At 72.6% G+C, this 55,630-nt stretch carries 57 protein-coding genes and 2 pseudogenes (1 of these 59 cut by a window edge); 26 read left to right on the forward strand and 33 right to left on the reverse strand.

Going from position 1 to position 55,630, the window contains the following annotated elements:
- Positions 1-73 precede the first annotated feature (73 nt).
- Positions 74-475 (reverse strand): nuclear transport factor 2 family protein, encoded by a 402-nt coding sequence (locus AC1WTP_RS11395; RefSeq protein ID WP_481649190.1) that lies wholly within the window; start codon positions 473-475, stop codon positions 74-76.
- A 93-nt stretch (positions 476-568) separates the two neighbouring features.
- On the opposite strand from AC1WTP_RS11395, the gene AC1WTP_RS11400 reads away from it, so the two are divergent.
- Both AC1WTP_RS11400 and AC1WTP_RS11405 read left to right on the forward strand, forming a co-directional pair.
- The gene (locus AC1WTP_RS11400) at positions 569-1,051 is read left to right on the forward strand and encodes a DUF6232 family protein (RefSeq protein WP_481649359.1); all 483 of its coding nucleotides are present in this window, start codon (positions 569-571) and stop codon (positions 1,049-1,051) included.
- Positions 1,052-1,095: 44 nt separating this feature from the next.
- Complete coding sequence (locus tag AC1WTP_RS11405) at positions 1,096-1,824, forward strand: hypothetical protein (protein ID WP_481649191.1); 729 nt, start codon at positions 1,096-1,098, stop codon at positions 1,822-1,824.
- A 21-nt stretch (positions 1,825-1,845) separates the two neighbouring features.
- Here the strand turns inward: AC1WTP_RS11405 and AC1WTP_RS11410 are convergent, their stop codons facing one another.
- Positions 1,846-2,304: a rhodanese-like domain-containing protein gene (locus tag AC1WTP_RS11410; protein WP_481649192.1), complete on the reverse strand. Its 459-nt coding sequence runs from the start codon at positions 2,302-2,304 to the stop codon at positions 1,846-1,848.
- Positions 2,305-2,375: 71 nt separating this feature from the next.
- Between AC1WTP_RS11410 and ftrA the strand changes: the two genes are divergently transcribed.
- Positions 2,376-3,368: a transcriptional regulator FtrA gene (gene ftrA, locus AC1WTP_RS11415; protein ID WP_481649193.1), complete on the forward strand. Its 993-nt coding sequence runs from the start codon at positions 2,376-2,378 to the stop codon at positions 3,366-3,368.
- A 58-nt stretch (positions 3,369-3,426) separates the two neighbouring features.
- Here the strand turns inward: ftrA and AC1WTP_RS11420 are convergent, their stop codons facing one another.
- Positions 3,427-3,966 (reverse strand): hypothetical protein, encoded by a 540-nt coding sequence (locus AC1WTP_RS11420; protein ID WP_481649194.1) that lies wholly within the window; start codon positions 3,964-3,966, stop codon positions 3,427-3,429.
- Positions 3,967-4,192: 226 nt separating this feature from the next.
- Here AC1WTP_RS11420 and AC1WTP_RS11425 point away from each other — a divergent pair, with 226 nt between their 5' ends.
- Positions 4,193-5,548: a BTAD domain-containing putative transcriptional regulator gene (locus AC1WTP_RS11425; protein WP_481649195.1), complete on the forward strand. Its 1,356-nt coding sequence runs from the start codon at positions 4,193-4,195 to the stop codon at positions 5,546-5,548.
- Positions 5,549-5,653: 105 nt separating this feature from the next.
- Here AC1WTP_RS11425 and AC1WTP_RS11430 read toward each other — a convergent pair whose 3' ends face one another.
- On the reverse strand, positions 5,654-6,550 hold the full coding sequence (locus AC1WTP_RS11430) for a ribokinase (protein WP_481649196.1): 897 nt from the start codon (positions 6,548-6,550) through the stop codon (positions 5,654-5,656).
- Between the two features lie 21 nt (positions 6,551-6,571).
- Positions 6,572-7,414 carry an ABC transporter ATP-binding protein gene (locus tag AC1WTP_RS11435; RefSeq protein ID WP_481649197.1) on the reverse strand — a complete coding sequence of 281 codons (843 nt, stop codon included), beginning with the start codon at positions 7,412-7,414 and terminating at the stop codon, positions 6,572-6,574.
- A gap of 131 nt (positions 7,415-7,545) precedes the next feature.
- Between AC1WTP_RS11435 and AC1WTP_RS11440 the strand changes: the two genes are divergently transcribed.
- Together AC1WTP_RS11440 and AC1WTP_RS11445 are read left to right on the forward strand one after the other, a co-directional pair.
- Complete coding sequence (locus AC1WTP_RS11440) at positions 7,546-8,574, forward strand: ABC transporter ATP-binding protein (RefSeq protein ID WP_481649198.1); 1,029 nt, start codon at positions 7,546-7,548, stop codon at positions 8,572-8,574.
- Positions 8,571-9,584 (forward strand): ABC transporter permease subunit, encoded by a 1,014-nt coding sequence (locus tag AC1WTP_RS11445; RefSeq protein WP_481649199.1) that lies wholly within the window; start codon positions 8,571-8,573, stop codon positions 9,582-9,584. The genes AC1WTP_RS11440 and AC1WTP_RS11445 overlap by 4 nt, the downstream gene beginning before the upstream one ends.
- 147 nt (positions 9,585-9,731) lie before the next feature.
- On the opposite strand, the gene AC1WTP_RS11450 is transcribed toward AC1WTP_RS11445, so the two are convergent.
- Positions 9,732-10,907 (reverse strand): ROK family transcriptional regulator, encoded by a 1,176-nt coding sequence (locus AC1WTP_RS11450; RefSeq protein WP_481649200.1) that lies wholly within the window; start codon positions 10,905-10,907, stop codon positions 9,732-9,734.
- Positions 10,908-11,084: 177 nt separating this feature from the next.
- Between AC1WTP_RS11450 and AC1WTP_RS11455 the strand changes: the two genes are divergently transcribed.
- A complete protein-coding gene (locus AC1WTP_RS11455) occupies positions 11,085-12,536 on the forward strand; it encodes a glycoside hydrolase family 3 N-terminal domain-containing protein (RefSeq protein ID WP_481649201.1) in 1,452 nt (483 codons plus the stop codon).
- A 121-nt stretch (positions 12,537-12,657) separates the two neighbouring features.
- Complete coding sequence (locus AC1WTP_RS11460; protein ID WP_481649202.1) at positions 12,658-13,857, forward strand: PP2C family protein-serine/threonine phosphatase; 1,200 nt, start codon at positions 12,658-12,660, stop codon at positions 13,855-13,857.
- A gap of 57 nt (positions 13,858-13,914) precedes the next feature.
- Here AC1WTP_RS11460 and AC1WTP_RS11465 read toward each other — a convergent pair whose 3' ends face one another.
- Positions 13,915-14,307 carry an STAS domain-containing protein gene (locus AC1WTP_RS11465; RefSeq protein WP_481649203.1) on the reverse strand — a complete coding sequence of 131 codons (393 nt, stop codon included), beginning with the start codon at positions 14,305-14,307 and terminating at the stop codon, positions 13,915-13,917.
- Positions 14,308-14,460: 153 nt separating this feature from the next.
- Here AC1WTP_RS11465 and AC1WTP_RS11470 point away from each other — a divergent pair, with 153 nt between their 5' ends.
- Genes AC1WTP_RS11470 through AC1WTP_RS11480 form a run of 3 tightly spaced genes read left to right on the forward strand, consistent with a single transcriptional unit; the run spans position 14,461 to position 16,140 of the window.
- Positions 14,461-14,991 (forward strand): hypothetical protein, encoded by a 531-nt coding sequence (locus AC1WTP_RS11470; protein ID WP_481649204.1) that lies wholly within the window; start codon positions 14,461-14,463, stop codon positions 14,989-14,991.
- Positions 14,988-15,479, forward strand: a complete 492-nt coding sequence (locus AC1WTP_RS11475; RefSeq protein ID WP_481649205.1) for a thiol-disulfide oxidoreductase DCC family protein — start codon at positions 14,988-14,990, stop codon at positions 15,477-15,479. Before AC1WTP_RS11470 ends, AC1WTP_RS11475 begins: the two co-directional genes overlap by 4 nt.
- A complete protein-coding gene (locus AC1WTP_RS11480) occupies positions 15,442-16,140 on the forward strand; it encodes a TetR family transcriptional regulator (protein ID WP_481649206.1) in 699 nt (232 codons plus the stop codon). Before AC1WTP_RS11475 ends, AC1WTP_RS11480 begins: the two co-directional genes overlap by 38 nt.
- Before the next feature lie 209 nt (positions 16,141-16,349).
- On the opposite strand, the gene AC1WTP_RS11485 is transcribed toward AC1WTP_RS11480, so the two are convergent.
- Positions 16,350-17,009 carry a GNAT family N-acetyltransferase gene (locus tag AC1WTP_RS11485; protein WP_481649207.1) on the reverse strand — a complete coding sequence of 220 codons (660 nt, stop codon included), beginning with the start codon at positions 17,007-17,009 and terminating at the stop codon, positions 16,350-16,352.
- 90 nt (positions 17,010-17,099) lie between these two features.
- Positions 17,100-17,696, reverse strand: coding sequence for a DUF4396 domain-containing protein (locus AC1WTP_RS11490; protein ID WP_481649208.1), 597 nt, complete (start codon positions 17,694-17,696; stop codon positions 17,100-17,102).
- Positions 17,697-17,830: 134 nt separating this feature from the next.
- Between AC1WTP_RS11490 and AC1WTP_RS11495 the strand changes: the two genes are divergently transcribed.
- From AC1WTP_RS11495 to AC1WTP_RS11510, 4 genes are all read left to right on the forward strand, one after another.
- Positions 17,831-18,526 (forward strand): response regulator transcription factor, encoded by a 696-nt coding sequence (locus AC1WTP_RS11495; RefSeq protein WP_481649209.1) that lies wholly within the window; start codon positions 17,831-17,833, stop codon positions 18,524-18,526.
- Positions 18,519-19,547, forward strand: a complete 1,029-nt coding sequence (locus tag AC1WTP_RS11500; RefSeq protein ID WP_481649210.1) for a sensor histidine kinase — start codon at positions 18,519-18,521, stop codon at positions 19,545-19,547. The genes AC1WTP_RS11495 and AC1WTP_RS11500 overlap by 8 nt, the downstream gene beginning before the upstream one ends.
- A 64-nt stretch (positions 19,548-19,611) precedes the next feature.
- Positions 19,612-19,803: a DNA repair protein gene (locus AC1WTP_RS11505; RefSeq protein ID WP_481649211.1), complete on the forward strand. Its 192-nt coding sequence runs from the start codon at positions 19,612-19,614 to the stop codon at positions 19,801-19,803.
- Between the two features lie 107 nt (positions 19,804-19,910).
- The gene (locus AC1WTP_RS11510) at positions 19,911-20,429 is read left to right on the forward strand and encodes a hypothetical protein (protein ID WP_481649212.1); all 519 of its coding nucleotides are present in this window, start codon (positions 19,911-19,913) and stop codon (positions 20,427-20,429) included.
- Between the two features lie 9 nt (positions 20,430-20,438).
- Here AC1WTP_RS11510 and AC1WTP_RS11515 read toward each other — a convergent pair whose 3' ends face one another.
- The 3 genes from AC1WTP_RS11515 to AC1WTP_RS11525 all read right to left on the reverse strand — a co-directional run bounded on the left by AC1WTP_RS11515 (position 20,439) and on the right by AC1WTP_RS11525 (position 21,665).
- The gene (locus AC1WTP_RS11515) at positions 20,439-21,167 is read right to left on the reverse strand and encodes a Clp protease N-terminal domain-containing protein (protein WP_481649213.1); all 729 of its coding nucleotides are present in this window, start codon (positions 21,165-21,167) and stop codon (positions 20,439-20,441) included.
- Positions 21,168-21,284: 117 nt separating this feature from the next.
- Complete coding sequence (locus AC1WTP_RS11520) at positions 21,285-21,464, reverse strand: hypothetical protein (protein WP_481649214.1); 180 nt, start codon at positions 21,462-21,464, stop codon at positions 21,285-21,287.
- Positions 21,465-21,665, reverse strand: coding sequence for a hypothetical protein (locus AC1WTP_RS11525; protein ID WP_481649215.1), 201 nt, complete (start codon positions 21,663-21,665; stop codon positions 21,465-21,467).
- Between the two features lie 52 nt (positions 21,666-21,717).
- Between AC1WTP_RS11525 and AC1WTP_RS11530 the strand changes: the two genes are divergently transcribed.
- The gene (locus AC1WTP_RS11530) at positions 21,718-22,038 is read left to right on the forward strand and encodes a MerR family DNA-binding protein (protein WP_481649216.1); all 321 of its coding nucleotides are present in this window, start codon (positions 21,718-21,720) and stop codon (positions 22,036-22,038) included.
- Positions 22,039-22,109: 71 nt separating this feature from the next.
- Here AC1WTP_RS11530 and AC1WTP_RS11535 read toward each other — a convergent pair whose 3' ends face one another.
- From AC1WTP_RS11535 to AC1WTP_RS11545, 3 genes are all read right to left on the reverse strand, one after another.
- Entirely contained in the window at positions 22,110-23,942 is a 1,833-nt protein-coding gene (locus AC1WTP_RS11535) for a glycoside hydrolase family 15 protein (protein ID WP_481649217.1), read from the reverse strand.
- 62 nt (positions 23,943-24,004) lie between these two features.
- Positions 24,005-25,078 carry a DNA glycosylase AlkZ-like family protein gene (locus AC1WTP_RS11540; RefSeq protein WP_481649218.1) on the reverse strand — a complete coding sequence of 358 codons (1,074 nt, stop codon included), beginning with the start codon at positions 25,076-25,078 and terminating at the stop codon, positions 24,005-24,007.
- A 64-nt stretch (positions 25,079-25,142) separates the two neighbouring features.
- Entirely contained in the window at positions 25,143-25,415 is a 273-nt protein-coding gene (locus tag AC1WTP_RS11545) for a hypothetical protein (protein WP_481649219.1), read from the reverse strand.
- A 153-nt stretch (positions 25,416-25,568) separates the two neighbouring features.
- On the opposite strand from AC1WTP_RS11545, the gene AC1WTP_RS11550 reads away from it, so the two are divergent.
- Entirely contained in the window at positions 25,569-26,255 is a 687-nt protein-coding gene (locus tag AC1WTP_RS11550; protein WP_481649220.1) for a DNA alkylation repair protein, read from the forward strand.
- 74 nt (positions 26,256-26,329) lie between these two features.
- Here AC1WTP_RS11550 and AC1WTP_RS11555 read toward each other — a convergent pair whose 3' ends face one another.
- Both AC1WTP_RS11555 and AC1WTP_RS11560 read right to left on the reverse strand, forming a co-directional pair.
- The gene (locus AC1WTP_RS11555) at positions 26,330-27,526 is read right to left on the reverse strand and encodes a low temperature requirement protein A (RefSeq protein WP_481649221.1); all 1,197 of its coding nucleotides are present in this window, start codon (positions 27,524-27,526) and stop codon (positions 26,330-26,332) included.
- Positions 27,527-28,005: 479 nt separating this feature from the next.
- Positions 28,006-30,744, reverse strand: coding sequence for an HAD-IC family P-type ATPase (locus AC1WTP_RS11560; protein ID WP_481649360.1), 2,739 nt, complete (start codon positions 30,742-30,744; stop codon positions 28,006-28,008).
- Positions 30,745-31,164: 420 nt separating this feature from the next.
- Between AC1WTP_RS11560 and AC1WTP_RS11565 the strand changes: the two genes are divergently transcribed.
- A complete protein-coding gene (locus tag AC1WTP_RS11565) occupies positions 31,165-32,040 on the forward strand; it encodes a universal stress protein (RefSeq protein ID WP_481649222.1) in 876 nt (291 codons plus the stop codon).
- 274 nt (positions 32,041-32,314) lie between these two features.
- Here the strand turns inward: AC1WTP_RS11565 and AC1WTP_RS11570 are convergent, their stop codons facing one another.
- From AC1WTP_RS11570 to AC1WTP_RS11635, 14 genes are all read right to left on the reverse strand, one after another.
- Entirely contained in the window at positions 32,315-34,786 is a 2,472-nt protein-coding gene (locus AC1WTP_RS11570) for a glycoside hydrolase family 65 protein (protein ID WP_481649223.1), read from the reverse strand.
- Positions 34,779-35,747: a cytochrome c oxidase assembly protein gene (locus AC1WTP_RS11575; protein WP_481649224.1), complete on the reverse strand. Its 969-nt coding sequence runs from the start codon at positions 35,745-35,747 to the stop codon at positions 34,779-34,781. Before AC1WTP_RS11575 ends, AC1WTP_RS11570 begins: the two co-directional genes overlap by 8 nt.
- A 97-nt stretch (positions 35,748-35,844) precedes the next feature.
- Positions 35,845-36,804 (reverse strand): cytochrome c-type biogenesis protein CcmH, encoded by a 960-nt coding sequence (locus AC1WTP_RS11580; RefSeq protein ID WP_481649225.1) that lies wholly within the window; start codon positions 36,802-36,804, stop codon positions 35,845-35,847.
- Between the two features lie 17 nt (positions 36,805-36,821).
- Complete coding sequence (locus AC1WTP_RS11585; protein WP_481649226.1) at positions 36,822-37,364, reverse strand: TlpA family protein disulfide reductase; 543 nt, start codon at positions 37,362-37,364, stop codon at positions 36,822-36,824.
- Positions 37,361-39,358: a heme lyase CcmF/NrfE family subunit gene (locus AC1WTP_RS11590; protein WP_481649227.1), complete on the reverse strand. Its 1,998-nt coding sequence runs from the start codon at positions 39,356-39,358 to the stop codon at positions 37,361-37,363. Before AC1WTP_RS11590 ends, AC1WTP_RS11585 begins: the two co-directional genes overlap by 4 nt.
- Positions 39,355-39,747, reverse strand: a complete 393-nt coding sequence (locus AC1WTP_RS11595; RefSeq protein WP_481649228.1) for a cytochrome c maturation protein CcmE — start codon at positions 39,745-39,747, stop codon at positions 39,355-39,357. Before AC1WTP_RS11595 ends, AC1WTP_RS11590 begins: the two co-directional genes overlap by 4 nt.
- An 85-nt stretch (positions 39,748-39,832) precedes the next feature.
- Positions 39,833-40,597 carry a cytochrome c biogenesis protein CcsA gene (ccsA, locus tag AC1WTP_RS11600; RefSeq protein ID WP_481649229.1) on the reverse strand — a complete coding sequence of 255 codons (765 nt, stop codon included), beginning with the start codon at positions 40,595-40,597 and terminating at the stop codon, positions 39,833-39,835.
- Positions 40,598-40,741: 144 nt separating this feature from the next.
- Positions 40,742-41,128, reverse strand: coding sequence for a hypothetical protein (locus AC1WTP_RS11605; RefSeq protein WP_481649230.1), 387 nt, complete (start codon positions 41,126-41,128; stop codon positions 40,742-40,744).
- A 9-nt stretch (positions 41,129-41,137) separates the two neighbouring features.
- Positions 41,138-43,645 (reverse strand): cytochrome c oxidase subunit I, encoded by a 2,508-nt coding sequence (gene ctaD, locus AC1WTP_RS11610; protein ID WP_481649231.1) that lies wholly within the window; start codon positions 43,643-43,645, stop codon positions 41,138-41,140.
- A gap of 9 nt (positions 43,646-43,654) precedes the next feature.
- Positions 43,655-44,653 carry a cytochrome c oxidase subunit II gene (coxB, locus tag AC1WTP_RS11615; RefSeq protein ID WP_481649232.1) on the reverse strand — a complete coding sequence of 333 codons (999 nt, stop codon included), beginning with the start codon at positions 44,651-44,653 and terminating at the stop codon, positions 43,655-43,657.
- A gap of 170 nt (positions 44,654-44,823) precedes the next feature.
- Positions 44,824-46,524 (reverse strand): cytochrome bc1 complex cytochrome b subunit, encoded by a 1,701-nt coding sequence (qcrB, locus tag AC1WTP_RS11620; RefSeq protein ID WP_481649233.1) that lies wholly within the window; start codon positions 46,522-46,524, stop codon positions 44,824-44,826.
- Positions 46,521-47,294, reverse strand: a complete 774-nt coding sequence (locus AC1WTP_RS11625) for a QcrA and Rieske domain-containing protein (protein ID WP_481649234.1) — start codon at positions 47,292-47,294, stop codon at positions 46,521-46,523. Before AC1WTP_RS11625 ends, qcrB begins: the two co-directional genes overlap by 4 nt.
- Before the next feature lie 50 nt (positions 47,295-47,344).
- Positions 47,345-48,208 carry a c-type cytochrome gene (locus AC1WTP_RS11630; protein ID WP_481649235.1) on the reverse strand — a complete coding sequence of 288 codons (864 nt, stop codon included), beginning with the start codon at positions 48,206-48,208 and terminating at the stop codon, positions 47,345-47,347.
- Positions 48,205-48,582, reverse strand: coding sequence for a c-type cytochrome (locus tag AC1WTP_RS11635; RefSeq protein WP_481649236.1), 378 nt, complete (start codon positions 48,580-48,582; stop codon positions 48,205-48,207). Before AC1WTP_RS11635 ends, AC1WTP_RS11630 begins: the two co-directional genes overlap by 4 nt.
- Before the next feature lie 194 nt (positions 48,583-48,776).
- Here AC1WTP_RS11635 and AC1WTP_RS11640 point away from each other — a divergent pair.
- Positions 48,777-48,935, forward strand: a pseudogene (locus AC1WTP_RS11640) (IS701 family transposase); the annotation flags it as partial.
- A 79-nt stretch (positions 48,936-49,014) separates the two neighbouring features.
- Here the strand turns inward: AC1WTP_RS11640 and AC1WTP_RS11645 are convergent.
- A complete protein-coding gene (locus AC1WTP_RS11645) occupies positions 49,015-50,031 on the reverse strand; it encodes a transposase (RefSeq protein ID WP_481649237.1) in 1,017 nt (338 codons plus the stop codon).
- 198 nt (positions 50,032-50,229) lie between these two features.
- Positions 50,230-50,733, reverse strand: coding sequence for a hypothetical protein (locus tag AC1WTP_RS11650; RefSeq protein WP_481649238.1), 504 nt, complete (start codon positions 50,731-50,733; stop codon positions 50,230-50,232).
- A 195-nt stretch (positions 50,734-50,928) separates the two neighbouring features.
- Between AC1WTP_RS11650 and AC1WTP_RS11655 the strand changes: the two are divergent.
- The 7 genes and pseudogenes from AC1WTP_RS11655 to AC1WTP_RS11685 form a co-directional block, all read left to right on the forward strand.
- Positions 50,929-51,495 (forward strand): annotated as a pseudogene (locus AC1WTP_RS11655) (IS110 family transposase); the annotation flags it as partial.
- 187 nt (positions 51,496-51,682) lie between these two features.
- A complete protein-coding gene (locus AC1WTP_RS11660) occupies positions 51,683-52,930 on the forward strand; it encodes a D-arabinono-1,4-lactone oxidase (protein WP_481649239.1) in 1,248 nt (415 codons plus the stop codon).
- Positions 52,927-53,304: a sensory rhodopsin transducer gene (locus AC1WTP_RS11665; protein ID WP_481649240.1), complete on the forward strand. Its 378-nt coding sequence runs from the start codon at positions 52,927-52,929 to the stop codon at positions 53,302-53,304. Before AC1WTP_RS11660 ends, AC1WTP_RS11665 begins: the two co-directional genes overlap by 4 nt.
- 37 nt (positions 53,305-53,341) lie before the next feature.
- Positions 53,342-54,475: an FUSC family protein gene (locus AC1WTP_RS11670; RefSeq protein ID WP_481649241.1), complete on the forward strand. Its 1,134-nt coding sequence runs from the start codon at positions 53,342-53,344 to the stop codon at positions 54,473-54,475.
- Positions 54,476-54,617: 142 nt separating this feature from the next.
- Positions 54,618-54,944: an SDR family NAD(P)-dependent oxidoreductase gene (locus AC1WTP_RS11675; RefSeq protein ID WP_481649242.1), complete on the forward strand. Its 327-nt coding sequence runs from the start codon at positions 54,618-54,620 to the stop codon at positions 54,942-54,944.
- A 428-nt stretch (positions 54,945-55,372) separates the two neighbouring features.
- Positions 55,373-55,624 (forward strand): hypothetical protein, encoded by a 252-nt coding sequence (locus AC1WTP_RS11680; protein ID WP_481649243.1) that lies wholly within the window; start codon positions 55,373-55,375, stop codon positions 55,622-55,624.
- Positions 55,624-55,630, forward strand: the 5' end (the start) of a protein-coding gene (locus AC1WTP_RS11685) for a DUF1028 domain-containing protein (RefSeq protein ID WP_481649361.1). Its footprint extends 482 nt past the window's final position; the window shows 7 of its 489 coding nt (coding positions 1-7); it begins with the start codon at positions 55,624-55,626; its stop codon lies off the right edge, out of view. The genes AC1WTP_RS11680 and AC1WTP_RS11685 overlap by 1 nt, the downstream gene beginning before the upstream one ends.

Here is a 55,630-nt window from a genome sequence, read left to right on the forward strand (position 1 = left end):
TTGCGTCACAACATGATCCTGGATGCCCTCTCTTCATACCCAGACATCGACCCCTGACATCGGAACTACTCGTCTAGAACTCGATCGGCCCGTCGGGGAGCATGTCCAGCCCGCGCAGCAGGCCGAACAGGTCCTGCTCGCCCCAGAACTGGACGATCCGCCCGCCGGCCAACCGGTACATCTTGCAGGCGCTCTGCACCGCGGTCGCGCCGGTGGCGTCCCGCCGGTAGGTCTGCGCCATCGAGACCACGACCCGGTCCCCGGCCGCGAAGATCTCGACGATCTCCTGGTCGAGCACGGTCAGTCCGGGCGAGGCGACCGCCTGCTCGACGAGGTGCCGGCCCCGAACCGCCGTGCCCGAGCCGTAGATCGCCACGTCCTCGGCGACCACCGCGCGCAGCTCGGTCAGGTCCTTGGTGGCGAACGTCCGCAGGTAGCGGTGGACCACCTCGACGTTGCGCTCCTGCTCGGTCATGGCCCGCCACGCTACTGAATCCGCCTGCCCGGCACCGCCCCGCGACGCCGCTCGGGCGGACCGGAGGGTTGCCCGGGATGCTTAGGCTTGGTGATGGCCCTCTATTACCGGGACGACGCGGTGCAGGTGACCTCGGAGTCGATCCGGGCGGGTGGTCACGCGGTGGCGATCGCCGACGTGACGTACGTCTGGCACGAGCGGGGGCGGACGACGCCGGCGGTCCGGGGGCGGGTGCTGGGCCGGGGCGTGCTGGTCCTGCTGCTGTCGCTGCCGCCGCTGCTCGCGGTGGTCTGCGTGCTCTCGCTGGCCTGGTCCGCGCAGGACCGCGGCGAGTGGCGACTGGGGCTGGTCATCCTGGCCGCCTGCGCGGTCGGCGCGCTGGCCCTGGCCCCGTTCCTGGAGATCCCGTTGAGCTGGCTGGACCGCTCCTACGATCGCGGCAACCGGGTACACGAGCTCTGGGTGCAGCACCACGGGCGCGAGGTGATGCTGCTGCGGACGCCGGACGCGCTCCGGTTCGGCCAGATCTACCGCGCCGTGCAACGGGCCGTCGAGCAGCACGGTCGGCCCCGCTGACGGCCGTCGGGCGGTTCTGGCGGCCGGGACGCACACTGGGTGCCATGGCGATTCCCCTCCCCCGGCCCGCCGCGGTCGTCGGTCTCACCCGCTCCGCTCTCGACCAGGCGCTGGGTTCGGCGGCCTCGTTCGCCGCCGTGCCGGTCCGCGCGTTCGCGGTGCTCGACGGGGTGGAGGCCCTGCTGACCCGGATCAACGGCGTGGTCGACCGGATCGAGCAGACGCTGGACCGCACCGACCGGGTGCTCACCGACGCCGAGGCCGCGGTGCGCGAGGTCGCGGTGATCAGCGCCGCCGCGACCGCCGCGATCGACACCGCCACCGAGGTGGCCGCCGCGGCCGCGGTGGTGGTCAACGAGGCCGACAAGGTGGCCCGGACGGCCGCCACGGTGGTCGCCGAGGCCGACTCGGTGGCCGGCCGGGCGGCGGGCACGGTGGGCGCCGCGGCGGAGGCGGCGGCCACCGCGGCCGAGTTGCTGACCGCGTACGAGCCGGCGCTGCGCCGGGCCGCGCCGATGGCGAACCGCTTCGTCGAGCAGCTCAGCCACGAGGAGGTGACCGCGGCGGTCCGGCTCGTCGACGAGCTGCCCAAGCTCAGGCAGCACCTGACCGCGGACATCCTGCCGATCCTGGCCACCCTCGACCGGGTCGGCCCGGACCTGCACGACCTGCTCGACGTGACCCGCGACCTGAAGCTCGCCGTGGCCGGCATCCCCGGCCTGAACATGCTCCGCCGGCGCGGCGAGAAGCTCACCGACGACGCCGAGGCGTGACCGGCCCGCCGGCGGCGACGGTCAGCAGTCGCAGCCGGCGGTGGCCCGGGGTGCGGTCAGGTCGTCGACCGGACGGCGGGTCAGCCCCGTCCCGGTGACCACCGGCAGCCCCTCGCGCACCCAGTACTCGTACCCGCCGAGCATCTCCTTGACGCCGAAGCCGAGCCGGGCGAACTCCAGCGCCGCCCGGGTGGCACCGTTGCAGCCCGGGCCCCAGCAGTAGGTGACCACCCGGGACCCGGCCGGCACCAGGTCGGCGGCGCGCCCGGCGATCTCGGCCGTCGGCAGGTGCACCGCGCCCGGCAGGTGGCCCTGGGCCCAGGCGGCGGCGCCCCGGGAGTCGACCACCACCAGGCCGGGCTCCCCGGCGGTCAGGTCGGCGTGCACGTCACTGACGTCGGTCTCGAAGCTCAGCCGGGCGAGGAAGTGGGCGGCGGCGGCCGCCGGTGCGGCGGCCGGCACGGCGAAGGTCTGGGTCATGACCGTGATCCTCCGGTGGGGTGGCCCCGCCGACGAGTGGCGGGAACGACGTCGAGCGCTAACATCCCGCCATGCCCCTGCGCGCCCCGGCCGACCGTAGCGTCGCCGTGCTGGCGTACCCGGGCATGTCGGTCTTCGAGACCGGCATCGTCACCGAGGTGTTCGGGCTGCCCCGGCCCGAGTTCGACGTCGACTGGTACGAGCTGACCGTCTGCGCGGAGCGGCCCGGCCCGGTGCCGGTCGTCGGCGGGGCCAGCCTGCACACCCCGTACGGGCTGGATGTGCTGGCCGGCGCCGCGACCGTGATCGTGCCCGGGGTCCCGGACGTCACCGCCGACCCGTCGCCGGAACTGGTCGCCGCGCTGCGCCGGGCGCACCGGGCCGGCGCCCGGATCATGTCCATCTGCTCCGGCGCGTTCGCCCTCGCCGGCGCCGGGCTGCTGGACGGCCGGCGGGCCACCACCCACTGGCGGTACGCGGACCTGCTGGCCCGCCGGCACCCGCGGGTCGAGGTGGACCCGGACGTGCTCTACCTCGACGACGGTGACCTGCTGACCAGCGCCGGCAGCGCGGCCGGTCTGGACCTCTGCGTGCACCTGGTGCGCCGGGACCACGGCGCGGCGATCGCCAACGCGGTGGCCCGCCGGCTGGTGATCCCGCCGCACCGCGACGGCGGCCAGGCGCAGTTCATCGAGGCGCCGGTGGCCGTCGACCCGGACGACGACCGGATCGCCGCCAGCATCACCTGGGCGCTGGCGCACCTGGCGGAGCCGGTCACCGTCGCCCGGCTGGCCCGGCAGGCGCACATGTCGCCCCGCACCTACCTGCGGCACTTCGCCCGGGCCACCGGCACCAGCCCGATCCGGTGGCTGGTCGACCAGCGGGTCCGGGCCAGCCTGGCGCTGCTGGAGGAGACCGACGCGCCGGTCGAGGAGGTCGCCACGGCGGTCGGATTCGACAGCCCGGTCACCTACCGCCACCACTTCGGCCGGGCCCTGCGGACGTCACCGTCGGCGTACCGCCGGGCCTTCCGCAGCAGCGGGGCCGGTACCCAGCCCGCCTGAACCGGCCGTTCCACCGCGCCGCCCGGCCGGCGGATCCGGCCGGGCGGCGGCGCCGGGATCAGTCCACGTCGGTGCAGACGTCGTGCGTGCTGCCGTGCACCATCGTGATGGTCTTGTCGTACGTCGGGCTGAACTCGACCCGGAACACCCCGTCCACGATCCACAGGCCCCGGGGCAGGGAGCCGGCGTTCTCCCGGAAGCCGAGCAGCACCGGGCCGATCACGTACCAGGTCATCGAGCCGTCGGTGCCGTAGACCACCAGCGAGCTGCCGCTGGCGTCCGCCGTGCTGGTGGCGCCGGTCTCCAGATTGGTCACCCGGCTGACGAGAGCGCCGGTGTACACCTCCCGCTTCGGCGTGCCGTCCGGGTACGTCTCCAGCACCAGCTTGACGACCTCGTCCACCACGGGCTGAACGCGGACGGCGAAGTCGCAACGCGCCCCGGCCGGCAGCTCGAACGCCTCCTGTGGCGCCGGCACCCAGCCGTCGAGCCGGCTCGCCCCGGCGAGCGCGGCGGCGACCTCGGCCGGAACCGTCGGCGTGCCGGCGGGGGTGGCGGTCGCGGCGGACGCCGCGGTCGACGCGCTCGCGACGAACACCGCCGCTGCCAGGACCGCTCCGACACTCGTTCTCCAACGCATGATCACTCCAGCTGTTTCTCGACGGTCGGACCGGACCAGGGTCACCGGCGCCGCTGACCACCTCCTGACCGTCGCGGACCCGGTCGCACCCGGCCGTCCCCGTCGAGCCGCACCGGTACCCGGGAAATCACCAGCCGCTCACCGGGGCGGCAACCGCCGACCGGGGCCAGGTGGTCAGACCGGTATGGACTTCCGACTGCTCGGCCCCTTCGAAGCGCGTCAGGACGGTCATCCCGTCGAGTTCGGCAGCCGCCGGCAGGAGCGGTGCATCCTCGGCGTCCTCCTGCTCGACCCGGGTCACCTGGTCAGCACCGACCGGCTCATCGACCTGCTCTGGCACGGCCGGCCACCCGCTTCGGCCCGCGGCGCCGTGCACACCTACATCGGCCGGCTCCGGGCGGCGCTGGCGCCCCATCGGGTCCGGATCACCACGCGGGGCGAGGGCTACCTCGTGGAACCCGACGGGCACCGGGTCGACGTCGAGGAGTTCAGCCGTCTCGTCCACCAGGCGGGCGGCACCGCTGATCCGGCCGAGCGGGTGCGCCTGCTCGACCAGGCACTAAAGCTCTGGCGGGGGCCGCTGCTCGCCGACACGGCCGACGACGAGCTGCGCGGCCGGCTGGGCGGCCCGATCGAGGAGCTCCGGCTCACCGGGGTCGAACTGCGGGCCGAGGCGCGGCTCGCGCTGGGCCACCAGGCCCGCGTGATCAGTGAGTTGACCCCGCTGGTCACCCGGTACCCGACCCGGGAACGGCTGGTCGCCTCACAGATGACCGCGCTCTACCGGGCCGGCCGGCAGGCCGAGGCGTTGCTGCTGTACCGGACGGCCCGGCGCACGCTCGTGGCCGATCTCGGCGTCGAGCCGGGGATGCGGCTGCGGGAGGTGCACCGGCGGATACTCCGCGCCGACCATCGGCTCGACCGGCCCGACCGGCCCGTCTACGAGGTACGAGTGCGTGGCGAGAGCCTGCCGTGGAGCGTCGGCGGGCATCCGGCGTTGGAGTTCTGCAACACCTTCGCCGGCTGGGGCCACGAGCCACCGCTGCCCGGATCGGAGTGGCTCCGCGGCTACCGGACGCTGGCGGTCTGGGCCGGCCACGTCGGACTGGTCGACGACGTGGCGGTGGGACGGCTGCTCGAACTCGCCGGGCGGAACCCTGACGGGGCCGCCGCCGCGCTCGACGAGGCCCGCGCGCTGCGCGCCCGGTTGTACGCCTGCCTGACCGATCCGGCGGACCGGGGTGCGTTCGACGCCGTCGCGCGGGCCGCGGAGGCCGCCGCGAAGACGATGGTGCTCCGGCGCGAGCCCGACGGCCGGGGGCGGTGGTGGCCCGATCTCTCGGCCGGGCTGCGGCTGCCCGTGCACGCCGCGGCGTGGAGCGCCGCCGGGCTGCTGGCCGATCCACGTCGGCTCACCGTCCGGGCGTGCCCCGACGAGCGGTGCGGTTGGCTCTTCCTCGACGAGAGCGACCTACGCCGCTGGTGCAGCCTGGCGACCTGCGGCCGCTCGGCCGCGCAGGCGCCGTGCCGCAGCGCCTGAGCGCCCGACAAGGCCGTGCGGACCGGCCGGCAGGCGGCGAAGACGTCGCCGGTCGACCGGTTCGGGTGGTCCGGACCGCACCCGGGCGACCGGTGCCTGCCCGGATCAGGCGGGGACGTACAGCTCGTCGATCTCGACCCGGCGGGGCAGCGCCACCGAGGCGCCGAGCCGCCGCGCGCTCGCCGCGCCGGCCGCCGCCGCCCAGCGCACCGCGTCGACCAGGTCCCGGCCCTCGCCCCAGGCGACCGCCAGGGCGCCGGTGAAGGCGTCACCGGCACCGGTGGAGTCCACCACGTCCACCTTCACCGCCGGGACGTGCACGTCGGTGCCGTCCCGGTCGCCGTACCAGGCGCCCTCGGCGCCCAGGGTGAGCACCGCCCGGGGCACCAGGTCGAGCAGGGCCCGCGGCTCGTCGCGGCCGCGGCCGGTGAGCGCCCGCGCCTCGTTCTCGTTGACCACCAGCAGGTCCACCGCGGCCAGCAGCTCGGCGGGCACCGGCCGGGCCGGCGCGGCATTGAGCACCACCCGGGTGCCGGCCGCCCGGGCGGTCACCGCCGCGGCGGTGACCGTCCCCACCGGGACCTCCAGCTGGGCGACCAGGACGTCCGCCGCGCGTACGGCGGCCAGCTCGGGCTCGGTGAGGTCGGTCAGCGCGCCGTTCGCGCCGGGCGTGACCAGGATGGCGTTCTCCCCCTCGGCGTTGACCATCACCAGGGCGACCCCGGAGGCGCCGTAGACCACCCGCAGCTGGCTGGTGTCCACGCCGGCCGCGGTGATCCGGGCCCGGAGGGTGACCCCGAACGAGTCGGAGCCGATCGCGCCGAGGAAGGCGCACGCGGCGCCGGCCCGGGCGGCGGCGACGGCCTGGTTGGCGCCCTTGCCGCCGGGGACGGTCACGAAGTCGGTGCCGAGCAGCGTCTCGCCCGGCCGGGGCAGGGCCGGTGCGGTCGCCACCAGGTCCATGTTGGCGCTGCCGACCACGACCACCCGGGTCTGCCGCACGCTGGGCTCCTTCCCGCGGCCTCAGGCCGCGCGGGCGGTGTACCGGTCGCCGGAGCGCTGGACCACCAGCGGCAGGCCGAAGGTCTTGGCGAGGTTGTCGCCGGTGAGCGTCTCGCCGAGCAGGCCCTGGGCCACCACGGCCCCCTCGCGCAGCAGCAGCGCGTGGGTGAAGCCGGGCGGGATCTCCTCCACGTGGTGGGTCACCAGCACCAGCGCCGGGGCGTCCGGGTCCTGGGCCAGCTCGGCCAGCCGGCCCACCAGGTCCTCCCGGCCACCCAGGTCGAGCCCGGCCGCGGGCTCGTCCAGCAGCAGCAGCTCCGGGTCGGTCATCAGGGCCCGGGCGATCTGCACCCGCTTGCGCTCCCCCTCGGACAGGGTGCCGTAGCTGCGGTCGGCGAGGCCGCCGACGCCGAGCTGGCCGAGCAGCGCGCGGGCCCGCGCCTCGTCGGTCGGGTCGTAGTCCTCCCGCCACCGGCCGACCACCGACCAGGCGGCGGTGAGCACCACGTCGCTGACCCGCTCGTCGGCGGGCACCCGCTCGGCGAGCGCGGCGGTGGAGAGCCCGATGCGGGTACGCAGCTCGGTGACGTCGGTCCGGCCGATCCGCTCGCCGAGCACGTACGCGGTGCCGGTGGTCGGGTGCAGCCGGCCGGCCGCGAGGTTGAGCAGGGTGGTCTTGCCGGCGCCGTTCGGGCCGAGCACGACCCAGCGCTCGTCCAGCTCGACCCGCCAGGTCACGTCGTGCAGCAGGGCGGTGCCGGACCGGCGTACGCCGACGCCGTCGAGGCTGACCACCAGATCCGCGTCCACGGGCGAGGGTGCGGGTGCGGCGCCGCCGGCGCCGGGGATCAGGTCACCAGTCACCCGACCATCCAACCACGCAGGCCCGCGGTGCCCCCCACGGGCGGCCTGCCGGCCTTAGGGTGAGGCGCCGTGTCGTTGGTCACCCTATGTGAAGGACGGTCCATGCCCGGTCGGAGCACGGAGCCGCGCGGATGAGCGCGGTCATCGAGATCGAGGGTCTGCGCAAGACCTTCCACAGCCTGCGACACGGTCGCCGGGTGGCGGTCGACGGCTTCGACCTGCTCGTGGAGACCGGCCAGATCCACGGCTTCCTCGGCCCGAACGGCTCGGGCAAGACCACCACGCTGCGCGCCCTGCTCGGGCTGGTCCGCGCCGACGCGGGGCGGATGACGGTGCTCGGCGAGCGGTCGCCGGAGCGGCTGTCCCGGGTCTCCGGCCGGGTCGGGGCGATCGTGGAGAGCCCGCAGTTCTTCGGCAACTTCACCGCCCACCGCACGCTGCGGCTGCTCGCCCGCGCCGGCGGCGTTCCCGTCTCCCGGGTCGACGAGGTGCTGGCGCAGGTCGGCCTGTACGACCGCGGCCACGAGCGGGTCAAGGGCTACTCGCTCGGCATGAAGCAGCGCCTGGCGGTGGCGTCCGCCCTGCTCAAGAACCCGGAGCTGCTGATCCTCGACGAGCCGGCGAACGGGCTGGACCCGGCCGGCATCCGGGAGATGCGGGACCTGATGCGGTCGCTGGCCGCGGCCGGGGTGACCGTGCTGGTGTCCAGCCACATCCTGGCCGAGATCCAGCTGATCTGCGACCACGTCACGATCATCTCCCGGGGCCGGCGGGTGGCGGCCGGCCGGGTGGACGAGGTGCTGGCCGGCTTCGACCGGCACGAGTTCCTGGTCCGGGTGGCCGAGCCGGCGCGGGCGGTCGAGCTGCTGGGCGCCGCCGGGCTGTCCGTCACCGGGCACGACGACGACCACCTGACGGTGGCCGACGTGGTCGACCCGACGGTGGTCAGCCGCACCCTCGGCGAGCAGGGCCTCTGGGTACGCGAGCTGACCCCGCTGCGGCCGGACCTGGAGAGCGTCTTCCTGGAGCTGACCGGCACGGCCGGCCATCCGGGGGTGCCCCGGCAGGTGGACGACTCGGTGCTGCCGGGCGACCCGGCGCGGGACGCGATGATCGACCTCGACGCGGGGGTCGGCGAGGCCAGAGAGGTGGACGCGTGAACCTGGTCCGTGCCGAGCTGGAGCGGCTGGGCGCCCGGCGCTTCGTGCAACTCATGGTCGTCCTGCTGGTGCTGGCCTTCGGCATCACCGCGGCGACCACCCTGGCCGGCTCGCACCGGCCCACCGCCGCCGAGCTGGCGCAGGCCCAGCAGCAGGCGGCCGAGGAGCGGCGCAACCTGGAGGTCGTCCACGAGCAGTGCCTCGCCCGCGAACGCGGCGTGCTGCCGCCGGAGCAGGCCGACCAGTACTACCCGCCCAACTGCAGCGAGGTGGACCCGGCGCTGCGGGAGCGGCTGCCGGTGGCCGGCGACTACCTGGTCGGGGTGTTCACCTTCGCCGAGGAGGCCCGGCCGCTGCTCTACTTCCTGATCGCCTTCCTGGTCCTCTTCGGCTTCCTGGTGGGCGCCTCCTACATCGGCGCCGACCTGAACTCCGGCGGCGTGGTCAACCTGCTGCTCTGGCGTCCGCGCCGGATGACGGTGCTCGGCGCCAAGCTGGGCACGCTGCTCGGCGGGGTGCTGGCGCTGTCCCTGCTCGCCTCGGCGGTCTACCTGGCCACCTTCTGGTTCATCGGGCAGGCCGCCGGGCAGCCGGGCCGGCTCGACGACGAGTTCTGGCGGTCGCTGGGGGCCATCTGGGGGCGGGGCCTGGTGCTGGTGCTGCTGGCCACCGTGCTCGGCTTCGCCATCGCCACGCTGGGCCGGCACACCTCGGCGGCACTCGGCGCGGTCGCCGCCTACCTGGTGGTGTGGGAGCTCGGCGCCCGGCTGGTGTTCGAGATCCTGGAGGTGGCCCGGCCCGACCAGCTGATGCTCTCCAGCCACCTGGCCGCCTGGCTGACCGGGCGGGCCGAGTTCTGGGACAACCAGGCCTGCGTGGGCGTCTTCGACGGCGGCTGCGACGGCTTCTACGCGCTGACCTGGGCGCCGGCGCTGGTCGTGCTGCTCACGCTGACCGCCGCGCTCACCGCGGCGGCCTTCGCCGTGTTCCGCCGGCGCGACCTGATCTGAGCTGCGCGGACACTTGGTCGGGGTGCGGCAAGACCTTGCAGCACCCCGACCTATGGTGAAGAATTCCTTCACATGACGGACGGCGGCGCGGGTGACGACGCTCGCCCCGCCGGTGCGGCGACGGCGGGCGGCCGCCCCGCCGTCGGGTCAACCGACCGTCGAGCCGAAGACCTCGTCGCGGACGGCGTCGAGCGCGGTCCGCAGCGCGCCGTTGAGGATGGGCTCCTCGGTCAGCCCGGTCGGCACCACCCGGGGCCGCACCAGCGTGATCGCCGCCACCTCGTGCTGCACCCGCTCGGCCAGCGCCGCCCCGCCCGCCTGGCCGACCTCGCCGGCGAGCACCACCAGCGGCGGGTCCAGCACCACGCAGGTGCTGGCCACGCCGAGCGCCAGCCGCCGGGCCAGCTCGTCGAGCAGCGGGCCGCCCGCCGTGCCGTCCGCGATGGCCGCGTGCACCGCGCCGGCCGAGCTGTCGTCCGGATAGCCGTGCTCGCGCGCCAGCGCGCGCACCGCCTCCCCACCCACCAGCTGTTGGAACGCGGGCTTGGCCCGGCGGGACACGTCGCGCGGGATGGGCGCGCCGGGGACCGGCAGGTAACCGATCTCGCCCGCGGCGCCACTGCTGCCGTGGTGCAGCCGTCCACCGAGCATGATCGCCAGACCGACGCCGGCGCCCACCCAGACCAGCACGAAGTTCGACACCCCGCGGGCCGCGCCGGACTGCGCCTCGGCGACCGCGGCCAGGTTGACGTCGTTCTCGAAGACCACCGGGGTGTGCAGGTCGTCGCGGAGCGCGGCGAGCAGGCCGCTGTGCCAGCGCGGCAGGTTGAAGGCGAAGGTGATGTCCCCGGTGGCCGGGTCCACCAGGCCGGGGGTGCCGAGCACGATCCGCCGCACGCTCGACAGCTGCGCCTGGGCACTGCTGGCCGCCTGGACGACCGCGTTGTGCACCACGCCGACCGGGTCGTCGGTGTCCCGGGTGGACTGCTCGACCCGGCCGATCACCGCCCCGGTGATGTCCGCGCAGGCGGCGACCACCCGGTCCGGGCCGACGTCCACCCCGACCACGTGCGCGCTGCCCGGCCGCACCGCGTAGAGCTGGGCGTTCGGTCCCCGCCCGCCGGCCTGCTCGCCGACCCGGGTGACCAGCCCCCGCTCCTCCAGCCGTTCGACCAGCTGGGAGGCGGTGACCTTGGACAGCCCGGTCAGCTCGCCGAGCCGGGCCCGGGTCAGCGGCCCCTGCTCCAGCAGCAGCTCCAGCGCGGCGCGGTCGTTGAGCGCCCGCAGGAGGCGGGGGGTGCCGGGCAACCGGGTCGCACTCATGCCACGTCCTTCAGCTTCTATAAACTTTGCTAACTGTAAACCGACCGGTGAGCGGGTAGCCGTAGCGTATCGGCCACCCGGGACCGGAGAACTCGGACGACCCGGCACCACCGCACCGCCGGGACGGCCGCCTCCGTCGCCACGTCCGTGCCGCCGGACACCGAAAGGGGAGATCACGTGGGGCTCGATCCAGGACTGCGCCGGCTCGCGCTCGGCACGCTGCTCGCCGCGTACCCGGGCCCGGTGCCGCCGGACTGGGCGGTCGACCTGGTCGCCGAGGGGCTCGCCGGGCACACCCTGTTCGGCACCAACGTGCACAACCCGGCCCAGGTGGCGGCCAGCACCGCCGGGCTGCGGGCCGGGCGCGCCGACGTGCTGATCGCCATCGACGAGGAGGGGGGCGACGTCACCCGCCTCGCCCACGCCACCGGCAGCCCCTATCCCGGCAACGCCGCGCTCGGGGCGATCGGCGACGTGGCCCTCACCCGGCGCGTGTACGAGGCGATCGGGGCCGAACTGGCCGCGCTCGGCATCACCGTCAACCTCGCCCCGACGGTCGACGTCAACACCGCCGACGAGAACCCGGTGATCGGCACCCGCTCCTTCGGGGCCGACCCGGTCCGGGTCGCCGCGCACTCCGCCGCCGCGGTGGCCGGGCTCCAGGCCGCCGGGGTCGCCGCCTGCGCCAAGCACTTCCCCGGGCACGGCGCCACCGTCGCCGACTCCCACCACGAACTGCCCACCGTGGACGTGCCCGTCGACGTGCTGCGCCGGCGCGACCTGCCGCCGTTCGCCGCGGTGGTGGCCGCCGGCGCGCGGGCGGTGATGACCGCGCACATCCGGGTGCCGGCGCTGACCGGCGACGGCCCCGCCACCTTCAGCCGGGCCGTCCTGGTCGACCTGCTCCGCGGCGAGTACGGCTTCACCGGCACGGTGATCACCGACGCGCTGGAGATGAAGGGCGCCGCGGTCGCCGCGGGCGGGGTGGGTCCGGCCGCCGTCCGGGCCCTGGCCGCCGGCGCCGACCTGCTCTGCATCGGCGCCCAGGTCGACGCCGAGCTGGTCGAGCGGGTCGTCGCCGAGATCGTCGCGGCGCTCGCCGAGGGCCGGCTGGACCGGTCCCGGGTGGAGGAGGCCGCCGGCCGGGCCGCGGCGCTGGCCGCCTGGACCGGCGCCGCCGGCGGGGCCTCCGCCGCCGCCACCGACCTGGGGTACGCGGCGGCCCGCCGCGCCGTCCGGGTCGAGGGCACGCTGACCGGGCTGGACCGGCCCCTGGTGGTCCAGGTGCACGCCGCCTCCACCATCGCCGAGGGCCGGGTGCCCTGGGGCCTCGGGCCGCACCTGGCCGACGCGGAGGAGATCCGGGTGGTCGCCGCCGAGACCGACCCGGCCACCCTGCGCGGACTGGCCGGGTCCCGGCCGATCGTGCTGGTCGGCCGGCACCTGCACCGGCTGCCCGGCGGCCCCGAGCTGGTGTCCGCGTTGGCCGCCGAGCACCCGGTGACCGTGGTCGAGATGGGATGGCCGGCGAGCTGGCGGCCGGCCGGCGTCCGGGCCTTCGTCACCACATACGGCGCGAGCCACGCCAACGGCCGGGCCGCCGCCGAGGCGCTCGGGCTGGCCGGCTGAGCCCCCGGCCGGGCGGGCCGGATGTGTCCCCCCGGCCGCCCGCCCGGCACCGGCGTCCGGCGGAGCCGGTCCCGCCCGCCCGGGCGGCATTGATCGGGTCGGTCCGGGGTATCCGGGTCGAATGACCGCCACCGACCCCTGGCACCGAGCGCTGGCCGACCTCGTCTCCCGGTCGCACCGGTTGCCGCCGGACGAGCTGCCGCTGGCGGTCGGCGCCGTGCTGCGGCCACTGGGCGTCACGGCGACCGTCTACCTGGTCGACGTCGAGCAGTGCGACCTGCGCCCGCTGCCCGAGCCCGGCCGTCCGGTGCCGGACCGGCTGCCGATCGACAGCAGCCTGGCCGGCCGCGCCTTCACCCACGTCGAGGTGCACATCGGGCAGGGACCGCCACCCCGGCTCTGGGTGCCGATCGTGAACGGCACCGATCGGCTCGGGCTGCTGGAGATCGTCCCGCCGGCCGGGGTGGATCCGGCCGACCGGTCGCTGCAGGACGGGGGCCGGCTGATCGCCGGCCTCGTCGGGCACCTGGTGACCAGCAAGAGCGGCTACGGCGACGGCCTGCACCGGGCCCGGCGCAGCCGCCCGATGGCGGTCTCCGCCGAGTTGCTCTGGCACCTGCTGCCGCCGCTGACCTTCGCCAGCCCGGACGCCTCGATCAGCGCCCTGCTGGAACCCTGCTACGAGGTCGGCGGGGACGCGTTCGACTACGCCCTGAACGACGGGATCGTGTCGCTGGCGATCCTGGACGGGGTGGGCCGCGGCCTGCCGGCCGTGCTCACCACCTCGGTCGCGCTCTCCGCCCTACGGGCGGCCCGGCGGGCCGGCACCGATCTTCCCGGGCTGGCCGGGGCGGTGGACGCCGCGATCGCCGGCCAGTGGCGGGACGCCCGCTTCGTCACCGGGGTGCTGGCCGAGTTCCACACCGGCACCGGTCTGCTCCGGTACGTCGTCGCCGGACACCCGGCGCCGGTGCTGCTGCGCCGGGGACGGGCCGTGCAGGAGCTGACCGAGGGCCGACGCCTCCCGCTCGGCCTGGCCGACCAGGTCGAGGCGGCGCAGACCCGGCTGGAGCGGGGCGACCGGCTGCTGCTGCACACCGACGGGGTGACCGAGGCGCGCAGCGCCACCGGGGAGCTGTTCGGCCTGCCCCGGCTGGCCGATCTCACCGAGCGGCACATCAGCTCCGGTCTGCCGGCACCCGAGGTCCTGCGCCGGCTGGCCCACGCGGTCGCCGAGCACCAGGGCGGGCCGGGACGGGACGACGCCACGCTGCTGCTGGTCGAGTGGTCGGCCGAGGCGGCCGCGAACACCGAACCCTGATCGCCGGGCGGCGGGCCGGCCGGCCCGCCGTGAGACCGCCGACCCGCTACCGCCGGTTCAGTGCAGCCCGCGCCAGCCGCCGCCGGCGGGCCGCCCGCTGTCGCCGCCGGCGGACCCTCCGGGGTCGCCGGCGGCGAGCCCGAGCAGGGTGTCGACCGAGGTGATTCGCAGCACCCGGGCCACCACCGGCTGCGGCCGGGTCACCCGGAGCGTCACGTCGTGCTCCCGGGCCACGGCCACGCCGTGGACCAGCACCCGGACCCCGCTGGAGTCGAGGAAGCCGACGTCACCGAGATCGACCACGACCTCACCGACCCCGGCCTGCCGCAGCGCGTCGAGCAGCGCCGCCTCCAGGGCGTCGGCGGTGGACATGTCGACTTCTCCGGTCGGACGCAGGACCACCTGCCGCCGCTCCGCGTCCCGCGCCTGCACGTGCGTCCACCGCCTCACCGGAGAGAGCCTCGCGCCGGCGTCCGCGCCGGTGCCAGCCGACCATACCCACCCGCCCGGCCGACAGCCATCCACGGCAACCTTCTTGAACGCGTTCAACTCTTCCCGTACGCTGACCCAAGCGGATTTGAACGCGTTCAAGAAGGAGTCGGGATGGACACCAAGGTCTGGATGTACCTGGTCTATCTGGCGGTCAGCATCGGGCTGACCGTCTGGGTGGCCCGGGCGCTGTCCCGCAACGGACTGGTCTTCCTCGAGGAGGTGTTCGCCGACGAACGCCTCGCCAAGGCGGTGAACAGCCTGCTGGTGGTCGGCTTCTACCTGCTCAACCTCGGCTACGTCACGGTGGCGATGAAGCACCCCGACCCGGTGCGCTCCACCAGCGAGGCGATGGAGGAGCTGTCGCTCAAGGTCGGCCTGGTGCTGCTGGTGCTCGGCGCGCTGCACTTCTTCAACGTCTTCGCGCTCAACCGGTACCGCCGGGGCCGGCTCCGCCAGCTCGCCACCCACCCACCGCTCGCCCCGGTCGGCCAGCTGGCCGTCCCACCCGCCCCGCGCACCGGCTACCCGGCCGGCCCGCACCCGCAGGCCGGGCCGTACACCACCGGCCACCGGCCGCAGCCCGGGCCGGTGAGCGGCGGCCAGCCGGACGCCGGGCCGACCCCGCCCGCACCTGCGCGATGAGGCTCCCGGCCGACGGGCCGGGCGGGCTTCCGGATGCCACCGCGCGCTCCGGCGGTGGCATCCGGGGGTTCACCGTCCTGTTCGACGCGCACTGCCCGCTGTGCCGGGCCGCCCGCACCTGGCTGGCGTCCCGCCCCCAGCTCGTACCCCTGGAGTTCGTGCCGGCCGGCTCGATGGAGGCCCGGCGGCGATTCCCGGGCCTGGACCACGACGCGACCCTGCGCGACCTGACCGTGGTCGCGGACACCGGCGAGGTGTACGCCGGCGACGGCGCCTGGTTCGCCTGCCTGTGGGCGCTCGCCGACCACCGGGCGACGGCGGAACGGCTGGCCCGCCCGCATCTGCTGCCACTGGCCCGGCGCCTGGTGACCGTCGCCTCGGCGGTCCGTGAACGGGTCCGCGAGCCGTGGTCGGAGCCGGTGGGCGAACCGGCGGGTTACGGTGGCCCCGATGACCGAGCAGACTGCGCCGACGACCGCTGCGGGTGAGCCGGCGACCGCCCGGGGCGAGCAGACCCGCCAGCTCATCCTGGACACCGCGATGCGGCTGTTCCGCGAGCGCGGGTACGCCCGGACCACCATGCGGGCCATCGCGCAGGAGGCCGGGGTGGCGGTGGGCAACGCCTACTACTACTTCGGTTCCAAGGACCACCTGATCCAGGAGTTCTACACCCGCGCCCAGGTCGAGCACCGGGCGGCGGCCCAGCCGGTGCTCGACCGCGAGTCCGACTTCGCCGCCCGGCTCGCCGGGGCGCTGCACGCCGGCATCGACGTGCTCACCCCCTCGCACGACTTCGCCGCCAGCTTCTTCAAGACGGCGGCGGAGCCGACCTCCCCGCTGAGCCCGTTCTCCGCGGAGTCCTCGGCACCGCGCCAAGCGGCGATCGAGCTCTTCGCCGAGGTGCTGGACGGCTCGACCGCCAAGGTGGACGCCGAGCTCCGCCCCGAGCTGCCCGAGCTGCTCTGGCTGGCGTACATGGGGGTGATCCTCTACTGGGTCTACGACCGGTCACCGGGGCAGGTCAGGACCCGGCAGCTGATCGACGGGGCGGTGCCGCTCGTCGACCGGCTGGTGGCGCTGTCCCGGTTGCGGGTGCTCCGCCCGGTCACCCGGCAGGTCCTCGACCTCATTCGCACGCTGCGTCACTGACCGGCCCGGCCGGCCGCTCCGGCTCCGCTCCAGGTCAAGTCCGCTATTCGACACTCCGAAGCGAGTGCGGGCATCTTGCCGTCGAGCCCGCCGATACGTAGCGTAATCAGCGTCGCGCACCCACGGGGACCTGGGGGGAGGCTGCGGACCGTGGATTCGGCCCGGGATCCACGGTCCGCGCCCTGCCGCCCCCGGTGCCGCCCCGCCGGTCAGGTCGGGTAGACCCCGAACGACCGCCACCCCCGGTCCGGAAAGCCGGCCGCGGCCGCCACCCGGGCCGAGGCGGAGTTGCCGCGATCGTGCAGGTAGGTCGGAACCGCCCCGTCGTCGAGCACCCGGCGGGCCGCCTGGGCGACGAGGCGGCGGGCCAGGCCCCGGTTGCGGGCCGCGGGCACGGTTCCCACCGCCAGCTCGTGCCCGTACGCGTCGTGCCGCTTGATCCCGACTCCGGCCAGGTAGCGGCCCCGTTCGTCGCGGACCACCAGCACCGCCCGGTCGAACAGCCGCAGCCAGGCGGGCAGCCCCGGCTCGCCGGGGGAGGTCCACTCCCCCACGTCGGGCAGCGGGGTCGGCGCCACGCACCACCGGAAGACGTCGTCGTGCACCGCCCAGCCGCGGTGGCCGACCGCCGCCGGCAACTCCGGCAACAGCCGGTCCGGTCGCCGGGCCAGGTCCCGGACCGCCGGGACGCGGTCCGGTGGCACCGACAGCACGGTGCTCGCGCCGGCGCGGACCGCGATCGCCGGCCGGAGCCGGCCGTCCCACGCCGGCCGGGTCCGGCGGTACGAGCCGACCACGTGCAGCCCCGGGCCGGCGGGCCACTGCCCGAGCCAGGTGGCCAGGTGCAGGTGCAGCCGCCGGTCGAGCATCGGCTCACCTCCCCGCACCGCCGGCCGTCGCGGGGCCGGAACCCGCCGATCACCGTACGCCGGGCGGCTTCGCCCGGCGTACGGAACCGGTCAGTGCCCCAGGTGACCGGCGTCGCGGCCCGCGTGACCGGCGTGGTGACCGGCGTGGCCGGCCTCGTGACCGGCGTGGCCGGCCTCGTGACCGGCGTGGCCGGCGGAGTGGCCGGCGTGGTGCCCTTCCGCGGACGTCGGGTGGTCGTGCCCGGCGTGGTACCGGTGGGTCACCGCGTGGCCACGGCCGCGGGCGATCAGCGCGCGGTTGACCGGCACGGTGACCACGAAGGCCACCGCGAGGGCGCCGGCCAGGCTGGTCCAGAAGACCCAGCTGGTCAGGCCCGCCTCCATGGCCCCGGGGATGGCCAGCATGACGCCGTTGTCGACGACCTCCATCACGGCGATGCTGACGGTGTCGGCGACCAGCGCCACCTTGACCGCCGTCCGCAGCGGCACGCCGGAGCGCAGCACCGGCCGGATGGTGAGCGAGTAGCCGAAGAGGAAGGCCAGGCCGACCGCCAGCGCGATGGTGCCGAGATCGGACCAGCCGAGGGCGGTGCCGATGACCATGCCGAGCACCTCGCCGATGGCGCAGCCGGTGAGGCAGTGCACCGTCGCGGTGATCGCCAGTCGGGTCAGGTTCGCGTTGTCCATGTCGCCGACCATATACCCCCTAGGGGTATCCGTACAGTGGTCCCCGTCACTGCCTGCCCGGAACCGTAAGGACATCGCAACACCCGCCGCGGCGTGCCCCTGGCTACGCTGGCCCGACGCGAGGGAGGTGCCGGGTGACCCAGCGGGTGCTGGTCGTCGACGACGACCGGACGGTCAGCGACGTGGTCTGCCGCTACCTGGAGCACGCCGGCTACCGGGTCGACCACGTCGGCGACGGGGCCGCCGCGCTGGCCGCGGTCGCCGCGGAGCCGCCCGACCTCGTCGTCCTCGACCTGATGCTGCCGGTGCTGGACGGCCTGGAGGTGTGCCGGCGGCTGCGGGCGCGGCCGGACGGCGTACCCATCGTCATGCTCACCGCCCGCGGCGACGAGGCCGACCGGATCCTCGGCCTGCAACTGGGCGCGGACGACTACCTGGGCAAGCCGTTCTCCCCCCGGGAGCTGGTGCTGCGGGTCCGCTCGGTGCTGCGCCGGGCGGGCGGCGAGCCACCCGGGACGGCGCCCGAGGTGCTCACCGACGGCGGGCTGGAGGTGCTCACCGGCCCCCGGATCGCCCGGTTGCACGGCCGCGAACTGGCGCTCACCCTGCGCGAGTTCGACCTGTTGGCGCACCTGATGCGGCATCCGGCGCGGGCGTTCCGCCGGGCCGAGCTGCTGGAGCGGGTGTGGGGCTGGAGCTTCGGCGACCAGTCGACGGTGACCGTGCACGTCCGGCGGCTGCGGGAGAAGGTCGAGGCCGACCCGGCCGATCCCCGGCGGATCGTGACCGTCTGGGGCGTGGGCTACCGGTACGAGCCGACCGATGCGTGACCTGGCCCTGATCTTCGCGGCGGCGCTCGCCGCGGCGCTCTGCGTCGGCGCCGCCGGCGCGCTCGCCCTGCGACTGCTGCGCGGCCGGTCGATCACCGTCCACATCGTGGTGCTGCTGGCGGTGACCGTGACCGCGGTGGTGGCCGGCGTGGCCGTGGTCGCCGAGGCGATGTTCCTCTCCGCGCACGACCTGGAGGTGGTGCTGATCACCGTCTCCGCCGCGGCGGTGGTCAGCCTCGCGGTCGGTTGGCTCTTCGCCCGCCGGCTCGCCGCCGCCGCGGTCTGGGCCGACCAGGCGCGGGAGCGGGAGCGGCGGATCGAGCAGGGGCGGCGCGACCTGGTCGCCTGGGTGTCGCACGACCTGCGCACCCCGTTGGCCGGGCTGCGGGCGATGGCCGAGGCGCTGGAGGACCGGGTGGTACGCAACCCGGAGACGGTCGCCGAGTACCACCGTCGGATCCGGGTGGAGACCGACCGGATGACCCGGCTGGTGGACGACCTGTTCGAGCTGTCCCGGATCAACGCCGGGGCGCTGCGGCTGTCGCTGTCGGCGGTGCCGCTCGGTGACGTGGTCTCCGACGCGCTGGCCGGCACGGCGCCACTGGCCGCCGCCCGGCGGATCCGGCTGGTCGCCCCGGAGACCGGCTGGCCGACCGTGCTGGCCAGCGAGCCGGAGCTGGCCCGGGTGGTGGGCAACCTGCTGCTCAACGCGGTCCGCTACACCCCCGAGGACGGCACTGTCCGGGTGGACGCCGGACGGGACGCCGACGCCGCCTGGCTGGCGGTGGCGGACACCTGCGGCGGGATCCCGGAGGCGGACCTGCCCCGGGTCTTCGACGTGGCGTTCCGGGGCGAGCCGGCGCGCACGCCGCGGCCGGGCAACGGGCACCCGGCCGGTTCGGGCGGGCTGGGCCTGGCGATCGTGCGCGGGCTGATTGAGGCGCACGGCGGGCGGGTAGACGTACAGAACCTCACCGACGGGTGCCGGTTCGTGGTCCGGCTACCGATCGCGGGAACCTGATCCATCGATCGGTCGTCATATTCATTTCCATACATGTACAACTTTCTTTGGGACGGTAATGGTCATGCCGATTCAGCCGAATGACCGGTACCAGCAGGACACCCAGCGCCTCTGGCGGGCCCCCGAGACCGCCGGACGGTTTCCGGGCCAGCCGCCGTACCGGGGCAACCGGGCCGCCACCGACGCGCTGCCCTGGGGCGAGCTGAACAAGCTGCCGGCCGGCGCCTCCGCCCGCCGCGGCCTCAACACCCGCTGACCCACGTACGGCGACACACCCGGGTGGTCCAGCCGCGGCTTTCGCACACCTGTCGGGTAATTTCTTGTGGTCCGGAATCCCGGCCTACGACAGGAGAAGCTGCGCGCATGGGCAAGAAGACGATCCACGTCTCCGACTTCAGCGGCACGGTCCTGCAGCCCGACGGCGAGGTGGTCCGCGTCGTCGTGCTGGAGCACCCTGACCTGGTGGCCGGGCCCGTGCAACTGGACGCCACGCCGGTCGAGGTGGAGAGCATCGACGACGCCGCGCTGGACGTCGCGGTGGTCGAGATCCACGACCGGCACGGCGGCGGCGAGCCGCGGCGGGTGGTGCTGACCGCGAGCGAGTTCGACGCGATGGCGACCGACGTGCCGATGGCGCAACTGCTCCGGACCGCCGAGCGGGTCCGTCCGCCGAAGGCCCGCCGCGGCGCCGAGAAGCTCGACTACGGCACCATCGAGCACGCGGGCAAGCCGCACCGGGGCCGGGTGACCGAGGAGGAGGCCCGGCTGGTGCGGGAGCGGCTCGACGAGGTCAACAAGCGCCTCGCCGATGCCGGGATCCGCCAGATCGACCCGGCCGACCCGGAGCACGCCGCCCGGTACGGCTTCCCCGCCGCCTCCTGACCGCGACGGTCAGGAGGCCTTCTTCGCCGCGGCCTCGAGCGCCGCGACGAGCGTGGCCTCGGCGGCGGCCTTGTCGACGCCGAGGCCGGCCAGCACACCGCTGCCGTTCTCCAGCTCCAGCAGGGCGAGCAGCATGTGCTCGGTGCCGATGTAGTTGTGCCCCAGCCGGAGCGCCTCACGGAAGGTCAGCTCCAGCGCCTTCTTGCCCTGCGCGTCGTACGGGATCAGGTCGGGCACCTGCGCCGAGGACGGCGGCAGCGCGGCGGTCGCGGCCTCGCGGACCCGCTCCAGCGGTACGCCCTGCGCGACGATCGCCTGCGCGGCCAACGCCTCCGGCTCGCTGAGCAGCCCCAGCACCAGGTGCTCCGGGCGGATCTCGGCGTGCCCGGTGGCCCGCGCCTCCTCCTGCGACGCCATCACCACGTTGCGGGCGCGGGGGGTGAACCGGCTGAAGCCCTGCTGCGGGTCGAGCGGCGTGTCGGCGGCCTTGGGCACGAAGCGCTTCTGCGCGGCCTGCTTGGTCACGCCCATGCTGCGGCCGATCTCCGTCCAGGAGGCGCCGGAGCGACGGGCCTGGTCCACGAAGTGGCCGATCAGGTGGTCGGCCACCTCGCCGAGGTGGTCGGCGACGATGACCGCGTCGGAGAGCTGGTCGAGGGCGTCGGTGTGCGCCTTCTTGATCGCCTCGATCAGGTCGTCGAGCCGGACGGGGTTGCTCATGGGTATCGGATTGGTCATGCGTCAACCCTAAGTTGACGCCGCCGCGCCGTCAACCATTGGTTGACGAAGCCCGGCGCCCGTCCGATCAGCGCCGCCGCGTCGCCTCGATCGAGGGGCCGGGCGCTGGGCAACCGGTCATTCGCGGCGCGCGGCGGCCACGAAGAGCGGGAGGGCGAGGAAGGCCCGGTCCCGCGCGGCCCGGCGCCGCTGGTCGGCCAGCCAGCGCTCCGCCTGAACCGGACCGATCGCGCCGGCCGCGACCGCGGAACCGGCGAACCCGGCCAACACCGGCAGTACGTCCTCGCCCGTGCGCACTCAGGTGTGCACCTCCACCTCGGGCGCCCCGAAGCCGGCGTCCAGCAGCAGGGCGCGGTACCCGCGGGCGGCCCGGGGGCTGGCGACGCGATCGGCCCGGGCGTGCACTACGGCGCGGGTGAGCGCGGGCTGGTCGGAGTCGACGACGACCGTGTCCCAGTCCTGGCCGACCAGCACGATCCGGCCACCCGGAGCGAGCACCCGCCGCGCCTCGGCGAGCGCCCGCCCGGGCTCGGCGAGATCGTGGAGGACCTTGTCCGTCGGGCTGCTCTCCCCCGCCCGGACCGTCGCCGGCCGGCGGCGCTACGGCCCCGCCGACCGGTACCGGATCGCGACCATCCTGCGGGCCAAGAAGGCGGGCTTCAGCCTGGACGACGTCCGCGCCGTGCTCGACGAGCAGGATCCCGCCGCCCGCCGCCGGATCCTGGCTCGGCAGCGCGCCGCCCTGCTGGAGCGGATCGCCCGAGCCCGGGCGTCGCTGGAGATCGTCGACGTGGCGCTGCGCTGCGACCACGACGACCTCACCGAATGCCCGCACTACCGGGCGAGCCTCGCGGCCCGCCTCGACGGGTAGGTCGACGGACGCCGGCAGCGGGGCCCGTTCGCCCGCCCGGCTCCCTCGGCCGGCGGTTCCGGGGGAGCCGGTCAGGAGCGGCCGTCCAGGAGATGGTCGAGGTGCACCGCGGTGCTGATCAGGGACAGGTGGCTGAACGCCTGCGGGAAGTTGCCGATCTGCTCCCCGTCGGGGGCGATCTCCTCGGAGTAGAGCCCGAGCTGGCTGCTGTAGGTGAGCATCTTCTCGAAGGTCAGCCGCGCGTCGTTGAGACGGCCGGACTGCGCGAGGGCCTCCACGTACCAGAAGGTGCACATGCTGAAGGTGCCCTCGTTGCCGGCAAGGCCGTCGGGCGAGGCGGTCGGGTTGTACCGGTAGACGAGACTGTCGGAGACCAACTCGGCGTCCATGGCCCGCAGGGTCGACTGCCACATCGGATCGGTCGGCGCGACGAAGCCGACGGACGGCATGGCGAGCAGCGACGCGTCCAGCACGTCGGTTGCGTAGTGCTGCACGAAGGCCTCGCGACCGGGGTGGAAGCCGCGGGTCATGATCTGCTCGTAGGCGGCGTTGCGCGCGTTCGCCCACCGGATCGTGTCGCCCGGCCGCCCGAGCCGGTCGGCGAGACGGATGGCGCGGTCGAACGCCACCCACGACATGAGCCGTCCGTAGGTGAAGTCCTGGCGGCCGGCGCGGGTCTCCCAGATCCCGTCTTCGGGCTGGTCCCAGTTGTCGCAGAGCCAGTCCACCAAATGGACGATGTGCAGCCAACCCTGGTGGGAGCTTCGCAACCCGCGGTCGCTGGCGAGGTGCACCGCGTTGAGCACCTCACCGTAGATGTCGAGTTGCAGTTGGCTCGCGGCGTCGTTGCCCACCCGCACCGGCGCCGAGCCTCGGTAGCCCTCCAGGTGGTCGAGCACCTCCTCGGTGAGGTCGGGCGAGCCGTCGACGCGGTACATGATCTGCAACGGTGACCGCTCGTCCTTCGCCTCCCGGACCCGGTCGTTGAGCCAGCGCAGGTAACCGCGCGCCTCGTCGGTGAAGCCCAGGCTGAGCAGCGCGTGCACCGAGAAGGAGGCGTCGCGGATCCAGGTGTAGCGGTAGTCCCAGTTACGCTCCCCGCCGAGCTGTTCCGGCAGCCCGGCGGTGGGCGCGGCGATCAGCGCGCCGGTCGGGGCGTACGTCATGAGCTTCAGCGTCATCGCGGACCGCTCGACCATCTCCCGCCACCGGCCGGTGTACTGCGAGCGGGCGAGCCAGCGCCGCCAGAAGTCCCGGGTCTCCTCCAGCAGTGCCCGCGCCTCCTCGGCCGAATAGGGTCGCGGCGGCTCCGGAGACGCGGTGTCCATGACCACGCCTCCGGCTTCGCCCTCGCGCAGCGCGCCGGTCACCTGGACGCCTTCCGTGCTGCTGCGCTTGCGGTCCTGCAGGCCGGGCAGGCCCTCGCCGAAGCGGACGTGATGCACGGTGAGTGAGATCGTGGCACTGCGGAAGACGACGCCGGCCGGGTGGCCCTCCAGCTCGTACGGGTCACGCCCGTAGTTGAACCCGGGCCGGCAGTCGAGCCGGAACGTCATGGCCCCGCGGACGACCCGGAGCAGCCGGACCAGGCGGTGCCGGTCGGTGGCTTGATCTCCGGCGACGGGCATGAAGTCGATCAGCTCGCCCACGCCCTCCGCACTGAGGAAGCGGGTGATCAGGATCGGTGTGCCGGGCAGGTAGAGCTGCTTGCTCCGGTAGTCGACACCGTACGGCGAGATCTGGAGGTGGCCGCCCCTGCGCCGGTCCAGGAGGCCGCCGAAGATGCTCGGCGAGTCGAAGCGGGGCGCGCAGAACCAGTCCAGCGTCCCGTCCTTGGTGATCAGCGCCGCGGTCTGCAGGTCACCGATCAGGCCGTGGGCCTCCACGGCGGGATACCTTTCCACCTGACCTCCCGACCCCCGTCACACCGACCGCGGCGACTACCCGGGGTTCGGCCCCGTACACCTCACCGCGCGGACGGCGCGTGGTCGACGGAGGACAGGCCGAGCCAGGACGCGAGCGCGTCGAGTTCGGCGTGCACGGCGGCGGTCATGGCGGCGGTGAAGCGGACGTCCTGGTGAACGGCGTCCACCCGCAGGACCGAGGCCCGGCGGTCGGCCGTGGCGTCCACCTTGCCGATCAGCCGATCGTGGTGCAGCACGGGCAGCGCGAAGTAGCCCCAGCGCCGCTTCGCCCTGGGCACGTACATCTCCAGGCGGTAGTCGAAGCCGAAGAGCTCGAGCGCGCGCCGCCGGTCGTGGACGAGCCGGTCGAACGGCGACAGCAACGCGGTACGCCCGGCGAACGGCTCGCCGGCCGCCGTGGGGTCGACCCGCCACACGCCGGAGGTGCCCTCCACCTCGACCGGCTCCCCCGCCTCGCCGACCACCGACGGGCGGGCGATGCCGAGGGACCGTAGCAGTCGCTCATCGCGGATCCGGCGGGCCTCCTCCGCCGGGACGACCGGGGTGCCCGCCGGGTAGACCCGCTCGGCCAGGTCCCATCGCCGCTGCCGCCCGACGCGGTCGGAGATGGCGATCTCGCCGCGGGCGGCGAGGAACTCGAGCATCTGGGTGACGTTGCGGTTGTTCGTCCAGCCGGTGGACGGCCAGGGCAGCACACTGCGATCCGGCACGTCGCGCGACAGCAGGGGCCCGGAGTCGCGCAGCAGGTCGAGCACGTACCGGCGGAACGCGTCGTTGGCCCGCAACCAGTCCCGCCGCCGCGCCTCCTGAGGCCAGGCGGCCATCTCCGCCAGGTGGAGCCCGAGGTCGGTCATCGGGCGCACCATGGCGCGGTGCTCGAACAGCGACCGATCACGTTCCAGGGCCCGTTGCAGGTCGGCCGGCCGATATCGGGCGCCGAGCCGGGTCCACGCCACGAGATCGGCGCTCGGTGCCACCGCGGCCGTGGGATCCAGTTGCAGGAACGTCAGCTGCCGCACGACCCCGAGAAGGTCGGCCGGCCGGCGCGCGTCGAGCAGCTGCGCGCGGACCGCGATGCGCCGGGCCGCGGCCCGGGTGAGTCGGGTGGACGACATGTCGCGAGGCTAGTGCCGGTGACCGACAAGCAGCAGCGCCGAAGGCCCGAGCCCGCCCCGCCGGCTACTCCTTCAGGTACCCGGTGGTGGGGTCGATCTGAGCGAGGAAGTCGCGGATGGCCCGCTCCATCTCGGGCAGGCCCATCGCGTCCGGCCCGGAGAGCCCGAAGCCGTAGTCGTGCGGCCCGTTGAGCCAGTCGAAGTCGTACCCGCCGGGCTCCTCGGCCCGGGCACGGACCCGGAAGTCCTGCCCGTCGACCGTGAGCAGGACAGGCTCACCCCGATGTCTGGTGCGCAGGTGCTCGGGTGCCAGCCCCGGCTCCGGCTCGGTTGACATGCCTGCCCCTCTCTCCAGCCCGCCGATCGGGCGGATGCTCCCCGACGATCATCGCCGGCGCCAACCGGGCTGCTCGTGCTGGCGACGCCTGTACGACAGGAGGCCGACTTCGGTCGTAGGCTGCATCTCGCGCGTGATGGACAGGAGGCTGAGGTGGCCGAGACGACGCTGACCGAGACGACGGTGGCCGAGGTGATGGCCGAGCTGGCCCAGCTCGAGGACCCGAAGATCCGCGAGGTGAACGAGAAACACGGTGACGACCACGGTGTGAACCTCAGCAGGCTGCGCGCGCTCGCGAAGCGGCTGAAGACGCAGCAGGAACTCGCGGGCCAGCTCTGGCAGACGGACGACACCGCGGCGAGACTGCTGGCGATCCTGATCTGCCGCCCGAAGGCGTTCGGGCGTGACGAGTTGGACGCCATGGTGCGCGAGGCGCGCACCCCCAAGGTGCACGACTGGCTCGTGAACTACGTGGTGAAGAAGAATCCGCACTCCGAAGAGCTGCGCCTGGCCTGGTTCGCCGATCCGGATCCGGTGGTCGCGAGCGCCGGTTGGGCGCTGACGGCGGAACGCGTGGCGAGGAAGCCCGAGGGCCTGGACCTCGCGGGACTGCTCGACGTCATCGAGGCGGAGATGAAAGGCGCCCCGGATCGCCTGCAGTGGGCGATGAACCACTGCCTGGCGCAGATCGGGATCGAGCACGCCGAGCACCGCGTCCGCGCACTCGACATCGGTGAGCGCCTGGAGGTGCTCAAGGACTACCCGACTTCCCCGGGCTGCACGTCTCCGTACGCGCCCATCTGGATCAACGAGATGGTGCGCCGACAGCACGACACGTAGGAAGGTCCCGGCCGACCTGGCTCGGGCGGGAGGCGGTGTCGGATGCGATCCGGAATCGCCTGCCTCGGTTGCCGTCAGCCTCGGCGTCGGGCCGACCCGGGCGGTGAGGGTTCCTCACCTGGGTGTTTCCGCTCTCTCATCGTGTCCCACGCCACGACCCCGGCCAGGACGACGACTGCGGCGAAGGTGGCGAACAGCGGCGGCAGGCGGACCATCACCGGCGTCAGAGCGGCAAGCGCGAGGAGTCCGATGACCCGGGACGCGGACACCCGGGCGAACACCTCGTACTCGAGGCGGGACCGCCCGACCAGGAACAGCGCGGGCCCACCCAGGATGACGGCGAGCCACAGCGGATCCTCGTGGAGAACCGGATGATGGATGACCAGTGCGTGGCCGACGCCGGTGGCGAGGATGCCGGTCACGATGATCAGATGGGTGTGGAACGCAGACCGACCGAGGCGGGCTGGGCTGGGGATGGCCTCGATGGCGGCGGGCAACACCGCCCCAGCACGGTGGAAGTAGATTCGCCACATCAGGATCGTGGTGGCGAAGGACACGACGCTCGGCACCACCCGATCGGGGGTGAACTGCTCGGCGAACGTGATTCCCGTGAGCAGGATCGTCTCGCCGAGCGCGATCACGATGAACTGCTGAAAACGCTCGGCGATGTGCTCCCCGGCGAGCTTCCAGTCGTCGATACGGGTGCGGCCAAGTCCCGGAACGGGCCAGCCGTTGACGAGTCCCGTGTAGTCCAGCGCCACCGCCAGCGTCCACAGAACCCCTCGAGTGGTGCTCTGCGGGAAGAGAACCGCCCCGGCGATCCAGGGTACGGCGGATACCGCTGCCCAACAGAGCGCCCGCGCGGGGCTGTGCCGTTCCCGGTCGTACCGGCCGAGCAGGAGCACGACGGGCTTGCCGAGTTGGATGGTGACGTAGGTGACCGCGAAGACCACGGCTCGATCGCCGGTCGCAAAGGGCAGCGTAACGGCCATGATCATGGTGCCGAACATGACCAGGACGCACACGAGCCGGATCGCCCATTTTTGCGGATCGAAGGCGCTGGTCACGATCGCCGCGCGAACCCAGGTCAACCAGAGTGCCAGCAGCAACAACGCCGTCTGACCGAATTCCGGCAGAACGACCTGCCGCTGAGTGCTGAAATCTACGATCAACCGCTCCGAGATCCGGGTGAGCGCGAAGACGTACACCAGGTCGAGAAGAAGCTCCCCCTCGCGGTCACGGAGCAGACCACGCAAGCCACCGACCGTCATCGTCCGCCCGTTTCGTCCGCCCCGCGCCACCTGTCGACGCAGTCGTACCACGCTGGTCAGGGCCTCCGACGGGGATAGGCGGAACCCTGGGCGGCTGACCGGTGCGCTGCTACACCCTCCCTCGGCGAGGTGCCTGAACGACTCGGCGTCTCGCGGCAAGCGGTCACTCGCCTCGAAACGACATCTGGCCACCCACCCCGAGGGAGAGACAGACGGCGTCCCACTCAGTCCGCCCGTTGCGAGCCTGTCCCTAGCGCCCGAGCACCCGACGAGCAGCCACCGAGCCCTTTCATCGTGATTGGCCTGGTCACGGTGGTCGCGGCGCAGAGGGCGTGTCGACATAGGACGAGGCTCCCGGTAAGACAGGCGCGGTGAGCAGACCGATGGCCAGCCAGACCACGGCCGCGAGGAGCACCCACCACCAGGAAGTCACCGTTGACTCCGGCTGGCGGTTCGCGGCGACGGAACCATGCCGATTGTTACCCGGACGGTGAACCGGTGACCCCGCCGCCGGTGGGTGCGTCATGAAGGTGCCGCCGCAGGCGTTTGTCGATCGCCACCACAACTGCCGTCGCGACGCCGATCGCGAAGATGCGAAGCCACGCCTCCGCTGACAGGGGTGCCGTGCTGAATATTCGGTTCATGAAGGGTAGATAGGTGATGGCGAGTTGACCGGCCACCTGCGCCGTCACGCCTACCACGATCCACCGGTTGGACAGCAGACCGGCGCGCCAGATCGGCTGACTGAGCGATCGGCAGCTGAACAGGTAGAAGATTTCAACTACGACGAACAGGTTGAGCGCGGCCGTTCGTGCCTCGGCAACCGTTCGTCCGGTCTGCTGCTCCCACTCGAAAAGCCACGACGAGCCGGCCACGAGAAGGGCCGCCACCAGTAGCACCCGCACCATCAGGGCACGGGTCAGCAGGGGGCGAGCGGGGTCACGCGGGGGTCGCCGCATGACGCCGGCCTCCTTCGGTTCGAAGGCGAGCATCAGACCGAGAAGCACGGCGGTGGTCATGTTGATCCACAGAATCTGGGTGGGCAGCAGCGGCAAGGTGGCCCCCAGCACGATCGCCACGAGCACCACAAGGCCCTCGCCGAGGTTCGTCGGCAATGTCCAGACCAGGAACTTGGTCAGGTTGTCGAACACGCCGCGGCCCTCCTCCACCGCGGCCTCGATGGTGGCGAAGTCGTCGTCCGTGAGCACCATGTCGGCCGCTTCCTTGGCCACCTCCGTGCCTGAGCGCGCCATGGCCACGCCGATGTCGGCCTGCCGCAGAGCGGGCGCGTCGTTGACTCCGTCGCCGGTCACCGCCACCACGTGCCCACGGTGCTGGAGTGCCTTCACCAGCCGCAGCTTCTGCTCGGGAGAGACCCGCGCGAACACCGCGGCCTCTTCCACCACTTCCGGAAACCGCCCTTCGGGCAACGCACGCAACTCCTCGCCGGTCAGCACCCGGCTCTGCTGCCCCACCTCGAGCACTTTGAGCTGGGTGGCGATAGCGGCCGCCGTCGCCGCGTGATCGCCGGTGATCATCTTGACGCTGATGCCGGCGGAGTGACAGGCCTGCACGGCGGGAGCGGCGGCGGCCCGTAGTGGGTCGAGCATCGCCTGCAGGCCGGTGAATACCAGGACGCCGGGCAGTGAATCCTCGTGGAACTCCCTCGACTCCTCAGACCGCACGGCGGTGGCCAGGACCCGCATCCCTCGACGAGCCAGGTCTTCCGCCGCACGCTGTATTCGCTCTTCGTCCAGCGGGCAGCTCGACCCGTCGGCCCGCATGGCAGCCCGGGACATCGACAGGAGCTTCTCGACGCTTCCTTTGACCAGACCGATGGGCCGGTCGGAGTCGCGGTCGTGGTGCAGGGTAGCCATGTACTGCCGCTCGGAGCTGAATGGGATCGTCTCAATGCGCGGATATTGGGCAGTCACCTCCTCCTGGCCGAGGCCGCCCTTGGCCCCGACGACGAGCATCGCCGCCTCGGTGGGGTCCCCGACCAGGGTCCACTTGCCATCCTGCCGGCTGAGGCGGGCGTCGTTGCAGGCGACGCCCGCAAGCAGGCAGCACCGCAGCGCTTGGCTGGCCGTCGCCTCGGCAGCCGTCTGCTTCTCGTTGCTCACCTCACCCTCGGGCGCATGTCCGGCCCCGGTGACCGAGTACTCGCCGTCGAGCGTCCAGACCGCGCGTACCGTCATCTGATTCTCGGTCAGGGTGCCCGTCTTGTCCGAACAAACCACTGTGGTGCTGCCAAGCGTCTCGATGGCAGGCAGCCGGCGGATCACCGCCCGGCGTCGGGCCATGCGAGCCACTCCGATGGCCAGCGTGATGGTGACCGCGGCCGGTAATCCCTCCGGGATGGCCCCCACCGCCAGGGCGACCGCTGCCGTGAACACCTCGACCGTATCCTGCCCCCGCAGCAGCCCCACCCCGAAGGTGACAGCGGCGAGCACGAGGATGGCGACCGTTAGCACCTTGCTGAACCGGGCGAGATTGCGGGTCAGCGGCGTCGCCAGCACCTCCGCAGCCCCAACCAGCCGATGAATCTGTCCAAGTTCGGTGCGGGCGCCGGTGCCGACCGCGATGCCCGTCGCGCTTCCCGCCGTGACCAGGGTCCCTGAGTAGGCCATGTTGCGCCGGTCGGACACGGGGGTGATCTCGGGCAGTTCCGCCTCGTCCTTGGCCACCGGGACCGACTCGCCGGTCAACGCCGACTCGTCAATCCTCAGTTCATCCGAACGCACGACCCGCAGGTCAGCCGGCACCTTCGCACCCGGCTCCAGCTCGATCAGGTCGCCCGGCACGAGGTCCTCCGAGGGCACGGACCGCGACTGGCCGTCACGGATAACCCGCGCCTCGGTACGTACCATCGAGCGCAGGCCGCTTAGCGCGGCCTCGGCGCGGGACTCCTGCACGAACCCGATGGCCGCGTTGATCAGCACCACCGCGAAGATCACCACGGAGTCGACGAACTCCCGCAGCAGAGCCGTCACTGCGGTCGCGGCCAGCAGCACATAGATCAAGGGATGGTGGAACTGACCCAGGATCCGACGCAGGACGCCAGCCCCGCCGCCGGTCGGCAGCACGTTGGGCCCGTACTGCCCCCGGCGGCGCCGGGCCTCGTCGCCGCTGAGCCCCCGCTGCGGATCGGTCTCGAGAAGAAGCACCACCTCGTGAGCCGACATCTCGTGGTGCGCTTCATCGCGTGACTCGGCCACACCCTGGGAGCCCACCCATCACTCCTGACTGCACCAGACACGGCACGGGCGGTCCCGGTCACCAACCAGGGTCGGGATGGCAAGCCGATTAGGTCCAGGCCGGTCGAGGCCAGGGGCGCGGCTCGATCCACGGACGCCGCCATGAGAACCGCCCAAGTATAGGCAGCTTGAGCACACCGCCACGGACCATTCCGGCTGCCCTACGCCGACGGAGCGACATCGTTTTCTCCGACCTGTTGGGGTAACCCGCGTGGGAGTTCGGCGCCGGGCTGGCGTTCGGCGCGCTTCCCGCCCGACTGCGGCACAAGATGTGGGTGGGCCCGCTCTACGGCATGGGTCGCGGTGGCGAGCTTTCCGATGCCACGCCGGGATTGAGCGCTTCACGGGACCGCCGAGGACGAAGACAGGAAGGCCGAGAGAATGACAGCTACCGCTCCGGCACCGATCGTGGCCGGCGTGGACGGTTCGCCCGAAGCGGCGCGGGCGCTGCATCAGGCTGCCCTGGAAGCCTCCTGGCGGGGCCTTCCGCTGCGGGTGGTGCACGCGTTCATCTGGCCGCTGTTCAACGTGCCACTCGATCAGCCCGAGTTCGGTCCACCGGATAGCGGACTGCGCAACCAGGCTGAGCGGATCGCGCGTGGCGCTGCCGAGCAGGTGCGGACCGAGGTCCCGGGCGTCAAGGTGTCTACGGTCGTGTCTGACGGGGACCCGGCACCGGTGCTGATCGGTGAAACCGAGGCGGCGAAGATGGTGGTGATCGGAAGCCGCGGGCTCGGTGGCTTCAGCGGTCTGCTGCTCGGGTCCGTAGCGATGCAGGTCACTCCCCATGCTGCCTGCCCCGTACTCGTGGTACGCGGAGAGCCCGCCGTCGGCGGGCCGGTCGTGGTTGGCGTCGACCGCTCCCCGCACAGTGAGGTGGCTGTCGGTCTCGCCTTCGAGGAGGCACACCTGAGACGAGCGACGCTGCGGGCGGTCACCGCGGGTGGCGAACTTGGCCCCCCGGCCGCCCGAATGCTCGCCGAGTCACTGACCGGGTGGACCGACCGATACCCCGAGGTCCGGGTGGAGCAGCTACAACTCACGGACCCACCAGCCGCGGCGCTGGTCCACGCCGCCCGGGACGCTCAGCTCGTCGTCGTCGGCGCGCGCGGCCGGGGCGGCTTCACGGGACTGCTGCTCGGTTCGGTCAGCCAGGCCCTGCTGCACCATGCGCCCTGTCCCGTCGCAGTCGTCCGTGACAGCACCGGCGGTTCCCCCGCTGCGAGATCTGCCATCGAAGCCGGCGCTCGGCAATAGGAAGGCACACGCCCCGTCGAGCCCGGCACCACTGGGGCACCTGCTTCTCCGTCGGCAACCGAGGCGGCGCTTGCCGCGCCTTCAACAGCGGACTGCAACCAAGCCGCCGCGGGCGGCGCATCCGGTGTTGAAGGAACCATGCCCGTTGCCCCGATCCAGCGGATGCCGCTCGATGGTCCGCCAGGGTACCCCCGCTCCGCGATTTCGCCGTCTGCCGCAGGTACTCCTCCACTTCACGTTTGCAAAGCCGGGTCGACTCGGTGGCCGCCCTCGATCAAGAACCAGACGAGCCGTCAGTCCGGCTCGGGGCCAGCGGCTTCCGGGTGAGAGGTACCGAAACGTCGCTCTCGCCGCTGAGGACGTGCGCCGTCTCCTCGATGATCACGGTGACCGGCGGGGCGGTGGTGGGCAGCGCACGCACCGAGATGAGGTCGTGACTGCAGTGGATGCGGAGCCAGTGCCCGCGATAGCGCAGGTCGAAGTCGAGATGGGCGAGGGTGTGCGGTAGTTGCGGATGGAGGCCGAGCGCGTCCCTGCGGACCTCCAGGCCGGTGTAGCAACGTTGCACGATGTCTGCGGTACCCGCCATCGCGCCGAGATGGATCCCCTTGCGGGTGGTGCCGGGCTGGGTGTCGGCGAGGTCGGCGGCGAGTGCGTCGCGCAGCAGGTGCCAGGACTGGGAGCGCCGGGTGCGCGCAAGCACCCAGGAGTGCACAACCCGGCTGAGGCTTGATCCGTGCGTGGTCCGGGCCAGGTAGTGGTGGACCGTCTCCGGGATCGTCGCGGGGCGGAAGTCGTAGCCGAGCCGGTGCAGAAGCGCGGTCACCTCCTCCGCGCTGAAAAGGTAGAACAGCATCAGGACGTCAGCCTGTTTCGACGTCTGGTAACGGTTCGGGTGGTCGCCCTCGGCCTCCAGGATGAGGTCGAGGCGCCCGATGTCGCCGTACCGGTCGCGGTACGGCCGAAGGTCGAGTTCGTCGAGGTGGGCGAAGCCCTCGAACTGGCTGAGCAGCCCGTTGGGCAGGAAGGGGACGTGCAGCCGCCGGCTGATGTGGCCCCAGCGGGCTATCTCCTGCTCGTCGACGGCGAGGCGCCGCCACAGGTCATCGGTGTGGTGCCCGCCCAGGATCCGGTAGGCGTCCACCGTCCGGGCGAGAGCCCAGGCAGTCATGACGTTGACGTAGGCGTTGTCGTCGATACCTGATCCCGGCCCGTCGGGATACCCGTCGTGGAATTCATCCGGGCCCATCACGCCGCGGATGTGGTAACGGTCGTCCCGCGGGTCGTGCTCGGCGACCGAGGCCCAGAACCGCGCGATCTCGACGAGCAGTTCGGCTCCGTACATCGCCAGGAAGTCGATGTCGTCGGTGACCTGGTAGTACTGCCAGACGTTGTAGGCCACGGCGAGACTGACGTGGTACTGCCGGCGGGAGTTGTCCGGCATCCACCGCTGTGATAGCGGGTTGTGGAAAAACTCGGGTGTCTCCTCCCGGCCGTCGCTGCCGCTCTGCCACGGGAACAGCGCACCGGCCAGGCCCAGTGCGCGGGCGAGTCGGCGGGCCTGGGCGAGCCGGCGGTACCGGTAGAGCAGCAGGGCCCGGGTCAGTTCGGGGGTACGCAGGTTGAGCAGGGGGAAGACGAACAGTTCGTCCCAGAAGACGTGTCCCCGGTAGCCCTCACCGTGCAGCCCACGGGCGGGCACGCCCGCGTCGGCGTCGGCGGTGTGGCCGGACAGGGTCTGCGCGACGTGGAACAGGTGCACGTTGAGCGCCAACTGCTCCCGCACCAGGTCGTGGCCGCCGAGACGAAGGTGGAAGCGTCGCCAGAGATGTTCCCACGCCAGGAGGTGCGCGTCCCGCAACGCGGGGAACTGAGGCGCGTCGCTTATCTCGCCGCAGGCGGCGCCGAGCGGTTCGGAGATCGCCCGGTCCCGGGAGGTGTACATGGCGACGGTCTTGTCGATCGTGACCGGCGTTCCCGAGGTCATGTGGAGCTGGATCTCGTGCCCGACGTGTCCGGGCCCGCCGACCTGGTGCTCGGAAGCTGACCCGTCGTGCGGGTGGAGCGTGAGGCGGGCGGCCTGGGCTATCCGGATCCGCGACTGCGTGGTCCGTACGGTCAGCCAGCAGACGTCCCCCTGGTATCCGGTGACGCAGTCGACCAGGTGGTGCCGGGCCAAGGCGCCGTACTCGGCGACGTTGTCGTTGGTGACCCGGGCGTCCAGAAGACTCCGCACGTACAGCGGCCCCGACCAGTCCAGGGCCGTGATCGTCGTACGGAGGCAGGCCAGGTGCGGGCGATCAATCGAGACGATCCGCTCCTGGACCGCGCGGGTACGACGACCGTGCGGGTCCCGGATCACCATCTCCCGCCGTTCCGTGCCCTGCCGCAGATCGAGGGCGACATGACGGTGGAGGACCTGGAACACCGAACCGGAGAACCAGGGCCCGCCCGGGTGACGGAACGTCAACGTCAACCAGTTGGGCAGGTTGACAATGCTCTCGTCGACCCGGCGGCGACCGTCGACGTCGGAGACCAGCCGATTGTAGAGCCCAGCGATGTAGGTGGCCGGGTAGTGGACGCCGTCGGCGGTGGCCTCCGGCGCCGCGCCCCGCGTCATCTGGTAGCCGTTACCCAGCGCCAGCAACGCCTCCCGCGTTCCCTCCCGGGCGGGGTCGAAGCCCTCGTAGGCCAGCAGCCACTCGTCACAGGGCAGGTGACAGAGCCGGCACGGATCCTCACTCATCGGGTCCCGCCCGGTCCCACCGGGCGACTTCGTGACGCCCCATACCGGGCCCACCCGAACTCAGGGTCGCGGTGCTCCGGCCAGCCCCACCGGCCGGGTGCCCGCGGGTCGGCGCGCCCACGCCGCACCCAATCGAACGCGGTGCCGCCGGTGGGGTCAGACCCCGGAACACGATCACGGCGGCGACGACCAGGTAGCTCAGCGACCCGGGGAACCACATCAACGACGCACCCAGCTGCTGGTCCTCCAACGGCGTCAGACCCCAGTCTCCGGCATGGTGACCGTCGTACCACGACCTGGCGCTGAACGTGAGTAGGCCGGCGAGCACGGAGGTTGGCAGCATCGCGGCTATCACCGACAACAGCGCGGCCGGAAGGCTGATGCGCGGACGGCGGCGGAGGGTGACCGACCAGAGCACCGCGCCGCTGCCGAGAAACAGCGCGTGTTCGGCGACGTGCGCCACCTCCCACCGCAGTGCCAGTCCGTACGGACCGGGAAGGTGCCACAGCCACCAGGTGCCGGCGTGGACTCCGGCCGCCGCGGCGCCGATCGCTCCTCCGGATCGCAGCGGGCGGGGCGTCCAGCGCCCGGGAAGGAAAACCCGGCGAACGGACCTCGGCAGCGCACTGCCGATCACCAAGCCGCCTCGCCCCAGGATCAGCAGCGGCGGCGCGACCAGCGCGAGCAGCTGGTGCTGCACCATGTGTACCCAGAACAGGTCCTCGGCCACCACGTCGAGGGGCCCGACCAGGGCGGCCGCGAGCACCAGGAGCCCGGCGTGAAAACACCGGACCCGCCAGCGCGGCAGCATTGCCGGCCCGGACCGGAAGGCCGCCAGTTCGCCGCGTCCCCGGGTGTACAACAGCCCGGTGGCGACCAGGGCGAGCACCGTCGCGGGATCGACCTGCCGCCAGGAGGCGGCGGTGGCATGGGCCAGGACGGCGGCTTCCCCGCTCAGCATGGACGCACCGGCGCCCCGAGCACGGTTCGGACTCCTCGTCCGGATGGCGGCGGAGCCGCCGGCGTGCCGAACCCCGCGCTGCCCCGTGCCTGGCGCGTCATCGGGTGCCAGCCAGCAACCGGCGGACCTCGGGGGCGGCGGAGTGGTCGGCGGCCACGTCCAGGAACCGGCGCAGGGTCGCCCGGGCCTCGGCCTCGCCCGCCTCGTGCTGCAGCATGCCCAGCAGAAGCAGCGCCTCGGCGTGCTCCGTGTCGCGGGTGAGGACCTCCCGCAGCAGTGGGCGGGCCCGTTCCGCCTGGCCGGAACGGGCGTAGGCGAAGGCGAGCCGGAACATCGCGGCGGAGTCCGTCGGATCGAGCCGGACCGCGCGGTCGTAGGCCTGGGCGGCCTCCGTCAGCCTCCCGCGGTGCTCCAGCGCCCGTCCCAGCGAGAACCAGGTGCTCCCGTCGTCGGGGGCGGCGCTGGCGGCGGCGGACAGGACCTGGAGTTCGCCGTCGCCGGTCGTCGCCGCCGCAGGACTGGCCGGCTGGTCGCGTGCGCGCTGACCGGCCGCGGCGATCCCGACGGCGACGGTGACGGCGACGACCGTGGCCACCAGCAGGGCGCTCCGGACGGAACGGCCCGGGGGGACGACGTTCGTCTCGGACGCGCGGCCAGCCTGCCGTACCGCCGGTCCGGATCTCCGCCGCCGGGCCCAGCGGGTCACGGACAGCACGGCAAGCGCCAACGGCACGAACGCCACCGGCAGCCACCACAACAGCAGCCCCAGCCCTCGGGCCGGTGGTTCGAGGAGGATGGCCGGCCCGTACCGGTCGACGAACCAGCGCTGGATCTCGTCCGGCTCCCGCCCCGCTCGCATCTGCTCGCGGATCGTCTCCCGGAATCCTCGGGCCATCGGGGCCTGCGAGTCGGCCGCCGACTCCCCGACGCACTCCGGGCACCGGACGGTGGCGGCGATCGCCCGTACCCGGGCGTCCTCGTCGGCGGGATCCGATCCGGCCACGGCCGCCCGGTGCAGCCCGGCGGCGAACAGCAGCAGCGCGCCGACGGCCAGCAACCCGAAAAGGATCCGCCTCAGGGTAGGAGGGGTCCGACGGACGCTTCCAGCCATGCCCACGTCACCTCTCCCTGATGCCGCGCGGCGACCCGGCCGCCACGGTCGACGACGACGGTTTCGGGGATGCCGCGCACGGCCCAGGCGACCGCGTGCCTCCCGTCGGGGTCTGACACGACGGGCACCGCCTCGGCGGCCGCCTCGCGCAGGAACCGCCGCGCACTCTCCGGCCGATCGGCGGTATTGAGGCCGACGACGCGCACCGCCGGGTACCACCGCTTGAGGGCGGCGAGCAGCACCGGAAACTCCCGACGACAGGGCTCGCACCATGACGCCCAGACGGTGACGACCACGATGTGGCCATGCAGCGTGGCGAGATCGAAGAACGTTCCGTCCAGCCCGGTGCCGGCCAGCGGAGCGGCCAGGCCGTCCCCGGTCGTGGCCGGGGTACCGACACCAGGGCGCAGACCGTGCGCGAGCGGGACGGTGGCGACCAGCCCTCCGCCGGCGGCCGCCGCGACGAGTACCGCACGACGGGTGAACAGCGGACGGCGTCCGGTCACCGATCCACCTCCTGAACCAGCCGGCGCGCCGCTCCAGCGTCGCGGTTTCGGGACGCCGTCGTGGCCCGCCGTGGCCAGGCAGCCAGGGCGGTGCCGGCCAGCAACAGCCCGGCCGCGCACCACAGCACCCCCATCAGGCTGTTCACGGACACCCTGAGCAGCGCCCTCCCCGCCTGCGGATCGGCGGACAGCAGGGTGATGTACACGTCCCGCGTCAGCCCGGTGTCGATCGCCGGGGTGGCGACGACCATGCCGTGGCCGGGGAAGAGCGCCAGTGTGGGAGACAGGGTGCGTGCTGGGCCGTTCCCCGAACGGACCTCCAGCCGCGCCGTGGCCCTCTCCTGCCCCTCCGTCACCCGCGAGTCCAGCCCGACCAGCCGGATCGTCACCCCGCGCAACGTGGCCGTGCCGTCGACGGCGACCTCCCGCTGCTCAGCGGGCGGGTCGGCGCCGGACACCACGACCGCCAACGCCGCGATCGCGACGGCCAGGTGTGCGACATGCGCGCCGATGGCGCGTCGGTGGCGGCGCGCGGCCCGCCACACGCCGGCCCGACCACCGCCGGCCAGCCGCGCGACCAGGGTTGAGACGACGATGGCGGCCAGCCCGCACATCACCACCGCGCTCGGCGGCTGGCTCCCAGTCAGACCCACGAGGCCGGCGACAAGGCAGGCGCTGATCGCCGGTGTCCCGGCCCGGCGGGCCAGCCTTGCCAGCGGATCCCCCTGCCAGGCCAGTAACGGGCCGACCGCCATCAGGGCCAGGACGGTGAACGCCAGCGGGGCCAGCGCCTGGTTGTAGTACCCGGGGCCGACCGTCGTCTCGGCACCGGAGAGCATCTGCTGCACGATGGGGAACAGGGTGCCGACCAGAACGGTGGCCGTGACCGCGGCGAGGAGCAGATTGTTGCCGACGAGCGCGCTCCGACGGGACAGCAGGGAGAAGCGCGGGCCGGCCCGCAAGTCCCGGGTCGGTTTCCCCACCTGCCCTTTCAGCTGGTCGCCCCGGAGGGCGAGCAGCGCTAACCAGCCGACCGTGGTGGCGGCGAGGAAGACCAGCAGCGGGGGTCCGATGCTGGACTGGGTGAAGGCGTGCACGCTGCCGACCACGCCGGACCGGGTGAGGAAGGTACCCAGGATCACCAGGGAGAACGTCAGGGCGGCCAGGCCGACCGCCCATCCCGTGAGGCCCCCGCCACGCCGCTGGGCGAGCAGCGAGTGCAGCAGCGCCGTAGCGGTCAGCCAGGGCAGCAGCGAGGCGTTCTCCACCGGATCCCACGCCCAGTAGCCGCCCCACCCGAGGACGGCGTACGACCACCAGGCACCGACCGCGATGCCAGCGGTGAGTGCCGCCCAGCCCAGCAGCGTCCAACCGCGGACGACGCGCACCCATCCCGCTCCGGCGCGGCCGGTCACCAGGGCCGCGATCGCGTACGCGAACGGCACCGTCAGCCCGACGTAGCCGGCGTAGAGCAGGGGCGGGTGCACGCCCATCGCGGGGTGGCTGCGCAGCAGCGGGTTGGGTCCCGGCCCGTCCGGCGGTACCGTCTCCACCCCTTCGAAGGGGTTGCCGGCCAGCAGCACGAGGCCGAAGAAGAACGCGGCGGTCGCGGTGAGTACCGCCATGGCGGGCGGGTGCAGGCGCGGTTCAGCTGCCGGCGGCCGGCGGAACGCCAGCACCACCACGGCGCCCAGGCCCAGCAGCCAGAGCAGCAGCGAGCCCTCCAACGCGCTCCACAGGCTGGTGACCGTGTAGTACAGCGGCACGTCCCGGCCGCCGTGCTCGGCAACGTACCGCACGCTGAAGTCCCGGCTCAGCAGCGCCCACTCCAGGAGCAGGCAGGCGGCCAGGGCGGCGGCGGCGAGCGCGTAGGTGGCCGAGCGTGGCGGCTTGCGTTGCCCGTTGCGGGAACGGGCCGCCCAGCCGGCCGTGGCCACCAACGCGGCGACCGTCCCGAGGCCGAGACAGGCGGTGCCGAGTAGCGACACGGTCATGGGCGGTCGGTGGCGGGCCGGTACTCGTTGTCGTGGTTGGCGATGACGCGCTGGGCGTGCAGGATGCGGTCGGTGTCCAGGATCCCTTCCACGACGGCGCCGCGTCCCTCGCCGAACATGTCGGGCAGCCCGCCGTGGTGCAGGACCTCGATGTCGGCGGCGCCGTCGGTCAGCCGAAGCCGCGTCGCCGTTCCGGCAGGGTGGACGGACCCCGGCACGACGGTGCCGCCGACCCGGAGATCCCGGTTCACCGCGACCTGGCCCGCGACGATCTCCGACGGTGTTCGGTAGTACACCAGGCTCTCGTCCAAGCCCTTGACGGCGAGCGCGGCCACGCCCGCGACCACGGCGGTGACCACCAGAAGAGCGGGGAGTCTGATCCGGCTCATGTCCGCTCCCGGCCGGACCACCAGACGTAGCCGGCCCAGACCGCTGCGGTCAGGCCGTACCCCAGGCCGACGGCCAGCCAGGCGCTCACGCCGGCACCTCCGTACGCTGGCCGGCGGTCGGGACGCCGGTTCCGGTGGTGGCGGAATCGAGTGGCGCGGCGAGTGGCGCTGGACGGTCCGGTTGCCGGGCCGGTGGCCTCGCCCCGGTGGCTGTCGTGGCGAGGCGGGAGAAGCGACGGGTGACGACCCAGGCACCGGCGAGGGCGAAGGCGAGCGCCGCAGCGACCAGGGCGAGCGCCATCGACGCGGCGATCGGTGGCGTCGGATCAGGCCCGAGCAGCGTCGGTGCCTGGTGCAGGGTGCGCCACCAGAACACAGAGAAGTGCACCAGCGGCAGCATGGCGAAGGCGAGCACGCCGAGTACGGCGGCACGGCGCGCCGCCCGATCCCGATCGATGGTCAGCTCACGGACGGCGAGGTAGCCGATGTAGACGAGCAGGAGCGCCGCCGCTGAGACGAGTCGGGCGTCCCAGGTCCACCAGACGCCCCAGGTCACCCGGCCCCAGATGCTACCCAACGCCACGGCCAGCGCCATCATGCCGACGCCGAGCTCGGCGCAGGCCACCGCCCAGTGGTCCCAGCGCCGCCGCCCGGTCCGCAGGTACGCCAGGCTCGCCACCAGGACGCCGACGAAGGCGAGGTACGCCGTCCAGGCTGCGGGAACGTGGACGTACATCAACCTCTGCGACTCCCCCTGCACGGCGTCCGGGGGTGCGACACCCGCCAGGACGGTGGCGGTCGCAGCCGCGCCGGCCGCGCCAAGGCCGACAGCGCGGTGTAGGTCAACCATGGCACTCCCTCTCCCCCACCGGACGCATCGAGTCCAGAATGGCGTAAAAAAAGCCCATAGGGCGGCATTTAGCCGAATAGCTCACCAAGGACACGAAAGGCATCGCTGCCGCCGACCGGGCCGGGTCAGCGCAGCGCACCCGGCTCAGCTGCAGTCCCAGAAGACGAGGGGGTTGACCGCGAGCAGGACCAGCCCGAGCAGGAAGATCGCCGCGAGGCCGATCCCCGCGACCCCGGCGAACCGGCCCACTTCCGCCCGGGTCTCCGAGCCGGCATCCGGGCGGCGACCGCGAGGGCTGCGCCACCAGAGCCGGAACGCCACCCACCCGGCGGCGAGGGGCACCACGGCCAGCACGACAGTGAGTGCGAGGATCGAGACCGGCACGATCACGCCCACTCCCCGCCCACTGTTGCGCGGCAAGCAGCTGAAGTCGGCCACGACGTAGCTCACCGCCAGCGCGATCAGCCAGGCCAGCGCCGGTCCGAGCAGGACGAAGGCGATGGCCCACGCGTCGCGTCGTTCCTGCCGCACGGGCACCTCCTAACCGACCAGCGGGATGGACAGGGAGCCCCAGGCCAGCGCCCACCAGACCGCGGTGAGTGACCAGTAGCCGGCAGCCACCTGGAGGAGCAACCGGAGGCGCCCCGGCGGCCCGCCCGCCACCGCCCGCAGGTACGCGAGCCCCGTCGCCACCAGCGCGACCACCACCAGCGCCGCCTGGAACACCAGCACGAGGAGCACCATCGAGTCGTAGGCGTGCCGGGAGGGGGCCGGCGGCGCGGCGGCGTACGTCCCGACCGTCAGCACGCCTGCCGCCGCACCGGCCACCGTCACGACCGTCAGCACTGCCAGTGCCGTCCGGCGGCGGATCTGGGCGCGCGTGCCCAGCCAGAGAGCACCGCCGGCGGCCAGGACGAGGGCCGCGAGCAGGCCGGCCGGCAGCACCGCCGCGGGCCGCTGCGTCTGCGCCGCCGACCAGGCCGTGGCGTTGACCTGGAGGAAGTGGTAGGAGGCCAGGATGGTGCCACCGGCGGTGGCGAGCACGGCGATCGTGGCCATCGCCCCCCACCAGCCGATCGCGCGTACGCCGTGCACGTCCACCGGCAGGCCGCCGACACTGACCCCGGCCCGTTCCGGCCACCGCTCGGTCTCGTTGCGGCGCAACCAGCCGGCAACGCCGACGGTGACGACCACCAGGGCGGCCACGGCGAGCGGGTACGCCTGGGCGATCAACGCGGCGGCGGTCGCCGCCAGCCCCAGCGCCGGGACGAGAGGCCAGCGTGTGGGGCTCGGCAGGTGCACGGCGGCCTCCGGCTCGGCGAGCAGGACGCTCGTCGTCGGGCTGGCCCGGAAGTCCGCCGGAGCCCGGTCGAACGCACGGGTCCGCTCGTCCCGATCGGGCCGGTCACCCTCCGGCTGCCAGAGCGGATGGCGGCTGCCGACCACCGGGATCCGGGCGAAGTTCTCCGACGGCGGCGGCGAAGGAACGGCCCACTCCAGGCCGTCGCCCGCCCAGGTGTCGGGGCCCGCGGGCGCGCCGCGAAGCCAGGTGACGGCAAGGTCGACGACGAACACCAGCACCCCGGCCGCCAGCACGAACGCGCCCACGGTCGACAGCAGGTTGAAACCACCGATGCCCAGGTCCGGGTCGTAGGTGTAGACCCGCCGGACCATGCCCCACATCCCGGTCAGATGCATCGTGAAAAACGTCAGGTGGAACCCGACGAACACCAGTGCGAAGGCGACCACGCCCGCCCGGTCGTGCAACTGCCGCCCGGTCATCTTGGGCAGCCAGTGATAGAGAGCGGCGAAGAGCGGGAACACCACGCCGCCGATCAGCACGTAGTGGAAGTGGGCCACCACGAAGTAGGTGTCGTGGACCTGCTGGTCGAACGGCACGGACGCGACCATCACACCGGTGATGCCGCCGGCGACGAAGGTCACGATGAACCCGACGACGAACAGCATCGCCACGGTGAACCGTGGCCGGCCCAGCCAGATCGTCGCCACCCAGGCCAGAACCTGAATCCCGCTGGCGATCGCGATCGTCATGCTCGCGGCGGTGAAGAAGCTCATGGTCAGGGGCGGTAGCCCGGTGGTGAACATGTGGTGGACCCAGAGGCCGAGACTGAGGACCGCCGTCAGCACGAACGCCAGCACCACGAACGGGTAGCCGATCAGCCGCTGGCGGGCGTGCACCTGCACCACCTGCGACACAATTCCGGCCGCGGGCAGGAACATGATGTAGACCTCCGGATGGCCGAAGATCCAGAAGAGGTGCTGCCACAACAGCGGGCTGCCGTCGTTCTCGGCCACGAAGAACGTGGCGCCGAGCAGCCGGTCGAACTCCAGCATCCCGGTCGCGACGAGCAGCGGCGTGAACGCGAGGATGATCAGCCCGGACGCCGTCAGCATCGCCCAGGCGAACAGCGGCATCCGGGCCAGCGACATGCCGGGTGCCCGCATCCGCAGCGTCAGCACCAGGATCTCCACGGCGGCCCCGATGCCAGACACCTCGACCAGTGCCAGCCCCCACAGCCAGAAGTCCATGCCTGGGCCGGGCGAGTAGGGGTCGCTGCTCAGCGGCACGTACGCGAACCATCCCGCATCCGGTACGGCTGCCGCCGCGAAGCTGCTGTACAGCAGCACGCCGCCGAACAGGTAGCACCAGTAGTTGAACGCGTTGAACCGGGGAAATGGCTGGTCTCGGGCGCCGAGCTGGACCGGTAGCAGGTAGTTGGCCAGGCCCTCGATGAACGGCACCACGAACAGGAACATCATCGTGGTGCCGTGCATGGTGAACAGGTCGTTGTAGGTCTGCGCGTCGAGGAAGCGGTTCTCCGGGCGGGCGAGCTGGACGCGCATCAACAGCGCCTCGACTCCTCCGACGAGGAAGAACAGGCCCGCCGTGACCATGAACCGGCTGCCCACCGGTTTGTGGCTGACGAGCGACAGGCTTCCCCAGATTCCGCGCGGGTTGCGCCACAGATTGACGAAGTCGGCCCGGCCGTCGGTGGCGGCGCCGGGGACGCCCTGGGTGAGGGACAACGGTGGCTCCTACGAGAGGGACTCGAGGTAGGCGAGCAGTGCCTGGAGGTCGTCGGGCGGCAGGTCGCTGCTCGGCATCCGCGCTCCGGGCTTGACCTGCTGCGGGTCGACGATCCAGCCGCCCAGGTGCCCCTTGGTGTTGGGAATGATGCCGGCGGCGAGCGTGTCGCGGCTGGCCAGGTGGGTCAGGTCGGGCCCGATCGCACTGACCGCGGCGGTGCCGCGGATGGTGTGGCAGTACACGCAGGACGCGGAGAGGAACACCTGCCGGCCACGCGCGGCCAGCTCGTCGGCCGGCTCCACGGCTGGCTCGCCCTGCGCGGCGAGCCACTCCTGGAACCTCGGCTCGTGTTCCACCACGACCCGGAACCGCATCTTGGCGTGCTGCAGGCCGCAGAACTCGGCGCACTGCCCCTCGTAGACGCCCGGTTTGTCGGTGTTGATCCACAGCGTGTTCGACCGGCCCGGGACCAGGTCGATCTTTCCGGCGAGTGCCGGCACCCAGAAGCTGTGGATGACGTCGGCCGTGGTCAGTTCGAGCCGTACCGGCCGGCCGGCCGGCACGTGCACCTCGTTGGCCGTGACCACGTCGCGCTCCGGGTACCGCACCTCCCACCACCACTGGTGCCCGATCACCTGCACGACCGTGGCCTCCGACTCCGCGGCGTGGTCGGTCTGCCGCATGACGTCGACGGTCACCCCGGTGACCAGGACGAGCACGATGCTCGGCAGCACAATTCCGCCCCAGACGAGGGGGGTGTTCTCCCAGCGTCGCCTGGCCAGCGGGTCCTGCCGGCCGCGTCGGTAGAGTGCGTACAGCGTCGCGGCGGTCACCAGCGCCCAGATGACGGCGCCGAGCCAGAACATCAACCACCACAGACCGGCGGCACGGCTGGCGTCGGTGCCCACCGGGGACAGCATCGACCGGTCGGGGCCGCACGCTGCGAGCGCGAGTGCGGCCACCGCGAGCACCAGGCCCAGACGGACCGCACGGCTGCCCGCGGTCACCGCCGCAGCGCCCATCGTCGCCGACGGGCACGACAACCCACCGGATCCATCGAGATCACCACCATCCTCGCACTCCCGTTCCCACCGTTCGCCCCGACCAGCGACCGCAGCCGGGACCCGAACGGTGCCGTCACGGCCCCGGAAGCTCCGCGCCGTCTCGTCGGACGGCCTCAGTCAACCCGGGCCCCCGCACGTCCGTCCCGGCGGCGCCGCCGACGCCCGACCACGAGCAGAGCGACCAAGCCGACCATCCCCACCAGACCGTCCAGCCAGCCCCGATGCTTGGACGCCGCCGCCCCTACGGCGGGGGGTACGGGCACCTCCTCGAGGCGCACCTCCGGGTATGCGGAGGCGGCAGCGACGACCGCGGACCGTCGGTCGGGGAACGACTCGGTGCTGATCAGACTCACGGCGCCGCGCCGCTCCACGTACCGCCACCGCCACCCCTCCCCGGCACGTTGCCACAGCTCCACGCAGGCATCGTCGGGCACGTCCCCTGGCCGGCTCGGAACGCCCGACCGGGGCGCCGAACGGGCGGACGACCGTACGTCGGACCAGCTCAACGAGCCGAGCTTCGAGCTCGGCCGGTCCCGCAGCGCCCGGGCGATCCAGTACGCCGCCCCGCCCGTCACCCACGGCAGGGTCAGCAGCAGGATCCGCAGGACCGACGTGACTCCCGTGACCGGCACATCCAGCACGAGCGCGATGACGTCGTTGGACCCGGCCGCCGTCAGCACGCCCACAACCGTCAGCGCGGCCACGCCGACGCCGACGCGTACCGGATGGTCGCGTGGTCGGTCGAGCAGATACCGCGGCACCCGGTCGCGGCTCAGCCGTGCCTCCAGGAACGGCCACGCGTACAGCCCGAGAAGCGCCACGACGAGTGCGGCACCCGGCAGGAACTGCGACGGCACCAGGTACCCGAAGATCCGGAACTCCATCGGCGGGGACAGTCGGAGGATCCCGTCAGCCCACGCGAGGTACCAGTCGGCCGCGGCCGGCGTGGTGGCCTGGGCCGGGTCGTACGGGCCGTAGATCCAGATCGGATTGATCTGCACCAGCCCGCCCAAGGCGAAGGCGATGCCCGCCACGTAACCGAACAGGGCGATCGTCCGGGCAGCGTAGCCCGGCCACAGGCGTGAGCCGACCACGTTGTGCTCGGTGTGGCCGGGGCCGGGAAACTGGGTGTGCCGCTGCCGAACCAGGATCGCCATGTGCAGGGAGATGAGGCCGATCAGCGCCGCTGGCATCAGCAGCACGTGCGCGACGAAGAATCGCGGCACCAGGAGATCACTGGGATATTCGCCGCCGAAGAGCAGGAAGGCCAACCACACGCCGATCACCGGGACCGACTCGACGACCGAGTAGACGATCCGCAGGCCGGTGCCGGAGAGCAGGTCTTCGGACATCGAGTAGCCGATGAAGCTGGTGAGCAGAACCAGCGCGAGCAGGGTCACGCCCACCAGCCAGTTGATGTCCCGAGGGCGGCGGAAGGCCCCGGTGAAGAAGATCCGCAGCAGGTGTGCGGCGATCGCCGCCACGAAGATCAGCGCAGCCCAGTGATGCGTCTGCCGCATGAGCAGCCCAGCCGGTACGTCGAAACTGAGCGCCACGGTCGAGGCGAAGGCCGACGGCACCCGCGCGCCATCCAGCGGGGCGTAGTTACCCCGGTATGTCGTCTCGGCGCTGCTGGGAACGAAGAAGAGGGTGAGGAACACACCCGTGAGCACGAGCACCGCGAACGAGTACAGGGCGATCTCGCCGAGCATGAACGACCAGTGGTCCGGGAACACCTTGGTCAGCGCCTTACGTGCCACGGGCCGGACACCGAGACGCGAATCCAGCGCGTGGACCAGCCGGTGGACGATCACGGTCGGCTCCAGTATCCCGGGCCCGGAGGCGAGCTGAGCCCGCCTGCGGCGCTTAGGTAGCCATCGGCATCGACCACGAGCGGCAACGACGGCAACGGACGCGCGGCCGGCCCACTGACCGGTCGAGCGCCGGCCCGTAGGTCGAAGGCCGACTGGTGGCACGGGCAGAACACCCGGCCGACGTCCGGCTCGTACTGTCCCACCGGGCATCCGGCATGGGTACACAGCAGGGAGTACGCCACCAGCCCGCCGTAGCCGGATGGCGGGGCAGCGAGAGCCGCCGGGTCGAGCCGGACGACGAACACCGGCGCTCCAGGCGCATCCGGGTGGTCCTGCGGATAGGCGATGACGATGCTGTCGGGACCCACGTCGTCCGGCCGTACCGGTGCGTTGCGGGTGTCCAGTAACCGACGCCCGGCTCGCCACGGGGTGGCCCGCAACTCTTCGGCGGGTCCGCTGAGGCGGGGACCCACCAGCGAACGGAGTGGAAACAACGCGGCGAGGCCCAGGGCGCCAACGGCGACGATGAGCAGGCGGCGCAGCCCGGGGTGCGGCGCCGGGGACTCCTCGTGGACCACCGGGACGGGCAACATCGGCGACTGCGTCGCCAGTTCGGGTTTCGCCTCGACGTACCCGCCGGAGGGCAGGAGCCGGCGGGCCCAGACCGCCAGCCCGTGGGCAAGCGAGACGAGCGCCAGGCCGAGCGTGCCGCCCAGCCACTGCGTCCCGGCGTCCATGACGTACGCCGCGGCGAAGCCGGCCGCTGCCACGGCGGCGACCCCGAACAGTACGGCCACCGGCCCGGTACCCCGGCCAGCGCTCATCGCCGTCCGCCCTGGGGCTCGCGCCGGGCCAGCCAGCGGGCCAGCAGCACGAAGAGCAGCGCCGCGGCGACGAGCCCGACGGCGCCCTCGTACAGCGGGCCGATCCGACCCAGAGCCAGCCCACCGGGATCGACGTCCTCCCGCTTGTTCTGCAGCACCTCCACGTAGGCGACGAGTGCGTTCAGTTCCCGGTCGTTGAGCAGGGACTCGGGATACGCCGGCATCGCACCGGGGCCGACCCGGATCGCTTCCGCGACCTGGACGGCTGTCGCCTGGAACAGAGCCGGCGCGTTCCGGCCGCCCGAGAGAGTCCCGCCCGCCCCGGTAGCCGAGTGGCACGTCGCACAGTTGGCCAGGTACAACGCCGGGCCGATGGAGACGTCACCGGGCTCCACCGTTGGGATCGGTGGTCCGGCACCGAAGCCGGCGACATAACGTACGAGAGCGTCGACTTCCTCGGGGCTGTAGACCGGGTCCGATCGGCGGTCCGCATCACGCGGGGACGGCGGGGGCATCCGGCCCGTGCTCACCTGGAAGTCTACCGACGCCGCACCGGCCTCGGCGATCGCCGGTCCCTGCGGGGTGCCCCTTCCCCGCTGCCCGTGGCAGCCGGCGCAGTCCCGGTAGTACAGCAACGCACCGCGGTCCGCGTCCTGCGGTGCCGGCCCGGCCGCCGCCGGCGATGGCGCCGCCGGCGGAACCACCGCCGATGCTGTCGGAACCGCCGGAGGCAGGGCCAGCAGGCAGGCGGCGACCGCAGCGAGCTGGCCGACCCGCACTGCGTGCCGGAGCGGCGACCTGTCCCACGCGGTGGCCGGCACCTGGGCCTCCTTCAAGTCCGGCATGAGAAGAAAGGTCATTTGAGGGTGAACAGGTAAGCCGTGAGATCCAGAGCGTCGGCCTCCGTGACACCCAGGTTCGGCATCGCCGTACCCGGGTCCACCTCCTGCGGGTTCCTGATCCATCGCTGCATGTTGATGGCATTGTTGGCGAGCCGCCCAGCGAGGTAGGAGCGGTCCCCGATCCCGGAAAGCGGCGGGCCCACCTGGCCGTCAGCACCGGCCACCCCTGGCACGGCGTGACAGGTCCCGCAGCCGTAGTACTCGATCAGTCGGACGCCGCGCTCGACGTCGCCCTCGACAACCTCGGGCGGCGGCGCGGGTGGCACGGTGGAGCATCCACCCGCCCCGAGGACGAGCGTCGCCGCCAGAGCCAGCGCCAGTCGTCGGTTCACCTCCACACCACCTAAGGCTGTTTCGATCTTGGTACGACCCGGGTGCACAGGCTCGGTTCGGTCCCGGCTCAGTACGAGAGAGCCTGGATATGGATAGACGTGATAAAGCGGATAATTGGAACTATCGTATAGGCGAGGGCATTGCACCGCAGGCGAAGCACCAGACTTCCCCGGGACCCTGCCGACAGCGCTGCCTGGGCCTGGACCACTTCGAGGGCCGATCGTGGATCGGCTGGCACCGCCATGTCGCCCTCGTCACCGCCGCGCACCTGTTCATCACCACGCTGCGGCGTGACCCATTAGCGGCTGCGCCGGCCCGACCCTCTACAAGGTCATCGGCCAGATCCAACTCCTCCTCGCCACCTGGACCGACGCATGCCCCACCTGCCGACGCAAGATCAGAACTATCCGGGCGGAAACGACGATCACGACCTAACAAAGCACCGGGACCGGCCGGCACCGGGCAGGTGGACAAGGTCCCGCGTTCGTCGACCAGCCGGACGGTGATGCCCGGCCAGGGTGGCCTTGGTCCGTCAGTATCTGTAGGAGCCGGCCGATCTGCCACTGCCGCAGCCGCAGGTTGTGCCGCCGCCCCGCCGGCAGGTCGGGCACACCCCGCGGGTCACCCACATGCAGCACACCGACTCGCTGGCGGACAGCCCAGGACACCACGGTGGCGGCGGCTTCGTGCTGCGCCTGGCGCACGCGCCGCCGGTGCCGACCGTCGACCGCCCGGGCGCGGCGGCGGTACTGTCGCCACCGCCGCGACCCTTTCCCGCCCGGATTCGGTGCCCGGCCGGCCACGGCGCGGCGGCGGGCTTTCGTGTCGGCCAGGTGCATGCGGTGCTCGGCGCGGGTCGCCCGCCCAGACACCAGCAACCCTTCCCCGTCAGGACCAGCCACCGCGTACGGGTGAATGATCCCCAGATCCACCCCGGCCACCCGGTCCGGCTCCGGCTCTTCACTGGGCGGGTAGGTCGTGACCGGGACTTCCGCGCTGACGTCGAGGACCAGGTCGCGGCCGTCGCAGAGCAGGGTGATCGACCGGACCTGCTCGGGCCGGTACGGGCAGATCCCGGGCCCGCCGCACCCACAACGGCGCGCTGCCTTTGGCCGTCGGGATCCGCACCCGACGACCAACGACGGTGAACGTGCCGTGATACCAGCGCACCGGCACCAACCCACGCCGCCGGCGCGGGAACCGCACCAACGCGTCACCCGCCGCGCGGCGTTTCGCCGCCGCGAACCACGCCTCGGAGAACCGGCGCAGCACCGACCGGGCACCGGTCGAGTCCAACTCGCCGAACGTGCCCGGCCCGGCCGCCGCCAACTGCCGGCACAACTCCTGATAGCCGGCCAGCCGCACCGCCACCCGAGCCGTGCGGTACACCACCCGCGGCGCGGCCGGATCCCGACGATGAGGCATGAACCGAAGCCAACACCACCCATACGACAATTCCCAGCAGCCGCCAACCCGGCGAACGTTAGTGGACACCGCACTAGCCGCCAGATCTCCAGAGTCAGGATCAGCGGCAGCCCGAAGAACGGTCCGCCGCGAACGCCCTGGCCACACCACACGCCGTCTCACCGGACCCTGCCCGCCTCCAGCAGCCGCTCATAGGCCCGCCGCCACGACCATGGCGCGGGTCAGCCACCGGAGGTGAAAAGGCTGTAGAGTGCTCCGAACACCGCGCCGTAGACAACATGAGCGATCAAGAACCCGGGCATCGTTGCGGCTCCGTAGTTCCTGCCGAAGGCCCCGGGAGGTGCAATCCGGACCTCAGCCCGCCCGCCAGATCCCGTTCCCATGCGCGGGTGGACCCGGGGCAGCATCCCGAGCGCCGCACCGGCGAGCAGTCCATGGCTGATCCCGATGAGCCCACCGACCCACCACCCATCGATATGGGCAACGTTCCACCACGTAAACAAGCCGGCGTAGATCGAACCGATGATCAGCCCGCTAAAGACGATCAGATGCATGACGAGACCCAGGACCACCGCCGCCTCGCGCCGAGCGGTGAGCATCGTGCCCTCGATGAGTAAGATGTCCATCGGCGTCAGCCCTGCGCGGCGCATCGTGGCCATTATGATGCTCATGCCCGCACCGCCGACCATGCCGGCCACCAGCGCTGGCAGAAACTCGAACCCCATGACCCTCCATCCTCTGCCGGCCAGCCCGCCTACCCGTTTCTAGTCTCGGCAATCACCGCCGTCAGGTCGTCAGCTACCGACTGACGAGCCCGCGGGCATGGCGTCACGCCGGGTGCGCCGGGATGGTGGCTCTCGGTCAGGTTGGAAATTCCATCGCCGCCGGCGGCGGGCTGCTGACCACACCCCTGATCGTGGGCCGGCGGCGGCACCGCGGACGGCAAGCGGCTGCATGACGGGCCGCTGCCGAACACCGAGGCTGGGCTGCGGCAGCTGTTCGACACACTCGCCAGCCACGGCCGGCCCTGGTGGTGGTCGACCAGCCCGCCTCGATCGGCGCCCTGCCGGTCGCGGTCGCCAGGGCGGCCGGGCATCAGGTGGCCTACCTGCCTGGGATGGTAGTGCGCCGCATCGGTGACTTGCATCCCGGCACGGAGAAGACTGACGCCCAGGACGCCTTCGTCATCGCCGATGCCGCCGGAACCCTGTCCCACACGATGCGGCGGGTCGACGTCGGCGACGAGGCTCTGGCCGAGTTGGAAGTCCTGGTCGGCTTCGACGACGACCTCGCCGGAGAAGTCACCCGCGTGTCCAACCGGATCCGTGGCCTGCTCACCCAGATCCGCCCCGCCCTGGAACGCGTCCTCGGTCCAAAGTGCAGCACCGTACCGTGCTGGAGCTGTTGTCACGCTGCGGCGCCCGACCGAGCTGCGCAAGGCCGGCCGCCGAAAGCTCGTCCCGATCGCCACCGTTCACGCCCCACGCAACCCCACCGTCCCCGCTTGACGAAACCCATCGGGACACCCCCGGCGTGTCCGGCGCATTGGCGAGTCATCGAGCGGGCCAACGGTCAGCCGTAGCGACAAGATCAGCATAACCCTCGCTCGATGACCCGGGCGACTACCTCCCGCACGCTCGGGTAAGCCGCCGGATCTGGATCGGAGGAGGCAGGGTGGGGACACCGTCGGTTTCGTGTTCCAGTCGTTCGGGACCCTTCGTCAATTGGTCCGGCAGCCTGCGCTTCGCGCCGGCGGAGGTCGCCGAGCCTGCCGACGAGGACGAGGTGCGCGCCATCGTGCAGTATGCGCGGGAGTCGGGTACGACGATCCGGCCGGTCGGGTCCGGACACTCGTCGAGCCCGCTGGTGCGGACGGACGGGATCCTGGTGAGCCTGGACCGGCTGTCCGGGGTGATCCCTGACGACGGGAGCCTAGCCACCGCCTGGGCCGGCACCGAGCTCAAGGCGCTCGGGGAGGGCCTGTACGACGCCGGCCTGGCTATGGACAACCTCGGCGACGTCGACTACCAGTCGATCGCCGGCGCGACCGCGACCGGCACCCACGGCACCGGGCTCGGCTTCGGCAACCTCAGCACCCAAGTGGTCGGCGTGCGGCTGATCACCGGGGCCGGGGAGACGCTGGACATCCGGCCGGATCGCACCGCCGACCTGTTGCCCGCCGCCCGGCTGTCCCTCGGAGCCTTGGGAATCGTTACCCAGGTGACTCTGGACGTGCAGCCCCACTACGAACTGCGCCGCCGGTCCTGGTGCGCCCACGTGGACTGGACTCTGGACCACCTCGCCGAACTGCAGCACGCCAACCGGAACATGGACTTCTACTGGTATCCGCGCAGCGACCAGACGCAGGTGCGGGTGATGAACCGCGCCGACGAGATGCCCGACGACCGCACCTGGCACGAGTCCCGGGCGGCGAGATCCGCACCATGGGAGGAGCCGCGCAAGCTGCACTCCGGGCCCACCCACCGCACCATTCCGCGGCACCGGGAGCTGCGCTTCGAGGAGATCGAGTACATGCTGCCGTCGGAGGCGTTTCCGGCCTGCTTCGCGCAGGTGCGGCGGCGGATCCGGGAGCGGCACCGGCGGGACGTCGGCTGGCGGGTGCTGGTGCGCACCATCGCCGCCGACGACATCTGGCTCAGCAACGCCTACGGCCGGCCGACCACCACCATCGCCTGCCTGCAGAACACCTCCCTGCCGTACGAGGAGTACTTCCGCGACATGGAGGGGATCTTCCGGCAGTACGGCGGCCGGCCGCACTGGGGCAAGAAACACTGGCTGACCGCCCGGGAACTGCGCCCGCTCTACCCCCACTGGGACGACTTCCAGGCGGTGCGGAGGCGGTTGGACCCGGACGGGGTGTTCCTCAGCCCGGACCTCGCCCGCCTGCTGGAGGAGGGGTGACGGCCGAGATCGGCGCCCGGACCTGGGTGGTGCCGGGCGGGCGAGTCCCGTTCCCCGGCCACGGCCGGGAACCGGAGTTCACCGGCTTCGACCAGCTCTGCGTCCTCAACGCCACCGACCGGGACACCGAGCTAACCGTCGACTTCTACTACGAGGACACGGATCCGGTCGGGCCGTACCGGATCCTGGTCGGCGCGCGGCGGATCCGGCACGTCCGAGTCAACGACTTCATCGACCCCGAGGCGGTCCGCCTGGACCGGCCGTACGGGTGCGTACTGCGCTCGGAGGTGCCGGTGGTCGTGCAGTTCCTCCGCCAGGATACCCGCCTGCCGGGTCTAGTGGCGTTGACCGGCACCATCGCCTACCCGGCATGACGGCGTTCGGCGGGTATCAGTCCGGGTAACCACTGCCATGCCGCACGCCGGGGAGGACAGCGAGTGGTTCCCGGTGAGCCGGCTGCGGACCCGGCTCGCCGGCAGCGGCCGGGAGAGTGTACGGCGGCTGCGGACCTATCTGATCGTCGGCGTCCAGGCCGGGCTCGCGGCGGCGATCGCCTGGTTGATCGCCCACGAGCTGCTCGGCACCGAGGAACCGACCTTCGCCCCGGCCGCCGCCGTCGCGGTGATCGCCGCATCCCTGGGCAACCGGGCCCGGCGGAGCGCCGAGCTGCTCCTCGGCGTCGGTCTCGGCATCGCGGCCGGTGACCTGCTCATCGCCCTGCTCGGCACCGGGGCATGGCAGACCGGGCTGATCGTCTTCCTGGCGGTCACCGGCGCGGCCGCGGTCCGGGGCACCAGCTTCCTGATGACCCAGGCCGGCGCTACCGCGGTGCTGGTGGCGACGCTCACCCCGGGCAACCCCGACCTGGAGCTGCCACGCACGATCAACGCCCTGGTCGGCGGCCTGGTCGGGCTCCTCGTGATGCTGGTTCTCGCACCGCTGAACCCGCTGCGCACCGTACGCCGGGTCGCCGACCCCGTCCTCGACCTGTTCGCCCGTCAGATGACCGCCTGCGCGGATGCGCTCGCCTGCGGCGACGCCCGGCGGACGGAGGAGGTGCTGGACCGGATGCGTGCCGCGGACCCGAAGCTGCGCCAGCTCACCCAGGCGGTGACCGCCGCCGACGAGGTGACCCGGTTCTCGCCGCTGCGGTGGCGCCGCCGCCGGGCCCTGCGCGCCTACCGGCACGGGGTCGAGCACATCGAGCGGGCGTTCCGGAACAGCCGCACCCTGGTCCGCCGAGCCGGCGCCGCCTTGCGGGAGGACGAACCGGTGCCGCCGGACCTACCCGCGGCGATCGAGCACTACGGGCAGGCGGTGCGGCTGCTGCACCGGGAGTTCCTGGCCGGGGAGAATCCGGTCCAGGCCCGGGACCGGGCGCTGTGGGCGGTGCGCCGCGCCGGGGAGGCGTACCGGCGGGAGATCGGCTTCTCCGGCACGATCGTCGTGTCACAGCTGCGAACGGTCGCCAACGACCTGCTCCGGGCGACCGGGGTGTCGCGCAGCGAGGCCCGCCGGATGGTCCGCCGCGCCGCCGGCCACTGAGCCGGCGCGGCAGGGAGGATACCGCCGGTGGGTGCGACCCGCTGTGGACAACCTGCGAATCGATCCTGTCGATACACACCGGACGGGCCGTCCGGACCATTCATGCTCGGTGCAGTGCCAGGCGACGCGAAGTGGGGCGAGCATGCGGGTCGGAATGGCGGTGGTCGTGGTGACCGGAGCCGCCAGTGGGATCGGCCGCTCCACCGCACTGGCGTTCGCGCGCTCCCGCGCCTCGCTGGTGGGTGACCGCACGGCGCGCGACACGTTGCGCGAACTGGTCGCCGACTGCCAGAGCAAGGGTATCCGGGCGCTGGCGGTGCCGGCGGACGTCACCGATCCGGACGCGGTGCAGGCGGTCGCCGACCGGGCGGTAGAGGAGTTCGGGCGCATCGACGTGTGGGTCAACAACGGGCGGTCACGTACTTCAGCCCGTTCCTCGACGTGCCGCTCGACGAGTTCCGTCGGGTAGTCGACGTCAACATCATGGGCTACGTGCACGGCGCCCGGGCCGCCCTGCCGCAGATACGCGCGGAGGGCAGGGGTGTCCTGATCGATCGTCGGGGCGGTCCCGCAGCCATACCCGTCGGCGTACTCGATGTCGAAGGCAGCCATCCGGGCCATGAGCGTGAGCCTCCGCTCGGTGCGGCGGCTCGACGGCCTACGCGGAGTGAAGGTGTGAACCGTGCTGCCGGGTGCCATCGACACGCTCTTCTTCCGGCACGCGGCCAACTACACCGGCCGGGAGGTGGTGCCGATGCCGCCGGTGTATCCGCCGCAACCGGTGGCCCGGGCCATCCTGAACCTGGTCCGGCTACCGCGGCGGGAGATCGTCGTCGGAGCCGTGCCGTGCATGATCTTCCTTCAGGCGAAGACTCCCTGGGGCTCACGCAGCGGAGGATGGCCGTGCAGGTGGACAAGACGCACCTGTCCCGGGAACGTCCCTTCCCTACCTTCGGCGACAACCTGCACGAACCCTCGCCCGAGAACCGGGACCGCCGGGTCGAGGGCGGGTGGAACAGCCGGCGCCGCAGCGCCCAACGGAAGACGGTCGCTGCCGGCCTCCCGTCGGCCGCGTTGCTGGTCGCCCGGCAGCGCAGGCAACACCGACCGGCGGCCGGATCGCTCGTCGCCCGGCTACTGCACCGATGATGCTCT

The sequence above is a fragment of the Micromonospora sp. R311 genome (assembly GCF_056780015.1).

Bases quoted from the DNA above. Each gene is read 5' to 3' on its own strand.
- AC1WTP_RS11395 (WP_481649190.1), bottom strand. From the start codon at position 475: ATGACCGAGCAGGAGCGCAACGTCGAGGTGGTCCACCGCTACCTGCGG.
- AC1WTP_RS11400 (WP_481649359.1), top strand. From the start codon at position 569: ATGGCCCTCTATTACCGGGACGACGCGGTGCAGGTGACCTCGGAGTCG.
- AC1WTP_RS11405 (WP_481649191.1), top strand. From the start codon at position 1,096: ATGGCGATTCCCCTCCCCCGGCCCGCCGCGGTCGTCGGTCTCACCCGC.
- AC1WTP_RS11410 (WP_481649192.1), bottom strand. From the start codon at position 2,304: ATGACCCAGACCTTCGCCGTGCCGGCCGCCGCACCGGCGGCCGCCGCC.
- ftrA (WP_481649193.1), top strand. From the start codon at position 2,376: ATGCCCCTGCGCGCCCCGGCCGACCGTAGCGTCGCCGTGCTGGCGTAC.
- AC1WTP_RS11425 (WP_481649195.1), top strand. From the start codon at position 4,193: ATGGACTTCCGACTGCTCGGCCCCTTCGAAGCGCGTCAGGACGGTCAT.
- AC1WTP_RS11440 (WP_481649198.1), top strand. From the start codon at position 7,546: ATGAGCGCGGTCATCGAGATCGAGGGTCTGCGCAAGACCTTCCACAGC.
- AC1WTP_RS11450 (WP_481649200.1), bottom strand. From the start codon at position 10,907: ATGAGTGCGACCCGGTTGCCCGGCACCCCCCGCCTCCTGCGGGCGCTC.
- AC1WTP_RS11460 (WP_481649202.1), top strand. From the start codon at position 12,658: ATGACCGCCACCGACCCCTGGCACCGAGCGCTGGCCGACCTCGTCTCC.
- AC1WTP_RS11470 (WP_481649204.1), top strand. From the start codon at position 14,461: ATGGACACCAAGGTCTGGATGTACCTGGTCTATCTGGCGGTCAGCATC.
- AC1WTP_RS11475 (WP_481649205.1), top strand. From the start codon at position 14,988: ATGAGGCTCCCGGCCGACGGGCCGGGCGGGCTTCCGGATGCCACCGCG.
- AC1WTP_RS11480 (WP_481649206.1), top strand. From the start codon at position 15,442: ATGACCGAGCAGACTGCGCCGACGACCGCTGCGGGTGAGCCGGCGACC.
- AC1WTP_RS11485 (WP_481649207.1), bottom strand. From the start codon at position 17,009: ATGCTCGACCGGCGGCTGCACCTGCACCTGGCCACCTGGCTCGGGCAG.
- AC1WTP_RS11490 (WP_481649208.1), bottom strand. From the start codon at position 17,696: ATGGACAACGCGAACCTGACCCGACTGGCGATCACCGCGACGGTGCAC.
- AC1WTP_RS11500 (WP_481649210.1), top strand. From the start codon at position 18,519: ATGCGTGACCTGGCCCTGATCTTCGCGGCGGCGCTCGCCGCGGCGCTC.
- AC1WTP_RS11505 (WP_481649211.1), top strand. From the start codon at position 19,612: ATGCCGATTCAGCCGAATGACCGGTACCAGCAGGACACCCAGCGCCTC.
- AC1WTP_RS11510 (WP_481649212.1), top strand. From the start codon at position 19,911: ATGGGCAAGAAGACGATCCACGTCTCCGACTTCAGCGGCACGGTCCTG.
- AC1WTP_RS11515 (WP_481649213.1), bottom strand. From the start codon at position 21,167: ATGACCAATCCGATACCCATGAGCAACCCCGTCCGGCTCGACGACCTG.
- AC1WTP_RS11540 (WP_481649218.1), bottom strand. From the start codon at position 25,078: ATGTCGTCCACCCGACTCACCCGGGCCGCGGCCCGGCGCATCGCGGTC.
- AC1WTP_RS11545 (WP_481649219.1), bottom strand. From the start codon at position 25,415: ATGTCAACCGAGCCGGAGCCGGGGCTGGCACCCGAGCACCTGCGCACC.
- AC1WTP_RS11555 (WP_481649221.1), bottom strand. From the start codon at position 27,526: ATGACGGTCGGTGGCTTGCGTGGTCTGCTCCGTGACCGCGAGGGGGAG.
- AC1WTP_RS11565 (WP_481649222.1), top strand. From the start codon at position 31,165: ATGACAGCTACCGCTCCGGCACCGATCGTGGCCGGCGTGGACGGTTCG.
- AC1WTP_RS11570 (WP_481649223.1), bottom strand. From the start codon at position 34,786: ATGAGTGAGGATCCGTGCCGGCTCTGTCACCTGCCCTGTGACGAGTGG.
- AC1WTP_RS11575 (WP_481649224.1), bottom strand. From the start codon at position 35,747: ATGCTGAGCGGGGAAGCCGCCGTCCTGGCCCATGCCACCGCCGCCTCC.
- AC1WTP_RS11590 (WP_481649227.1), bottom strand. From the start codon at position 39,358: ATGACCGTGTCGCTACTCGGCACCGCCTGTCTCGGCCTCGGGACGGTC.
- AC1WTP_RS11595 (WP_481649228.1), bottom strand. From the start codon at position 39,747: ATGAGCCGGATCAGACTCCCCGCTCTTCTGGTGGTCACCGCCGTGGTC.
- ccsA (WP_481649229.1), bottom strand. From the start codon at position 40,597: ATGGTTGACCTACACCGCGCTGTCGGCCTTGGCGCGGCCGGCGCGGCT.
- AC1WTP_RS11630 (WP_481649235.1), bottom strand. From the start codon at position 48,208: ATGACCTTTCTTCTCATGCCGGACTTGAAGGAGGCCCAGGTGCCGGCC.
- AC1WTP_RS11645 (WP_481649237.1), bottom strand. From the start codon at position 50,031: ATGGGTGGTGTTGGCTTCGGTTCATGCCTCATCGTCGGGATCCGGCCG.
- AC1WTP_RS11650 (WP_481649238.1), bottom strand. From the start codon at position 50,733: ATGGGGTTCGAGTTTCTGCCAGCGCTGGTGGCCGGCATGGTCGGCGGT.
- AC1WTP_RS11670 (WP_481649241.1), top strand. From the start codon at position 53,342: ATGCCGCACGCCGGGGAGGACAGCGAGTGGTTCCCGGTGAGCCGGCTG.
- AC1WTP_RS11675 (WP_481649242.1), top strand. From the start codon at position 54,618: ATGCGGGTCGGAATGGCGGTGGTCGTGGTGACCGGAGCCGCCAGTGGG.
- AC1WTP_RS11680 (WP_481649243.1), top strand. From the start codon at position 55,373: ATGGCCGTGCAGGTGGACAAGACGCACCTGTCCCGGGAACGTCCCTTC.